Origin of the sequence: Streptomyces lateritius (genome assembly GCF_014649715.1) — a bacterium.
GTDB lineage: Bacteria > Actinomycetota > Actinomycetes > Streptomycetales > Streptomycetaceae > Streptomyces > Streptomyces lateritius.
This window is the reverse complement of record NZ_BMTO01000010.1, coordinates 1-50,909: the sequence shown is the minus strand read 5'-3', so window position 1 is coordinate 50,909 and position 50,909 is coordinate 1. Positions and strand designations below refer to the sequence as shown.

The following is a 50,909-nucleotide window of genomic DNA, read 5'->3' as shown; positions in this document are numbered from 1 at the left end:
AGCTCGGGCAGGTCCTCCGGATAGAGCAGGGTCAGGTCGTCCGTGCTCACCTCGGTGAGCACGGCGACCCGGCCCGCGTGCCGCTCGACCATCGACTCGAACGTCTGCCGCGCGGTTCGGCCGTTGCCGAACGCCGGGCCCTTGGGCAGCTCGGTGAAGTACTTCCGCAACGCCTCGTCCGTGCCCGGGGCGAGCCGGTACTCGTGCTCGTCGGCCTGCTGCTCCACGATCCGCACCAGCTCGTCCGGCACGTAGTCGCTGAAGGTGATCGTCCGTGAGAAACGGGACGCCACGCCGGGGTTGACCGTCAGGAAGCGCTCCATCTCGGCCGTGTACCCGGCGACGATCACCACGACGGCGTCCCGGTGGTCCTCCATCAGCTTCACCAGGGTGTCGATCGCCTCCCGCCCGAAGTCCCGCCCCGAGTCCTCCGGAGACAGCGCGTACGCCTCGTCGACGAAGAGCACCCCGCCGCGCGCCCGGTCGAACGCCTCCTGGGTCCGGATCGCGGTCGACCCGATGTGCTCACCGACCAGGTCGACGCGGGAGACCTCCACGAGATGGCCGCGCTCCAGCACCCCGAGCGAGGCGAGGATCTCGCCGTAGAGCCGGGCCACGGTGGTCTTGCCCGTGCCGGGGTTGCCGGTGAAGACCAGATGGCGGCGCACGGAGGCGGCCTTAAGGCCCGCCTCCTGGCGCCTGCGCCCCACCTCGATCATGTTGGTGAGCGTGCGCACCTCGTGCTTGACGCTCTCCAGGCCGACCAAGGCGTCCAGTTCGCCGAGCACGTCGTGCGAGGAGCGCACCGCGGGCGCGGGACCGGGATCCGATACGGCCGCCGGGGCGGCGGGCGCGCCGGGGGAGCGCGGCGCCGGAACCGTGCCGAGCAGACCGGCCGACTGCGTCGCCGTCAGTACGGTCCCGGTGTCGGCCGGAGCCATACGCACCCCGCTCTCGTCGCTCGTGCAGTCCTCCGCCACCGGGCCGCCTCCGAGGCCTTCGGCCTGGGCGCCGCCCCCGTCGGCGAACTCGTAGCCCCCGCGCGCGCACCGTTCCGTACGGCACTTGCGCAGCGTCGTCCGGCAGCCGTCCATCACGTGGAAGCCGTAGCCGCCGCTCCCGGTGACGCGGCAGCCGTGGAAGGTCCCCCGCCCCTCGGCGGAGACGTAGAACCCGGCCTCGGCGGGCGAGGTGACGGTGCATCGCTCGATCGTCGGATCGGCCCCCTTGGTGACGATGACCCCGGTCTGCACGGCGTCGATGGTGCAACCGCTCAGGGTGCCGCCGCTGCCGTGGTCGCGGAACCAGGCGCCCGTGGACGCCTCCCGGATCCGGCAGTCGTCCAGCTGCGCGGTCGCCCCGTCGCTCACCGACACCGCCGTGTTCCGCACCTGTGACAGGTCGCTGTCGACGACGTCGACGCGTGAGCCCCGGTCGAGGACGAACAGCGCGTCCGGCACGTCGTGCACCCGGCACGCGTCGAGGACCGCGGTCGCCCCGTCGCTGACCCAGACGGCCGGATAGTCGCCCGTACTGTCGTGGATCTCGCACTGATCGGCGTCCACACGCGTGCCCGGGTCCCACACCGAGAGCCCGTTGCGCCCGAAGCGCCGCACCGTGGAGCGGGTCAGCGTCAGCACCGAACGCGAGCGCAGATCCACCGCGTTCTCGGGGATGTCGTGGATGTCGCAGTCGGAGAGCGTGAGCACCGCGTCCGTGTCCAGAGTGATGCCGTCGGCCGAGGTGCGGTGCACGGAGGAGTCGGTCAGATGGGCGGTCGCGCGGGCGGCGATCTGCAGACCCGCGCCCTTGATCTCGTACACCTCGCAGCCGATGCCCTCCAGGCCGCTCCCCTCGCCGTTGACGGCGATCCCGGCGCCCGAGGCGTGATGCACCCGGCACCGTTCCAGGCGCGGATGCGCGCCGCCGCGCACGGAGATACCGGACTGACCGGCCGAGACGATCTCGCACTCCTCGAACACCCCGCCCGCGCCGTCGAGTACGGCGATGCCGACGCCGGCCGGATTGTCGACCGTGCAGCGACGGACGGTCGGGCGGGCCGCCCCGCGGACCTCCAGCCCGGCGGCGGATCGGGTCACGATCCGCAGGTCGAGCAGCTCCGGAGTGCCGTCCTCGACGAGCAGCGCGGGCGCGGCGGTGTCCTGGCCCTCGATGTGCAGATCCTGAACGGTGGCCGAGGCCCGAACCGTCAGCGGTACGCCGTCCAGCGGCGCGATCCGCACCGAGCCGATACCGCCCTCGGGGCCGCGCAGGGTGACGGCGCGTTGGATGACGAGGTTCTCCCGGTAGGTCCCGGGCGCGACGGTGAGGACGTCCCCGTCCCCCGCGGCCTCCAGGGCCGCGGCGAGGGAGGCGTACTCACCCGTGCGGCGCCGCCACCGCGATGTGCCGGTGTGCGTCACCTGGACCGTGCCCTGTGCCATGGGTGTGCTCTGCCCCCGCCTCATGCGTCGCTGCTCATCCGATGCCCCACCGTAGCGCGCGCGGCGGCGCCGGGTTGACGGGTCAGCTGCCCGCGCCCGTGCGTCCCCAGTCGGGGCCGGCCTTGGCCCAGGCGCGGTCGAGACGTTCGTACCGCCGATGTACGAGCCGGCGTACGACCACCCGCCTGGCGGCCTCGACGAAGACCCCGGCCAGGGCCGCCGCGAGCAGACCGACGATCGTCGCGTGCGCGTGTGCGGTGTCCGGCCGCATGGGCGCCGCCACGGGCCGTCCGGTCCGGTCGGTCCAGAGCGGGAAGGTGTCGCCCGGGTCGGCGGACTCGGGGCGGGTGGCCACCGTCCCCGTCTTCGGCGTGCCGTCAGGGGCCGTCCAGCGGGCCACCACGGGCCGGCGGAGCTGCTGCTCGCCCGCGGACTCGGGGTTCTGGAAGCCGGGGGCGGGGGTGCCGGAGACCCGGACGACCCGGGCCGTCGTCTCCCGCCGCTGTTCGTACTGCGCCTGGACCGCGCGCTGGAGGGAGGCGTCGGTCCGCGCTCCGGAGATCCAGCCGACGGCGGGCACGGCGCAGGCGAACAGGACGACGGCCGTCAGCGCGACCCATGCCTCGATCAGGTCGGTGGTCCGGCACAGGGGATTGCGCCGCCAGCGCCAGACTCCGGTGACTGTCCGCACGCTCCGCACCCCCTCCTCGCTCGTCGCTCTCCCAGGCTCTCCCAACGAGTCTGCCCCGGGGGCGGGTTCCCCGCCCGTCGGGACGGAAAGCGTGAGGCGTTTCCCCGCCCGGGTCGGCCGCCCGGGTTCGCGGCACGGCGGTGCGGCGCCCCGGGCGGGCGGTGGTGGTTCAGTCGAGGATCTTGACCTCGTCGCCGGCCCGGATCGTGCCGGTGTGCTCGGGGACGAGGTTCTGGCCGAAGATCAGCCGGCCGCCGTCCTTGCGATGGCGGGCGAGGGTGCGCAGCGGCTCCTTGCCGCGCTCGGCGGTCGCCTGGTCGGTGGTGGTCACGACACAGCGGCCGCAGGACCGGGCGACCCGGAAGGCGACGTCGCCGATGGCGAGCCGGGTCCAGCCGTCCTCGGCCCAGGGCGCGGTGTCGTCGACCACCACGTTCGGCCGGAAGCGGTTCATCGGCAGCGGGCCCTCGTCGGCGTGGTCGCCCTGGGCGATCAGCGAATTGAGGGCGTCGAGGGAGGCGGTGGTGGTGACCAGGAGCGGGAACCCGTCCGCGAAGCTCACCGTCTCGCCGGGCAGCGCGTACTCCGGCTTGACCGGACGCCGGTGCGCCGGCTCGTCCATGTGGACGAGGCGCGCCTCGGTCTCCAGATAGGCGCTGAACCAGGCGTCCGCCGCTTCACCGGCCGGGACCGCCTCCACCGGAGTGTCGAAGACCTCCACCCGGATCGTGGACGAGGGCCGCGGCACCTCGACCGACAGAGTGGGCAGGCCGGGCGCGGACAGCCGGACGCCGCCGCCGGGCAGCGTCTCGGCCGAGGCCAACGCCATCCGCGGGTGACGGCGTTGGGTCACGACCGCCCTCGACGCGTCCACCACGGTCCAGCGGCGGTCACCGGCCAGTCCCCATGGCTGGACCTCCGCCTCGGCGGGCGCGAACCCGCGCATCGCCTTGACCGGGTGGACGTGGAGGGAGCGGACAACAGGAATCGGCATGCCGTCATCCTGCCAGCCGCTCCGGACAGGGCGTCGTCAGTGCCCCTCGACCGTCGGCCCCCCGGGACCTCAGTACCCCCCGCCCTGGTACGGGCGGTTGTACGGGTCGTCGTAGGGAGCGGGCGCCGGGGCGGGCCGTGCGGCCGCCGGGCGCATGGCCTCGTACCCCGTGGCCACCGGACGCTGTGGCTGCTGGGGCTGGACGCCCGGGTAGCCGCGCGGACCGGTCGGCTGCTGCGGGATGTACGGCGCCGGAGCGTGCTGCAGCGGCACGGGGGCCATCTGCTGCATCGGCTGCGGGTAGCCGTACGAACCGCCACCGGTGTACGCCGGGGCGGGGCTGGGTGCCGCCGGGAGGGCGGGCAGGGCCGCGGGCAGCGCCGGCAGATAGCTGTTGCCGGTGTCGTACGCGGAAGGCACTCGGATCGGGGCGATCTGAGGCGTGCCCCGCTCCGCGACCAGGGAGTCGTAGATCGGGGTGTCGGGGAACGACGGCGCGGTGTAGTAACCGCCTCCGTAGGTGGAGCGGGGGGAGGTCATGGCACATAAGTTAAGCCCACGATGTGCTGGTTGGGGAGCCCGATAAGAGGGTTGTTTGACGGGTTCTGAGTGACCGTCGATCCACAATGCGAGCGAACGTGACAAAAACGGTCGCCCGAAGGGGCGTCGATCTTGAAAACCCGAGCTGGGGAGGGGTTACCCGCGGGTCTCCCTCGTCTCCTCGGGCGCGTCCGGCATGCCCGGCATCAGGCTGACGAAAGAAATCTTCATGCCCATGAGCCGCGATGGAGATGAGCATGTCCATGCTTAAAGGAGCCAATGTTCCGGTGGGGGCGCGCGCTGTGCGCGTCGAATTGGGCCGGCGTTCAGGTACGGGAGTGCCGGATGTCGACGCCTCGGCGCTACTCCTCGTGTCGGGAAAAGTGCGCTCCGACGCGGACTTCGTTTTCTGCAACCAGCCGACGCACGCCTCGGGGGCGGTACGGCAATAGGGGAAGACCGCCTCCGGAGGCTCGGCGAGCGACGCGGTCCACGTGGATCTGGAGCGGGTCGAGCCGGCCGTCGAGCGGATCGGCCTCGCGGCCTCGGCCGACGGCCTTGCGTTCGGCCGGGTCCCCGGACTGTACGTACGGGTGGTGGACGCGGACACCGGCGCCGAGATCGCGCGGTACGACAGCGCCGACGCCACCGTCGAGACGGCGTTCGTCCTCGGCGAGCTGTACCGACGTCAGGGCGCCTGGAAATTCCGGGCGGTGGGACGGGGCTACAGTGCGGGCCTCGAGGGCCTGGCCACGGACTTCGGCATCACGGTGGACGAACCCCAGCGCCCGACACCGTCCGCCCCGGCTCCCGTCGAACCGGCCCCCGGCGCAACGGCCCCGCAGCCGGTACGCCTCACGAAAGTCACCCTGACGAAGGAATCCCCGACTGTCTCCCTCGCCAAGCAGGGAGGCACCTTCGGTGTGATGCGGGTCAACCTCAACTGGCAGACGCGCGAACAGTTCACCGGCCGGGCTGCCAAGCTCGGCCGCACCGTCGCCCAGCACGCCGACCTCGACCTCGACCTGTGCGCACTGTACGAACTGACCGACGGCCGCAAGGGCGTCGTCCAGGCGCTCGGCAACGCCTTCGGCTCGCTCCACCAGGTTCCGTACATCCATCTCGACGGCGACGACCGCACCGGCGCCCTCACCGCCGGCGAGAACCTCACCATCAACCTCGACCACAAGGACAAGCTCCGCCGCGTTCTCGTCTTCGTCACCATCTACGCGGGCGCCCGCGGTTTCGCCGACCTGCACGCCACCGTCACTCTCCAGCCGCAGCACGGCGCGGCCGTCGACTTCTCCCTCGACGACTGCACCGTCCCCTCCACCGTCTGCGCGCTCGCCCTCCTCAGCCGGGAGAACGGCGACCTCGTCGTCCGGCGCGAGGCCGGCTGTCTCGTACCGCAGCGCGGAATCAGCCCGCAGCGGACCGTCGACCAGGCGTACGGCCGGGGCATGAACTGGACCCCCGGACGCAAATGATCCGCCCCCGCCCGCCTCACCGGTCGGGTGCCGCCTCGGGACGGGCGTACGTCCGGCCCTTCCAGGCCGCTCCCCGGCCGCGGTAGTGCTGGACCGCCGAATCCACGGTCATGAGGAGATAGAGGAACGCGGTGAAGGGCAGGGTGGGCGCGAGCCAGAGCGGCTGGCGGTAGTAGCGGAGCATCGGGAGGTACGTTCCCGCCATCACCACCCACGCGAGCCCGCCCGCCCAGCCCGCCACCGCGTCACCGCCGAACAGCCCCACCGCCGATGCCAGTGGGGGTGCCAGATAGACGACCGCGAGCCCGGCGACCGTGCCCGCGAGCACGAGAGGGTTGTGGCGGAGCTGGGCGTAGGCGCTGCGCGACACCATCCGCCACAGGTCGGCGAGGTGCGGATACGGGCGGACGCTGTCCACCCGCTCGGCGAGCCCCAGCCAGATCCGCCCGCCCGCCCGGCGCACCGCCCGGGCCAGCGACACGTCGTCGATCACCGCCTGCCTGATCACCTGGGGCACCCCGGCCCGCTCGGCCGTCTCCGACCGCAGCAGGACGCACCCCCCGGCCGCCGCCGTCGCCCGGGGGCGACGGCCGTTGATCCAGCGGAAGGGGTAGAGCTGCGCGAAGAAGTAGACGAACGCGGGCACGACCAGACGCTCCCAGAAGCTCGCCACCCGCAGCCGGGCCATCTGCGAGACCAGATCCAGGTCGTTTTCGACCGCCGCCGTCACCAGCAGGCGCAGACTGTCCGGCTCGTGGGCGATGTCCGCGTCCGTCAGCAGCAGAAACTCCGGCCCACGCGCGCGTGCCAGCGCCATGCCGTGGCGCAGCGCCCACAGCTTCCCGGTCCAGCCCGGCTCCGGCTCGCCCGGAGAGACCACCGTCAGCGGCAGCCCGCCGTACCGTACGGCCAGCTCGCCGGCGAGCTTCCCCGTGCCGTCCGTACTGCCGTCGTCGACGAGCACCACCTCGGCGTCGCCCGGATAGTCCTGCGTGAGCAACGACGGCAGGCTCAGCGGCAGCACCTCCGCCTCGTCCCGCGCGGGCACGACGATCGCGACCCGCGGCCAGACGGACGGGTCCGTCGGGTCGACCAGGTCCATCGGGCCGACCTGGCCGACCCGGTCCACGCGCGCGTGGACCTGCGGCGGCAGGCGTTGATCGGTACGCCAGAAGAACCCCTGACCCAGCAGCAGCCACCCCCAGGCGGCCAACGAACCCACGGCGATCCAGGCAATGGCGCTCATTCGCCGCAGTCTGCCCCAGATCGACGGCGACGCAAGGGTGGTCGGCTAGGGTGACCGGGTGAAGATCGCGCTCATGGACTCCGGAATCGGCCTGCTCCCGGCAGCGGCCGCGGTTCGCCGACTGCGGCCCGACGCCGATCTCGTGCTCTCCTCCGACCCCGACGGCATGCCCTGGGGCCCTAGGACCCCCGAGGATCTCACCGAGCGTGCGCTGGCCGTCGCCCGCGCCGCCGCCGCGCACCGGCCGGACGCCCTGATCGTGGGCTGCAACACCGCCTCCGTCCACGCCCTGCCCGCACTGCGCGCCGCGCTGGAGCCCCGTATCCCGGTGATCGGCACCGTCCCCGCGATCAAGCCCGCCGCCTCGGACGGCGGAAAGGTCGCCATCTGGGCGACCCCGGCCACCACAGGCAGCCCCTACCAGCGCGGCCTGATCCGCGCGTTCGCCGCGGACGCCGAGGTCACCGAGGTCCCCTGCCCCGGGCTCGCCGACGCGGTGGAGCACGGGGACGCGGAGGCCGTGGACAGGGCCGTCGCGGCAGCCGCGGCGCTCACCCCGCCCGACGTCCGCGCCCTGGTCCTCGGCTGCACGCACTACGAACTGGTCGCCGAGCGCATCCGCGCGGCGGTCCAGTCGGCCGACCTGCCCCCGGTGGTATTCCACGGATCGGCCGGGGCAGTCGCCGCACAGGCGCTGCGCCGGATCGGCGCGGAGCCCGCGCCCGCCGCACCCCCGTCCGGCGGATTGACAGTACTGCTGAGTGGACGGACCGAGGAGCTCCCGGCGGCGGCCCTGAGCTATGCGGAAGGCCGACTGCTCGTTGCCGCAGCCCCTGCACGCTGACGATCACGCGGCGGCGTCGAGCGGGCGCCGCCCAAGCGGAACGTGAGTAGGCTGCGAGCCATGAGGGACCATTCCCGCCATCCCCACCACCCCCGGCCCCTGGACACCGACGTACCGGTACCCGAGGTCTGGACCGGCCGCGCCACCAATCGCGCCCAGTGGCTCCTGGCGATCGCCGGTGCGGCCTTCGTCGCGCTGGGAATCGAGCTCGCCGTCGCCGCCTCGTGGCGGTCCGGCGTCGTCCCGCTGCTGATGTCGGTGATCGGCTGCGTCGCGGTCGGCCTGCTGATGCTGTTCGGCACGCTCGCCTTCGTCCACGTCGCGGTCAAGGTCGACGACCGGGCCCTGGAGGTCCGCTGCGGCCACATGGGCCTGCCGCGCCGCCGGATCCCGCTGTCGCAGGTGGCCGGCGTCGAGATCGCGGCGAAGGTCACACCGCGGCATTGGGGAGGCTGGGGATACCGATGGCTCCCCGAGAAGGGGACGGGCGTCATCGTCCGGCGCGGCGAGGCCCTGGTCCTGACGCTGGTCGACGGCCGCACTTTCACCGTCACGGTCGACGACGCCGACTCCGCCGTCCGCGTCATCCGCGAGCGCCTGAGCCGTGCGACCCCCGGCCCGCCCTCCGCGCCTCCCACGCCCCCGGCCCCGCCCGTCGCACCGACGGGGCCGACGAGCGCCTGAGCCTCGGCCCGCGCCGAGTCGGCCCGCCGGCCAGAGCGGGACGGGGTCGGCCGGACCGGGATCTTCGGGGGCGGGGGCGCGCCGTAGACTCCGGAAGGTGAGCACCACGATCGCGCCCGTCGACGCCCCCGGACCCGCCGCCGCCCCCGAGCCCGGCCGTTCAGGCCCGTGGCGCCTCGTGCGGCCGGGAGCGGCCGTGCTCGCCGGGGTCATGCTCTTCCTGAGCTTCCCGCCCCGCCCGCTGTGGTGGCTCGCGGTACCCGCGTTCGGCCTGCTCGGCTGGGCCCTGCGTGGCCGCCGGCTCCGCGCCGGGTTCGGCCTCGGGTACCTCGCGGGTCTCGGTTTCCTGCTTCCGCTGCTGATCTGGACCGGCGCCGTGGTCGGCCGGTTCCCGTGGATCGCGCTCTCCGCCGTCGAGGCGGTGTTCATCGCCGCCGCCGGGCTCGGGATCGCGGCCGTCTCCCGGCTGCCCGCGTGGCCGGTGTGGGCCGCGGGGGTGTGGATCCTCGCCGAGGCGGCACGCGCGCGTGTCCCGTTCGGCGGCTTCCCCTGGGGCAAGATCGCCTTCGGGCAGGCCGACGGCGTCTTCCTGCCGCTGGCGGCGGTCGGCGGCACGCCCGTGCTCGGCTTCGCCGTGGCGCTGTGCGGCTTCGGACTGTACGAAGTGATCCGGCAGGTCCGCGCCTGGCGGGCGAGCGGTGACGTACCGCGCGGGCCGCTCGCCGCGGCCGCTCTCGCCGTCCTCGCCCCGGTCACCGGTGCCGTCGCCGCGATGCCCCTGGTCGACGACTCCGCCGAGGACGGCGCGGCGACCGTCGCCGCCGTCCAGGGCAACGTGCCCCGCCTCGGCCTGGACTTCAACGACCAGCGGCGCGCCGTCCTCGACAACCACGCGGCCCGCACCACGGAGCTGGCCGAGGCCGTCGAGAAGGGCACGAAGCCCCGGCCCGACTTCGTCCTGTGGCCGGAGAACTCCTCCGACATCGATCCCTACGCCAACCCCGACGCGTACGACGTCATCGACAAGGCCGTGAAGAAGATCGGCGTACCTACCGTGATCGGCGCGGTCATCGCCCCCGAGACCGGCAAGCTGCGCAACACCCTCGTCGAGTGGGACCCGGACAAGGGACCGGTCGCCACCTACGACAAGCGGCACGTCCAGCCCTTCGGCGAGTACATCCCGATGCGACCCTTCGTACGGATCTTCAACAGCAACGTCGACCGGGTCAGTCGCGACTTCGGAGCGGGCCACGAGATCGGCGTCTTCGACCTCGCCGGCACCAAGGTCGGCCTCGCCACGTGCTACGAGGCGGCCTTCGACTGGGCCGTGCGGGACACCGTCACCCACGGCGCCCAGCTGATCTCCGTACCGAGCAACAACGCCACCTTCGGCCGCAGCGAGATGACCTACCAGCAGTTGGCGATGTCCCGGGTCCGGGCGGTCGAGCACAGCCGCTCCGTGGTCGTACCGGTGACCAGCGGAGTGAGCGCGATCATCCGGCCGGACGGCGAGATCGTGCGCCAGTCCGCCATGTTCACCCCGGACGTCCTGGTCGAGAAGGTGCCGCTGCGCTCCTCGCTCACACCGGCGACGCGGATGGGCACGCTGCCCGAGGCGCTCCTGGTGGCGGTCGCGCTCGCCGGTCTGGGCTGGTCGGGCCTGCGGGCCTTCCGCGCCCGCCGCGGCCACGCGGCCTGAGGACCGAAGCCGCCCTGCGGGGGCGCGGGGGACGCAGGCCCCTGGGGTTCCTTGATCCCGAGGGCCTTAGGGTCGCGGTATGGGTACACCTGACTTCATCCGCGAACTCCGGGCCAGCGCCGGTCACCAACTGCTCTTCTTGCCGGGGGTGAGCGCCGTCGTCTTCGACGACCGGGGCCGGGTGCTGCTCGGCAGGCGGGCCGACAACGGCCTGTGGGCGATCGTCGGCGGCATCGTCGAGCCAGGGGAACAGCCCGCGGCCTGTGCCGTCCGCGAGGTGTACGAGGAGACCGCCGTCCGCGTCGAGGTGGAGCGGGTCGTGCTCGTCCAGACCCTGCGCAAGCCCGTCGTGTATCCCAACGGCGACCAGTGCCAGTTCCTGGACATCTGCTTCCGCTGCCGCGCCGTCGGAGGCGAGGCCCGGGTCAACGACGACGAGTCGACGGACGTCGGCTGGTTCGACGTGAACGACCTGCCCGAGATGAAGCGGTTCTCCCACTTCCGGATCGAGCAGGCGCTCCTCGACGAACCCACATGGTTCGACACCACGCCCACGGGCTGAAGTATGGGTCTGGAACACATCGGTTGATGGTGGAGCGCTTCATAAGGTGCGAACATGAGCGCCCCCACCACATCAGGTCCCGCCTCGCCCTCCGCGCCGGCCCGACCCCTTCCGGCCCCGCCCGCTCCGGCCACCGCGCCCGGGACCGTCCAGCTCGACCTCACCGGCCGCACGGCGCTCGTCACCGGAGCGGCAGGCGGCATCGGACGCGCCTGCGCCCTCCGGCTCGCCGCCGCGGGCGCTCGGGTCAGAGCCGTGGACCGCGCGGCCGACGGCCTGGAGGCGCTCCTCGCACAGGCCCACGGCCTGCCCGGCGCCGTGGAACCGCAGATCCTCGATCTCACCGACCTCGACGGCGCGGAGGCCGCGGCCGCCGGCGCCGACATCCTCGTGAACAACGCCGGGCTCCAGTTCGTCCGCCCCATCGAGGAATTCCCGCCGGACGTCTTCCACACCGTTCTGACCGTGATGCTGGAGGCGCCCTTCCGGCTCATCAGAGGAGCCCTGCCCCACATGTACGCCCAGGGCTGGGGCCGGGTCGTCAACATCTCCTCCGTACACGGGCTGCGGGCCTCCGCCTTCAAGTCGGCCTACGTGGCCGCCAAACACGGCCTGGAGGGACTCTCCAAGACCGCCGCCCTGGAAGGCGCCCCCCATGGAGTCACCTCCAACTGTGTGAGCCCAGGCTATGTGCGTACGCCCCTGGTCGAGCGGCAGATCGCCGACCAGGCCGCCACCCACTCCATCCCGCCGGACCGGGTCCTGGCCGACGTCCTCCTCAAGGACTCGGCGCTCAAGCGGCTCATCGAGCCCGAAGAGGTCGCCGAAGCCGTGCTCTACCTCTGCACCCCCCAGGCCTCCTTCATCACCGGCACCTCCCTGACCCTCGACGGCGGCTGGACCGCCCACTGACGTCCCCTCCTGGCCCCCAGGGTTTTCCACAGGGCTGGTGCCACCACCCGTACGGCAGGTATCCCTGTGTCCATGTCCCAAGAACAGGTCTCCTACCTGGAACTGCTCGCACGAGGAGCCGCGGCGGAGGCGTACGACCGACCCGTGCTGCTCGCCCGTGCGAGCGGCGCGGGCCCCGAGGCGCTGGCCGAGCTCGAGAAGGCCAAGCAGCTCGCCCTGCGCGTGCGGGCGGAGCTGGAGGGGAGACGGCGGCGAGAGGCTGAGCTCTCCGCCCTCTTCGAGACCGCCCACGACCTCGCGGGACTGCGCGACCTCGACGCGGTGCTCCGCGCCATCGTCCAGCGCGCCCGTTCCCTCCTCGGTACCGAGGTCGCCTACCTCAGCCTCAACGACCCCGCCGCCGGCGACACGTACATGCGGGTCACCGAGGGTTCGGTATCCGCCCGCTTCCAGCAGCTCCGCCTCGGCATGGGCGAGGGGCTCGGCGGCCTCGTCGCCCAGACCGCCCGCCCCTACGTCACCGACAACTACTTCGACGACGCCCGCTTCCAGCACACCCGCACCATCGACTCGGCCGTGGGGGACGAGGGGCTCGTCGCCATCCTCGGTGTGCCGCTGACCCTGGGCAGCCAGGTCATCGGCGTGCTGTTCGCCGCCGACCGGCGCGCCCGGGTCTTCGAACGGGAACAGGTCGCCCTGCTCGGCTCCTTCGCCGCGCACGCCGCCGTCGCCATCGACACGGCCAACCTGCTCGCCGAGACCCGGTCCGCCCTGGCCGAACTGGAGCGGGCCAACGACATCATCCGCGAACACAGCGGTGTCATCGAGCGCGCCTCGGAGGTTCACGACCGCCTCACCGAACTCGTCCTGCGCGGCGGCGGTGTCCACGACGTGGCCGACGCGGTCTCCGAAGTCCTCGGCGGCAGGGTGGAGTTCATCGAGCGCGGGCTCGACACCGCCAAGCTCGCGGACGGCCACGCGCTGCGCGACGGCGACCGCTGGGTGGCCGCCGTCTCCGCCGGCGGCGAGAGCTTCGGCGCCCTCGTCCTGCACGGTCAGCCCGACCTCGACCCCGTCGACCAGCGCACCCTGGAGCGCGCCGGCCTGGTCACCTCCCTGCTGCTGCTCGCCCGCCGGTCGGCGGGCGAGGCCGAACAGCGGGTACGGGGCGAACTCCTCGACGACCTCCTCGACGCCCCCGACCGCGACCGCCGCCTGCTGCGCGAACGCGCCGCCCGGCTCCGTACGGACGTGGACGCGCCCCATGTGGTGCTCGCCGCCCGCATCGACCGGGCCGGGGCCGGGGGAGAGGCGGACAGCGGCGTACGGGAGAGCGCGGACCGGCAGCGCCTGTGGTCGGCCGCCTCCCATCTGGCCGCCACCCACGGGGGCCTGGCCTCCGCGCGCGACGGGGGGACGGTGCTGCTCCTGCCGCTCGGGCCGGGCGAGAGCGCGGCCGAGCTGGCCCGGCAGACCGCCAAGCACCTCGGCGGCGCGCTGCGCGAGCCGGTCACGGTGGGCGCCTCGGCCCCCGTCGACTCGCCCCTCGCCCGGCCGGGCCGGGTCGCCGCCGCGTACGGCGAGGCCCGCCGCTGCCTGGACGCGCTGCGCCTGCTGCACCGCGCGGGCGAGGGCGCGGCGGCCGAGGACCTCGGTTTCCTCGGCCTGCTGCTCGCCGACACCCGGGACATCGAGGGCTTCGTCGACCGGACGATCGGCCAGGTCGTCGCGTACGACCGGCGTCGCGGCACGGACCTGGTGCGGACGATGGACGCGTACTTCGCGAGCGGGATGAGCCCCGCCCGGACGAAGGACGATCTGCACGTCCACGTGAACACGGTCGCGCAGCGCATCGAGCGGATCGGTCGCCTGCTCGGCCCGGACTGGCAGTCGCCGGCCCGGGCGCTGGAGATCCAGCTCGCCCTGCGGCTGCACGCGATGTCGGCCGCGGTCGCCCGCTGAACACGTCGAAGGCGCCGGCCCCTTACGGGACCGGCGCCTTCCTCGTGCGTGCCGTGGCGGTGCGATCTCAGGCGTCGGCGCGGACCGGCGCCGCGTCCACGGGGGCGTCCTCGGCGACCTCGGAGAGGTCGCGGTTGCGTGTCTCGCGGGCGCAGCCGATGGCGACGATCGTGAGCAGCGCGGCGGCGATCACATAGAGGGAGATCGGCGTCGAGGAACCGTAGTCGGCGAGCAGCGCGGTCGCGATGAGCGGCGCGGGCGCACCGGCGGCGACGGACGAGAACTGCGCGCCGATCGAGGCGCCGGAGTACCGCATGCGGGTCGCGAACATCTCGGAGAAGAACGCGGCCTGCGGCGCGTACATCGCTCCGTGCAGCACCAGGCCCACCGTCACCGCGAGCAGCAGCGATCCGAAGCTTCCGGAGTCGATCAGCGCGAAGAACGGGAACATCCAGGCGCCGACACCGATCGCGCCGATCAGGTAGACCGGCCGGCGGCCGATCCGGTCGGAGAGCGCGCCCCAGGCGGGGATGACGGCGAAGTGGACGGCGGAGGCGATCAGGACGGTGTTCAGCGCGGTCTGCTTGGAGAGGCCGACCTGGGTCGTCGCGTAGACGAGGATGAACGCGGTGATGACGTAGTAGGAGATGTTCTCCGCCATGCGGGCGCCCATCGCGATCAGCACATCGCGCCAGTGGTGCTTCAGCACGGCGACCAGCGGCATCTTCTCGACCTGCCCGGCGGCGGCCTTGCGCTCGGCGGCGGCGGCGAGCGCCGCCTTGAACACGGGCGACTCGTCGACCGACAGCCGGATCCACAGACCGACGATCACCAGCACACCGGAGAGCAGGAACGGTATGCGCCAGCCCCATGAGAGGAACGCCGCGTCGGAGAGGAGCGCGGTGAGCGCGGACAGCACACCGGTCGCGAGCAGCTGACCCGCCGGCGCCCCGGTCTGCGGCCACGAGGCCCAGAACCCGCGCCGTTCGGCGTCCCCGTGCTCCGAGACGAGCAGCACGGCCCCGCCCCACTCGCCGCCGAGCGCGAACCCCTGCACCAGCCGCAACACGGTGAGCAGAACGGGAGCGGCGGACCCGATGGTCGCGTGCGTGGGCAGCAGGCCGATCGCGAAGGTCGCCCCACCCATCAGCAGCAGGCTCAGCACCAGCAGCTTCTTACGCCCGAGCCGGTCACCGTAGTGCCCGAAGACGAGCGCGCCCAGCGGCCGGGCGGCGAACCCGACCGCGTAGGTCAGGAAGGACAGCAGCGTCCCGACCAGCGGATCGGACTCGGGAAAGAACAGCTTGTTGAAGACCAGCGCGGCGGCCGACCCGTACAGAAAGAAGTCGTACCACTCGATGGTGGTGCCGATGAGACTCGCGGCGACGATGCGCTTGAGGCTGGAGGGGGCTGGCGGAGCGGTCGCGGGGGTGGACATCGGCACCACTTCCTGGCGTGTGACGGGGACGTTTGCGTGTCGCCATACCGTAGGAACGTGCAGGTCAGGGGCGTATGTGGCGGGACACCATAGTTCTGGGGTCGGGTGTGCGCGGGGCCACCATGCGAGGCATATCGGCGCTGGTTCGAGGGCCATTTCGAAGAGCGATGGAGGGCTGCCCGAGTTGCACTGTTCGGCATGTTCTGGAGGCCCGGTGTGGACTCCCGTGCCGGTTTGGTGCTGACCTGAAACCGCACGTCAGCACCCCTGATCACCTGTCCCGTGCTGACTTGGTGCTGACTGCGCGGCGTAGAACTCCGACATTCGGCATGGATCAGGCGTGGCAGTGGATCAAGTCGGACGTGACCCATGCAGCCACAGGACCAGTGAGGTCGGTCCCCAGGCGAAGACCGAAGTCCGCCCCCACCGTGGAAGGTTCAGTCAGGGAAAATGCGTTCGTCAGCCGGGTCATTCCGATGATCTGCGCGGAAGGGAAGCAGAGAGGTAGGCGTTGTTTCTGGGGCGGATTAAGGCCAAGGGGTTCAAGTCGCTGCTGGACATGGATGTCCCGCCGCGCCAGGCCGTCACCGTGGTTGTGGGCGAGAACAACGCCGGCGTGCATGAACTCTGGTCCTTGGATCGCCGGCGTCCTTGACCGCCGCGTGCCGTGGCGACCTCCCCTGTTACCTTCTCCAGTCAGCACTCGTCATAGGTGCGATGGCCGCATACGAACGGTCGTCACACCAACGAGTGAATCGATAACAGGTTGCTGACCAACATCATGTACGTGACGATCTACGTCACCGATCAGGACCGCGCGCTGGAGTTCTACACCGAGCGACTCGGCCTGGAGAAGCGGCTCGACTTCCCGGGGCCCGACGGACGTTTCCTCACCGTCGGCGTTCCCGACAGCCCGGTACAGATCATCCTGTGGTCGCATGCGCCGGCCGCGGGACAGCCGGGCGGCGCAGGCGCGCCCGGTCCGCTGATCCTCGAATCCGAGGACTTGCGAAACGACTTCGAGATCATGCGCCGACGCGGCGTCGTCTTCGAAGAGTCCGAACCTGTGGACTATCCGTTCGGGGTCCGCATCGAGGCGGTGGACCCGGACGGCAACCGGATCTCGCTCCGTCAGCAGCTCAAGCCGTGACCGCCCACCCGCCCGGCCACGTGACCGAGGCGTTCGAAGCCCAGCGCGACCGCCTCCGCGCCGTCGCATACCGCGTCCTTGGCTCGCACGCCGACGCCGAGGACGTGGTCCAGGAAGCCTGGATGCGCCTCGTCCGCCAGGACGAGGCCACCATCGGCAATCTGGCGGGCTGGCTGACCACCGTGGTCGGCCGAATCAGCCTGGACCTCCTGAGATCCCGCCGAGCCCACCCCGAAACCGCCTACGAGCAAGAATTCGCGAACCTCGTGGTGACACCCGACGATGCCCCCGCGCCGGACGAGCAGGTGGCGCTGGCCGATTCGGTCGGCCTCGCCCTGCTCGTCGTGCTCGACTCGCTCACCCCGGGCGAACGCCTGGCGTTCGTCCTGCACGACATGTTCGCGGTCCCGTTCCAGGAAATCGGCCAGATCCTGGGCAAATCCACCGGCGCCACCAAGATGATCGCCAGCCGTGCCCGCCGCAAGGTCCGAGCCACGGACCGGCCGGCAGGCCTCGGCGGCGGGCATCGGGAGGTCGTCCAGGCATTCCAAGCCGCCGCCGCCAGCGGCGACTTCGAGGCGCTCCTGCGCGTCCTCGACCCGAACGTGAAGCTGACCGTCGACACCCCCGACGGCGTGGTCGTCACTCTCGGCGCCACCAAGGTCGCCACCGGCGCCCGCATGTTCTCCGGCGAGGTCGCCCGCCACCGACCCGTGCTGCTCAACGGCATCCCCGGCCACATGTCCTGGTGTTCCGACGGAACCCCGCTCTCTGTCATCGCCTTCACCGTCATCGGAGGCCGAATCACCGGCATCCACATCGTCGTCGACCCGGCCAAGCTCGCCTCGATCCATCTGCCCGCCCCGGACAGAGCAGGTGAAGAAGAATGACCTGTCGAGGAGAACTCGCAGGCCGCCGCATCCAGGAGACGTCCACTGCCAGGGCCGGTAGGTCCAGGAGCTGCGCGAGGCCCCTGAGCAAGCCTCAAGCCAGGCCGGGGGCAGTGCCCTCGTCCCGCCACGTTGACTGGTCGAGGCCGCCGAGCAGCGAGGACAGCTCCTGGCCACAGCAACGAGCGGGCTCGGCCGCGTTGACAGCAGTCATGGGCAAGAGCGCTCCAGGGGCGGCAGGGCCGGTGCCCCGGCCGTCCCCTGCGCTTCAGCGCTACCGGGGGAGTAGGGCGCGCACGGGCTTTCCTCCGGTCGCCCGGCGGGTGACCGCGGTCGCTGTGGCGAGTCGGTTGACCATGGGCCAGCCGAAGCCTCCGGTGCCGCCGTTGAGGTCTGGGGTGCGCATGCGCGGGACGTGCGGGCTGTAGTCGTGCACGGCCACCTCAATGCTGCCGGGGTTGGCCGTCAGGTCAAGGGTGCGGGTGCCGCCGCCGTGGCGAAGGGCGTTGGTGACGAGCTCCGAGACCCCCAGGAGCACGGTGTCGGCGGCCTCGGATGCGAGCGTGGGCACGAGCCCTTCGAGGAAGAACCGGGCGCTGTCACGTGCCACGGCGGCGGACCCGGCGGGGCGGTCGGTCGCGACGTCGACGCTCATCGTGTCCATCAGGTCCCCTGGTCTCTGGATCGCCCATGCCCGTTCCGCCATGTCCGCTGCATGCGCCCCGACATGCAGCGGTTACCCCGGTGTGACCGCGCTGTACCTCACGCGCGTCACTGTTCGACGTTGATTACCTCACTGCCGGACACACAAAAATCTATCGTGGCTGGAGTAGACATTGGGTGGTGGTGTGGTTATGGTTTCTCTCGTAGCCCAGAAAGACAGCAGGGCCTGGCAGAGACGAACTGCCGGCAAGCAGTAGCAGCAGTACACGTAGTTGCAGGACGGTGCGGCGGTGGATTTCCGAAGCCAGGGTGGTTGCAGGACGGCGACGGGGCTGACGGCCGGACCGAGTGGCCCGCAGTGATCAGGGGCCGCCATCAGCGGGGCCGCGGTCATGGCAGTTGCGGTACCCGTGAGTGCAGTTCGTAGTACCCAGCAGTGAAGCAGTACGCGGTACCTCGGTGAAGGCGTCGGGCTGCGGGCGCGCGCACCGGGAAGTTCGGCAGTGGGGTTCTAAGCCAGAGCAGACGCAGGATGGGCGACGGGGCTGGCTGCCGAAGAGTGACGCTGTCACAGGTCGCTGAGCTATTCGCATCGCCCGCAGTACGCAGTACCCCGATGGTAGGAAGTTGATCACCGAGGGAAGAACGGAGGAACGAAGCACCATCAGGATCGCCCGGACGGAAGTCTCGAGTCCGGGTACCGCAGGACATCGATAGTGAGGTGGTCTCCGGTCAAGCAACCGCGATCCCCGCGCTCCCGGCAGCAACTGGGTCGGGTACGCGGACACAAAAGGCCGGCGCGGTATCACGGTCGGCACGTGGTGTAGAAGTTCCTTCGGGGCCCTGGTGCCGTACGGCACCAGGGCCCCTCCATGCATTGCAGATCAAACGCAAGGCACCAGGGCCAGTCGTAGCGCGAGTCAGACCACCGCCCGGAGCGGCACCGAACATCCTCACAGTCGTAGCGAGTGGCCACCGCCCGGAGGTGCTTGATTCTGTTGATCGCCCGCTCGACAGTGTTCCTGGTTGTACCGGATCTTGTCGAAGTGGGCGGGTCGGCTGCCACGTGAACCTCTGCGCAGGCGGGCCGTCGTGGTATCGCTCTTCTCCGGGAGCACGTGCCGGATACCGCGTCGCCGCAGGTAGGCGCGGATCACGCCGTTGCTGTATGCCTTGTCGGCGCCGACGCTCTCCGGGACCCGCCGTGGCCTGCCGACGCCGCGCCGGGGGAAGCGGATCTCGTCCATGATTCGCTCGAGCTGGGTGCAGTCCGCCCGCTGCCCCGGAGTGATCACCAGGGAGAGCGGGCGGCACTTGCCGTCCGCACTCAGGTGGAGCTTGCAGGTCAACCCGCCGAGCGAGCGGCCGAGGGCTTCGCCTGGAGCACCGCCCCCGCCGGGAACGGGCGCGGGCGCATGTGCACCTGCAGGGTGAACTGATCTTTACGCGGCCCCTTTCGAAGCACCGGACGTTGCCGGCGGCGGGTCTTCATGGGCCCCCTGCGGCGTGCTGGTGGGCGCGGATCGAGGTGGAGTCGATGTTGATATTCCAGTCGATGTCGCCCGTGGCGTCGGCGTCGGCCTGGACGTGCTGGAGCAGCTTCTTCCAGGGTCTGCCACGGGCCGAAGCGTTCGGGTAGCTCGCGCCAGTGGCAGCCGGTGCCGAGTCGATGGATGATCCCGTTGATCACCTGGCGGGCGTCCCGCCACCGGCCGCACCGGTTGTTGTTGCCCTGGTGCGGAAGCGGTTCCAGGACCGCCCACTCGTCGTTGCTGAGGTTCCCTCTGCTGAGCATGATCAGAGCAACGAGCCGCCGCGCGAAGGGATACGACCTTCAGCGAGCGAAAGCCCCGGTCAGCAGCCCGGAAAGGAGTTGCCCCGGCCGAGGAGGGGCTACTACCCTCACGCCAGCACGACAGACGCGTGATCTCGGGATGAGGGGGTTGATGAATATGGCTGCCGTTGGCCGTCATCAGCATGCCCTCATCCGGCCCGTGCGATAACAGAGCGCGGCCGGTCGTTTCAACGACCAGGAGAGACACATGTCTTCCTCTTCTTCACCCGTCCACGCCGACGTAGTCACCAAGCGCCTCGTTCTGCGGCCCTGGACCAGGAGCGAGGCCACCGCGGTCCTCGACGGCACCTGGTCCTCGCACTGGGCGGACGACTTTCCCTCCGAAGGCGATCGCGTGGTCGCGGGCCTCTTCGAGCAGTATCCCGACTGGCTCGGCCCCTACGGTCACCGTCTGGTCATCGAGCGCGACAGCGGCCTGGTGGTGGGCTCCATCGGCCTGTTCTGGCCGCCCAGCGAGGGGGTCCTTGAGATCGGCTACGGCATCGTGGCCTCCCGGCGTGGCCGAGGCTATGCCCCCGAGGCCACCAAGGCCCTCGCCGACTTCGCCCTTACCTTGCCAGATGTCCACACTGTGTCCGCCGACGTGGAACTGTCGAACCCGGCCTCAGTCCGAGTACTGGAGAAGGCCGGCTTCCGCCGTTGGACGACCGGGGAGAACGTAGTCAAGTTCAGGATCTCGAACCCGGACCGCGATCTGCGCTGATTGCGTGGGGTCCTGGAAGCAATGCCCTCCAGGACCCCACCGCGGTCGCTGAATTCCCGGGCTACCAGCGTGATCGGAGAGACGGGACCGTCACGGGGCGGCTCACTTGCAGTGGGTGGTGGCGGGAGTGGCGGTGAGGCTGTCGATGCGGGCGATGTCGTCCGGTTCGGTGCTCGCCCAGGCGACGGTCCAGCACGTTCAGACCATTCCAGGACCGGGCACGAGGTCGCCATGGCGGTTCTGGGAGAGCCGGTAGAGCGACCTGCCGTCTGACGTCTGGAGTACTGGAGCTGTTTCCACCTGGAACGATATGTACTCGATCAACTGATCAACGATGGGGATCCCGACATCAACCAGTAGTGCTTTCTGTTCCTCGGGGATCTGCCAGCTCGACACGACTGCCGAGTCTGCCCTTGTAACGTTCCCGGTGCCGGCCCAGGCGGTGAGCTCGTCAAACGTTGTCGTCAGAGTCCCTCCGCGGCTGGCTGCGATGCGGACCATATCGAGCAGGGCTGACAGACACGTGGCCCCATCGGGGACGACACACTCCTCAGTGGTCGCCGGGGGCGTATCGGCTCCAGGTTCCGCCGGCCTCGGTGACCAGGCGGGTGGTGGTCTTGTCGTGATAGCCGAGTGCCTTCGCGATGACGGGGGCGGGGCCTGGAGGACGAGCTGTCGGATCGCGGAGGTCCTGCCGCGCTGTGGCGGGACGCCGATCTCACGCAGATGGACTTGGAGGCTGACGGGGGTCATCGGCTGTCCGGGCTGGCGGCCGGGGAAGAGCCACTGTGAACTTCGGCTGCTGGCGTAGGGCAGGTGCTGGCGGGACTGGATGTAGGCCCGCATCAGGTCGGCGACGGGCTCCGGCAGCGGGGACGGCGGGGTCTCCCAACTGGATGGTGACGGTGGTCTCGTCGTCGGTGACGTCGTCGATGGTGAGGCGAACGATGCGGCTGACGGGTTGCGCGTAGAGGAGAACGAGCGCGGCGGCGACCCTGGCCCGCATGGGCAAGGAGTCGTCGTTGAGGACCCGGCGGACCATCGCGAGCCGACGGTGCTGATGCAGCGGTTCCGGGTCATGGGTGATGACGGCGGGCGGCAGCGTGAGGCGGGACATCCGAGCAACTGTCCGTGGGTCGAGACGCGGGCGTACCCCGACGAGCGCGCCCCGCACTGCGGGGACCGGGGCGAGGAGATCGGCGGTGTCGCCGTCCGAAGGCGTCTTCACCCGCGGGATCGTACAGAGAACGGTGGCTCTCAAGTTCTCGCGCACACCGTCTTTTTGACTCCGTTTCTCGCACTCGTTCCGTAGCCGTTCCGGCCGCAGGTCCGCCGCTTACTGATCTTGTTGCGGAATCGGTCGATTCTCGAACACGAGAGTGTCCGAGAGGTTCCTCCGGCGCGTCACGTGCCGGAGGAATGGAGGACTGGCTAGGGGATGGCCTCGATGCGCTCCATATGCTCCTCGCCCCACTCCCCGAGCGGTGCGAGTGCCGTGTTGAGGGAGCTGCCGAACTCGGTCAGCGAGTACTCCACCTTGGGCGGGACCTGGTGGTAGACCTCGCGGTGCACCAGGCCACTGGCCTCCATCTCCCGGAGTTGAAGGATCAGCATCCTTTCGCTGATACCGGGCACCGCCCGCCTCAATTCTCCGAAACGCAACGGCCCCTCCTCGCCGAGCGAAAACAGGATTAGCCCCTTCCACTTACCGCCCATGACGGTGATGGCGGCGTCGAGCCCGCAGATATAGGTCCGCTTGGTCATCAGAACTCCTACTGACAAAAGTGTGGGTACCGAACAGAATTGTAGGTACTTGATCAAATGTGTGCGGGGCTTCCAGAATGGAATTGGGAGCCGCGCCTGACGCGCTGATCGGCGATTGCGTGGCTGCTCAACCATCCGACTGCTGACTGGAGTGACGCATGACCAAGGATGCCCCCACACCCGTGACCGTCGTCGGGCTGGGGTCGATGGGCCGGGCGCTGGCCGGAGCGTTCGCCGACGCGGGGCACCCGACAACGGTGTGGAACCGCACGCCGGCCAAGGCCGCACCGTTAGTGGCCAAGGGCGCCGTCCATGCCCGGGCGGTGGAGGCCGCGGTCGAGGCGAGCCCGCTGATCATCACGTGTCTGACCACCTTCGAAGACACTCGCTCCGCCCTGGAGCCGGCTGCGGCGGCGCTGTCCGGGCGTGCCCTCGTCACTTTGAACAGCGGTTCGCCCGCCGCCGCCCGCGCCATGGCCGATTGGGCGACCGGCCGTGGCGCCCGGTTTCTGGCCGGAGCGGTCAAGAACGTGCCGGAGGCCGTGGGAGCGCCGGACACGCTGTTGTACTACAGCGGAGACAAGACGGTGTTCGACGAGTACGAGACGACGCTGAAGGTACTGGGCGGCGACACCGTCCATCTCGGAGATGAGACCGACCTCGCCGCCCTGTACGAGATGGCCGTGGGCGCGATGCTGCTGCCCGCACTCGTCGGTTTCTTCCAGGGGGCCGCGGCCGTTCAGGCTCGTGGGCTGGAGGCGAGCAGCATGGTGCGGTTCGCCGGGAAGTGGCTGGACATGATCAAGTCTCTGCTGCCGGTCTACGCCACGGAAATCGACGGCGGTGATTACACCGATACCGCCTCCTCCGTGAACCTCTTCCTCGCGGGCGCGGCCCATGACATGGAACTGGCCAAGGAGGCGAACGTCGACGTGGCCTGGCTCGCTCCGCTGCACGACCTGGTGGAGCGGGCGGCTGCGGCGGGTCACGGCGACCACAGCATCTCGGCCCTGACGGAAGTACTCAGGAAGCCGGCGCAGAAGGCGTGATACGACAGCTGTCCCGAGGCGCGCGTTCCCGCGGATCCGTCCATGATCTCGGTCACCGTCACGCCGCCTGCGACAGGCTGCGGCGGCCACCCGGCCTCGAAGGTGTCGGCACAGGTCGTTCGGTGAGGGAACGGCACGTTCAAACCTCACCCGGAAAGACATTCAGGCTTTGATGTGATGTTGAGGGGTGTTATGAGCAAGCGCGATGTAACGGTCATTGGGCTCGGACCGATGGGGCGTGCGATGGCGAGCGCGTTCCTCGGCAGGGGTTACCGGGTCACCGTCTGGAACCGGACTGCAGGCAAGGCGGACGAGTTGGCGGACGAGGGAGCCGACCGGGCCGCCACGGTCCACGGCGCGCTCGCCGCGAGCGAACTGGTGATCCTCAGCCTGACGGACCACCACGCGATGTATGCCGTCCTTGAGTCGGCCACCGATGCGCTGTCCGGCCGGGTCCTCGTCAATCTCAGCTCGGACACGCCCGAGAGTGCCCGCAGAGCTGCGCGGTGGGCGTCAGGACACCGCGCCCGGTACCTCACCGGAGGTGTGCAGGCTTCACCCCCGGGCATCGGGCAGCCCGGGTTCTGCACCTTCTACAGCGGGCCCAAGGAGGTATTCGACGCGCACCGGGAGGCTCTGGAGGTGCTTACCGGCACGGACTACCGCGGCGAGGACCCAGGGCTGGCGGCGTTGTACTACCAGGTCGGGATGGACCTGTTCTGGACGACGGTGGTCGGCTGGCTGCACGCCCTCGCACTGGGGAATGCCCACGGCGTCTCGGCCGAGGAGATCCTGCCGTCTGCATCATCCGTTATGTCAGGAATGCCAGACTTCCTGGCCTTCTACACACAGCGGATCGACGCGGGTGAGTACCCGGGCGACATCGAAAGGCTCGCCATGGGTGTGGCGAGCGTCGACCATGTCCTGCAGACCGCCAAGGATGCGCGGGTCGACACCTCGTTACCGTCGGCGGTCCTGGAGATTTTCCGGCGAGGCACAGCAGCCGGCCATGCCGACGACAGCGCGACCAGCTTGATCGAGGTCCTGAAGAAACCGGACGCATAGCCACTTCGCGCCGGTCCGGCTCACGCGCGGTCTCAATCGGCACCGCCAATCCCGCTGTCTCCTTGTTGGCCCCGTCCTACTCAAAGGACGGTACTGGTGAGGCTCGTCATCAGCTGACCGGAGAAGTCAAGGCGGCGCGCTATCTATGGTGGCTGTTCCGCACCGCCCCCTCAGCCTTACGGCCTGCTCCGCCCGTCATCGCGGTCGTCCGGCTCGTCGTCTGCGTGCGGGTCGCGTAGCTCGCGCCGCCCCGGTACTGCGGGCCGCCGGGTGAAGGCGTAGCGGCCGAGGAAGTCGATGTGGTCGTACTGTAGCGGGGACAAGCGGGCGAGGAGCTCGTCGGTGACGGGGAAGCCGTCGGCAGCCAGCTGCTTGACGGCGGCGTCGAGGTAAAGGCTGTGGAACAGCACCACAGCGTTCAGGGCCAGGCCGAGCGCGCCCAGCTGGTCCTCCATGCCCTCGCGGTAGTGCTGGCGCAGTTCACCTCTCTACCCGAAGAAGATCTTCCGAGCGAGGCGGTGGCGGGCCTCGGTGACGTTGAGCTGGGCTTCGACCATTCGGCGGTATCCCTCGTCGGAGACGAACTGGAGCAGGTGCAGGGTCCTGTAGATCCGCCCGCACTGCGCGAAGGCGTCTCCCAGTCCGGTGGGCTTGCCGTCTCGGGAGAGCAGGCGGATCAGGTCGCGGGCGTGGACCTCGCCCAGAGTGAGGGAGCCGGCCACGCGGAGCATGTCGCCCCAGTGCGCACGGACGCGGTCGAGGCGAACGGTGTGCTTAAACACCGGCTGGAGCGGTCCGTGGTCGCCCGCGGTGTTCGTCCGCCACAGCCGCGCGTCGGAGATGCGCGATACATCAACATGCGAGCCCACCAGTCCCGAGGGCCGGGATCGACTGTTGCCGCGCCTGCACATGGGCGGGGAGTCGAAGCAGTGAGGCGAAACCGGGTTGTGCCCGGAGCGATGATCGGCTTGGGTTCGTGCTCGTGACTGCCTTGAATGATCTCGTACGTCCGGACCGCTATCCGCGCTCCTCCCGCTATGACCCTGGCTGGTTGCTCAACCTCGCCATGGGGCCGAACCCGTTGTGGATGCTGGAGGACCTCGCCCAGGACCTTGATCTGCGCCCGGGGATGCGGATTCTCGACCTCGGTTCCGGCAAGGGCGCCACGTCGGTGTTCCTAGCCCGCGAATATGGCGCCCGGGTCGTCGCGGCCGACTTGTGGATCGCCCCCGAGGATGCGGCAGCCGTTTTCGCCGACGCGGGTGTCGGCGATCAGGTGGAGGCTGTGCGAGCGGAGGCGCACGCCTTGCCGTTCGAGGAGGAGAGCTTTGACGCCATCGTGAGCGTCGACGCGTTCGAGTACTTCGGTACGGCAGACAGCTACCTGCCCTACCTGGTCCGGTTTCTCCGCCCTGGCGGACAACTGGCCATGGTGACTCCCGCCATGACACGGGAAGTCCGTGATCTCGGGGCCATCCCGTCCCACATCAAGGACGTGGTGGGCTGGGAAGCGATCGCCTGGCACACGGCGGAGTGGTGGCGCTTCCAGTGGGCGATCACTGAACTGGTGGAGGTCACGTCCGCGCGGCTACAGCAGGATGCCTGGCAGGACTGGCTGCTGTGGACCCAGGCGTGCGCCGAGCATCAGCCGGACGGCCAGAGCGCCAACCAGCCGGTCATCGACATGCTCACCGCAGACGGCGGAGAGTTCCTCTCCTTTGCTCTGGTAACCGCACGCAAAAACTAGGTGGTCAACTCCGAGAGCCCTGCGGGGACTTGACGGATCGGTGTGGCTGTGTGGGGCGCGGCACGCTGGGCATCGGCCAAGGCCGCTGCCCAGCGGTGATGAGGTCATATGCGAGTTGCTCCCGCGTCCGAGGTGATCACTTCTGTCCTGGCGGGGTTCATCGCGGGAGCCGCTTCGTGGTCGGCGCTTTCTGCGTGTCGTCAGGCGACGCGGAGGATGCTTTTGCCGTGGGTTGTGCCCTCGGCGAGGCGCTGCACGGCCATGGCCAGGTCCCCGAGGGCGTACTCGGTGGTGATGTCCATGCGAACCTTGCCGTCGGCGACGAGGCCGAGTGCGCGGCGGGCACTGTCGGCGAGCCGCTCGGGGTGGGTCTGGCTGAGCAGGTTGCTGTTGTAGGTCAGGAGTGACTTGCCGTGCATGAGAAGGTCGTTGGCGTTGGCCAGGACGGGTTGGTACGTGGCGAGGTTGCCGTATGCCACCAGTCGGCCGTGTGCGGCGAGCTGCTCGAGGCCGGCGGTGCGGGTCGAGCCGCCGACCGGGTCGAGGATGACGTCGGGCTTCTCGTCGCCGAGCTTGGCCGGGAACTCCTCGCGGAGCAGAAGCTGGTCGTACCCGAACTGCGCGGCGTAGTCGGCCCTGTCGGCAGTTCCGACCACGCCCACGATCCGGCCTGCTCCGGCCAGTCGGGCGAACTGCGCGGCGAGCGTGCCGACTGAGCCGGCGGCGGCGTGGATCAGCACGCTTTCCCCGGGCCGCACGCGCGCGGCTGTGTTGATCAGGTCGTAGGCGGTCGGTGCGCCCCACCCAAGACCTGCGGCTTCCCTCAGCGGCATGCTGCCGATGTCGAACGTGAGCGTGGCGGGTGCCAGGACTACCTCGGCGTAGGCGCCTGAGGTGGTCAGCGCGGTGACGGCCTCACCGACACGGCGTGCGTCGATACCCGCGCCGACGGCGACGATGTGCCCGGATGCCTCGAACCCAGGGACAAAGGGGCGCGGTACGGGGAAGTGGCCGTCCCGGACCATGGTGTCGCCCCACTGGATCCCGGCGTAGGCCACGCGGATCGCCACTTGCCTGGGGCCGGGGGTGGGCTCGTCGAGTTCGGCGACCCGGTAGTGGTCATCGGTGCCGAGAATGACAGCCTTCATGGTTACAGCCCCCTGTGTTGACTCAGTATCCTTACAGTCGAGAACGCTAGGTGTATAAGGTTCCTGAGTCAACCCATGGACCTGTCAATGAAGTGGGAGTACGCGGTGAAAGCCCCGATCGAGAACGACCTCTGCACCCGGATCAGGCGGTCGGAGCAGGCGTTGATGGCGCACCACGAGGCAGTACTGCGTGCCTACGGACTGACCATGACGCAGTACACCGTGTTGCTGATCCTCTCGCGCGAAGGCGGCATGTCCGGCGCCCAACTGGCCCGGTCCTGCGGCGTCACCCAGCAGAGCATGAGCAGCGTGCTGACCAACATGGAGACCAAGGAACTGATCCGCCGCGAGACGTCCCCCGTGCACGCCAAAGTGCAGATCGCCACCCTCACCGACGCGGGTCAGGCGCTGCTGGACCGCGCCTACCAGGAGGTGGTCATCCTTGAGCGCGCGCTCACCGACGCGTTCACGCCCGCCGAACACGCCGCACTCTGCGAACTTCTGGAACGCGCCACCACCGTCCTGACCCAGCAGACGCGCCACGCGACAGCCCCGCCCGCCACCTGAGCCTGCGGCCGCCACGCGCGGGATCCCCATTCGGCGTAGCCTCTCTGGAAGATTCAGTCACCCGCCTGCGATGCCTGCCTGTTCTGCCGTGCCCGTGGTGCTGACCGTCGCCGAGCGCCACCGTCTGAAGAAGATGGGCTACGGCCACAAGACCCCGCATCAGGCCGCCGGCGGACAACTATCATCTCGGTGCCGGCCTGCCAGGAGCCGTACCCCGGCCGGTCCGGTCCGAAAATGGTTTGAGCCTGGGCGGCGGCACCGGCAGGATCGGGTGACACCGATGAGTTCTTCCCGCCGCCGTGGTCTGTCAGTGTGTCACGCCCCACGGAGGGCACTCACCTGACGGAAGGCGCCATGCTCGCACCACACGCAACGCCCACCCTCTCGCCCGCCCGCGTCACCGCCGTGCTGCGGATTCTCGTGCTGTCCACGTTCGTCGTTCTCCTCAACGAGACGATCATGGTCAATGCGATCCCGCGGCTCATGCGCGAGTTCGAGGTCACCGCGGCGGCCGCCGGGTGGCTGTCCACGGCCTTCATGCTCACCATGGCCGTCGTCATCCCGATCACGGGGTGGTTCCTCCAGCGCGTGACAACTCGGACCGCATTCGGCCTGGCCATGGCACTGTTCCTCACCGGCACGGCGCTGGCCGCGGCCGCGCCCGCCTTCCCCGTGCTGCTGGCCGCCCGCGTCATCCAGGCAAGCGGCACCGCCGTCATGATGCCGCTGCTCATGACGACGTTGATGACCCTCGTGCCCCCGCACGACCGCGGCCGGGTCATGGGCAACATCACCCTCGTCATCTCCGTCGCACCCGCCCTCGGCCCGGCGGTCTCCGGTGTGCTGCTGCAGCTCGGGACATGGCGGCTGTTGTTCCTGGCCGTGCTGCCCATCGCCGGAGCCATGGCTGTATTCGGCCTGCGCCAACTGGTCAACATCGGCGAGCCGAAGGCCGGCCCGATCGACTGGCTGTCCGTCCTTCTGGCGGCAGCGGGCTTCGGTGCCCTGGTCTACGGCCTGAGCGGGCTCGGCGCCGGGAACGCCGACCAGGCCACCCTGCCGCCGTCGGCCACGACCGTGGTCGGTGCCGTGCTGGTGGGCCTGTTCGTATGGCGACAGCTGTCCCTGCAGCGCACGTCCACGCCGTTGCTGGACCTGCGCAGCCTGACGTTCCGTCACTTCTCCGTGGCGCTCGCCTTGATGTGCCTGTCGTTCATGGCCCTGATGGGCGCGTTCATCCTGCTGCCGATCTACCTGCAGGACGTGTGCGGCCTGACCTCGCTGCAGACCGGGCTGCTCCTCATCCCCGGCGGCCTGACGATGGGCCTGCTCGGGCCGCAGGTCGGCAAGCTCTACGACCGGCTCGGCGCACCACGCCTCGTCGTGCCCGGAGCCGTACTGACAGCGCTGTGCCTCGCGCTGTTCGCCTTCGCGGGCGAAGAGACCTCACCGTGGCTGGTGCTCGCCCTGCACGTGGCCCTGAGCGCCGGTATGGCGTTCGTCTTCACCCCGATCTTCACCTCCGGCCTGTCCGTACTGCCGCCTCACCTCTACGCGCACGGCTCCGCCATCCTGGGCTCGCTCCAGCAGGTCTCGGCAGCCGCCGGCACCGCCCTGGTCATCAGTGTCATGTCGGGACAGGCCGCCACGGCAGCAGCCGATGGCGCCGACACCACCGGAGCCCTGGCCGCGGGCATCCGGTGGGGGTTCGGCATCGGCGCCGTGCTCGGCGGACTGACCGTGCTGGTCGCGCTGTTGGTCCGCACCCCGCCCGCTCCGCAACAGCCCGCCGCGTCGGAGGCCCAGGAGGAAGACGGCACCACGACAAGCAAAACCGCCCCCACACCCACCTGACGCCCTGGACGATCGGCCCGGTGGTCGCTGCGACGAAGGGGGGCGCGGTGGCCTCGACGCCCGGCCGAACCGGCCGGGCGGGGCGGGGCGGGTTCCGGGAAAGTGACCGAACAGGGTCCTGGCGCACGACACCGGATGCCCGCGCGAGCTCCTCCAGAGCGACGTCTTCCGGGTTTCGCCCGAGTTCTTGGCGGGCGGTGGCCGGAATGCGCGCCCGATGGGACCGCGTGCGGGCGATCGGAGGCAGCTGTGTGCCCGATCCGGTCTGGATGGTGCCCCACCTCACCCGGGAGCGCTCTGCGGCGCGGGGCAGGCTTCGCTGGGTGGTCTCGGCACGAACGCCTTGCTCGCGGCGGTGAAGGCGGTTGTCCAGTCGGACGTGATGATGCTTGCGACGTATCCGTCCGGGCGGATGAGGATGAGTGTGTCGCCGGTGATGCCGTAGATGCTGGTCAGTCGGCCGGTGCTGTCGGCGAGGGTGCCTTCGTCGTCGATTCGGTGCCCGGTGCGGACGGCGTAGCGGCGCAGTTCGGCGCCTTCGGCGGGCCAGGGCAGCTCAGGCAGCGCCTCGGTGGCCTCGGGGCCGAAGGCCAGAAGTGTGAAGTGCGGTCCTTGGTAGGCGACGGACATCGCGGGCGGAGCAGGGTGCGTCCGGCGCTCGATCGCCGAGGGAAGCGGTCTTCGCCCCTGGCGACGTAGGGACGGCTCATGACGGGTTGCCGAGGAATTCGAGAAGGGCGTCGGCCACTTCGGCGGGTGCTTCCTCCGGCAGCAGATGACCGACACCGGGGAGCACGACGTCCCGGCTGTCCGGGATGTCCCTGGCGAAGTGCTGGCCGTCGACGCGGTCGCCGCGCAGGATCAGAGTGTGCGCGCGCAGCCGGCGGAGTTCAGGCGTCCGGTCGACCTGGTCGGTCCTGGCGAGGGCGATGAAGGCGGCAGAGTTCCCGGGCCGGCTCATCGTGGCGTGTATGCGGTCGACCATGGCTTCCGGCACGGGGAAACAAGACCCCACCATGCTCCGCACGTTCCGGGCGAACCGGTGGCGGACACGGGCTGCCCGCCCCTGGCTCCTCTCGTCGGCGGATACCGGAGTCGGTGCCGGTCACCTTCGTGCGTGCTCCGAGTCTTTGACCGTGGTGGCCTCTCGCCGATCGGCCACCCCGTGCGTTCACGCGTCCAGGACCAGGCCGGTACCGGTGAGGCAGCAGTCGATGAACTCCGGTCGGTAGTGCGGCATCATGAGCTTGCGCTCGACGGACCGGGTCAGCTGGATGAGATCGACGGCAGCAAGGTTGCCGATGTCGCTGACCATGCCGGGGGCATCCCTTGGCTGTCTCCCTCACCGAGACATCGGAGCGCCTCGCAGCGCGGGCGCGGTGAGCGAGCCGCTGCCCCCGTGGGGTCGCTGATGAGCTGGCCGAGGGTGCCGACGGGCTGCCGGTCAAGTGAGCTGCGGCGTAGGCGACTTCAGGCGTCCCAGGCGCGGGCGGCTCGACCAAGGGCTTCACGAGCGTGGCGTAGGCTCCGGCCGTATGCACACGGTTGCCGTTCTTGCGCTCGACGGTGTCTCGGCCTTCGATCTGTCCATTCCCTGCCAGGTGTTCGCGCTCGCCACCGGACCTGGCGGAGCACCTGCCTACGAGGTGCGCGTCTGTGTCGACCGGGACATGACCACGACCGCCGGGCCGACGGAGCCGTTCCGGATTTCCTCCTCGTACTGCTGGGACGATGCTCTTGACGCCGACACGGTCATCGTCCCCGGGATTCCCGCCGACCGGGTCCCAGACCTGCGAGCGGTACGCGTGTTACGGGAGGCGGCGGCCGGCGGGGCGAGGGTCGCGTCCATCTGCACGGGGGCCTTCGCCCTCGCGCACGCCGGACTTCTGGAAGGGCGCAGGGCGACGACGCACTGGCGCTTCGCCGGGACTCTGGCGGAGCGGTTCCCCGGAACGAGCGTCGATCCGTCCGTCCTCTATGTCGACGAGGGACAGGTGCTCACCTCGGCGGGAATCGCCGCGGGCCTGGACCTGTGTCTCCACATGGTCCGCCGCGACCACGGCGCGGCGGTCGCAGCGGATGCCGCGCGGGTATTGGTGATGCCGCCCCAACGAAGCGGAGGGCAGGCGCAGTTCATCGAGTACCGCACGCCCGACGACGACTCGTCCGACCTCGGCGAGACCTTGCAGTGGATGCGTGCCAAGCTGAGCGAACAGTTGTCCCTGGCCGACATCGCCGCACACGCGATGATGAGCCGACGCAGCCTGGCACGGCACTTCCGCGCCCAGACGGGCACCACCCCCCTGCGCTGGCTGCTCACCCAGCGCGTCCAGCGCACCAGGGAACTCCTCGAGACGACAGATCTTCCTCTCACACGAGTCGCGCAGGAGACCGGGTTCGGATCCGTCGAGACGCTCCGTCACCACTTCGCCCGCCAGGTGGGCACGACACCATCGGCGTACCGGACCGCTTTCCGCCACTGACGGTGCTCCGCGGCCTGGCCGTATCTTGCGCACCAGAGGCACGCACGCCCGTGTCGGTGATCACGGGTCGACGCGAGACTGAGGGCGTTCTCACTTCCCGGCCTGCTCCGCTCCGGGATCCCCGTCGTCCCGCCTCACGGAGGACCCCTCATGCCTTCCCGCTCCGAGCGCTCCCGAACCGCTCGCCCCCTCCGCGTCCATACCGTGCTGTACGACGGTGCGGAAGAGCAGGACTTCGCCGGCCACGTAGAGGTGTTCGGCATCGTCGGCGAAGAACGCCTTGTGCAGTCCTTCGTCACCGTGGACGGTCCCCGTCGGGTGACGACGTCCGCCGGCATGGAGATCGTGTGCCGGGACGCCTGGTCGCCACGTTCCGCGGACGTCGTCATCGTCCCCGGTGGCGGCTACGGCGACGGCTCAAGCATCCAGCGGGAGATCCGGCGCGGCACCCTGCCCCGAGCGCTGGCGGCCGCCCGCCGGGACGGCCTGCTCCTCGGGGCGGTGTGTACCGGCACCATGCTGCTGTCCGCCGCCGGACTCACGGCCGGACGACGCTGCACGACCCATCACATCGCCTTGGACGACCTACGGGCGCAAGGCGCACACGTGGTCGGCGGCAGGGTCGTCGACGACGGCGACCTGGTCACCTGCGGTGGTGTCACCTCGGGCATCGACCTGGGAATCTGGCTCCTCGAGCGGTTCTTCGGCCCGGACGCGGCCCTGTTCGCCGAGGAGGTCCTCGAGTACGAACGTCGGGGCATCGTGAACGGCGCATGACAGGGCCCGTGGATCATTTCACCCGTCCTCCCCCTGGTCGACGACCGCCTGGTCACCAGTCAGGGCGTCTCCGCCGGCATCGACGGCGGCCTGTGACTCGTCGACACCTCCACGGCCGCGAGAACTCGCGCGAGCGGTACCGCACGATCCAGGACGAACCTGCACTCCCGTACCTGGCGGACGAGTCGCTCGTTCGCTGACCCTTCGGGCCCACCCGACCCACTCCAACGCCAACAGAGGAGATCCACGTGAACCGACGCACCCTTCTGCGCAGTGCGACCGCCCTCGGAGCCGCCGGCCTCACGACCGGCGCTTCCCTCGGCGCGGCCGCCGCGTCCGAGCCCCGCCGTCACCCCTCGCTGCGGGTACAGGTCGTGCTCTTCGAGGGGGTGGAGGAGCTCGACCTCGCAGCCCCGTACGAAGTGCTGGCCGCTGCGGACCATTTCACCGACCGCTCCGTCGATGTCCGCTACGTCTCCCTGGACGGCCCGCGCGCCGTCACCGCCGCTTTCGGGACCAAAATCCGTGTCGACCACGGCTGGGCTCCGGAGCAGGCGGACGTCCTCGTCGTGCCCGGTGGTGGGTACGCCCGCCGGGAAGACCCCGGCGTGTGGGCGGAGATCCGCCGCGGCGCGCTGCCGCGCGCACTGGCCGAGGCTCGCCGCCCGGGCCTGACTCTCGCCGCCCTGTGCACCGGCGTCATGCTCCTCTCCGCTGCGGGCGTCATCCGGGACCGGCCGTGCACCACTCACCACAGGGCCCGGGCCGACCTCGAACGGCAGGGCGGCCTGCTGAAGAACGCCAGGGTCGTGGACGACGGTGAGCTGGTCACCGCCGGCGGGGTCACATCCGGCCTGGACCTCGCCCTGTGGCTGGTCCGCCGTGAACTGGGCGTCGAGGCCGCGCTGGGAGTGCAGTCCATGCTCGAGTACGAGGCCCGCGGCACCGTGTGGACGGCCGGCTGACAGGATGCCGCTCATCGCACTACCCGTGCGTGGGTGACGGCGAGGCGTGTCCCGTAGCCAGGCCCGGTGCAGCGGGAACCGGTGGCCTCATTACCGCCGAGCCGCCTACGTGACGTCTTCAAATGGTCTCGGGTGGTTGGTCACGGGGTCGTGATAAGCCGTCATGCAGTACGTCTTGCTGAGCGGCGATCGACATCAGTGTCACCCAGATCTCCTCCTGTCAACGAGAAGGCCGCACCCCCACCGTGCCGGCACATCCAGGCCAGGGCGACCCCCTGCGGTGACAGCACTGGGACGCTCCAATCAGAGAGCCCCTGCGCGCCGTTCGGGAGACCCGTCTCGTGCGGAGGGGCCGCGGACGCTCCTCAGGCGGCGTGTGACACCGTTCGTGTCGGACTGCCCCGTGCGGGCGCTACAGTGTGCCGCGCGGTTCGACACGGGTGACCACCGTGTCCGCGGGCACGGCCCGGCCGCCCCACCTTCTGACGAACCGTCGGAGGTGCGCGGGCCGACCGTTGGGGCTGTTGCGGGCCGGCCCGTAACCGGAATCAGGAAACAGCCAGGAGAACCATGAGAAAGAAAACACGGAGAGCCGGCATACTCGCCGCCTCCACCGTCCTCGCCGCGGCAGCCGCCTTCATCGCCGCACCGAGCGCCAACGCCGGCACGTCCGAGATCGCGAACCCGGGCTTCGAGAGCGGCAACGCGTCCTGGAGCGAGTACGTGACCCCCTTCGGCGGGCACCCCGTCAACAACTCCTCGGCCTGGCCCGCCCGCTCCGGCGTCGGCAAGGCCGAACTCGGCGGAACGGGCTACACCGGCATCAGCCGCATCTCCCAGCAGGTCACCGTGCCGGCGTACAAGGTTCCGGTGCTGACGTTCTGGCTTCGCAGCGACGTGGTCCGCGCGGACTCGCCGGACTTCGGCTTCCGCCAGCTGGTCGTCGAAGCCACCGCCGAGAACGGGCAGAGTCACGAGCTGCACAGCCGCATGAACAAGGGCGGCACCGCAGGCGCGTACGAGAAGGTTTCGCTCACCCTGCCCGACGCTTTCTACAGCACGTCACCGCAGAAGGTCACCCTCACGTTCATGGTGATCGAGGACAACAAGAACCGGATGCCGTTCCTCATCGACGACGTGGGCATGGAGTACCGGCTGAAGCTGATCTCGCGCCCGATCGTCATCCCCGGCGCGGACTTCACGAGGCCCGTCGTCCGCTGATGGCCCGTCCGGCGTGCGGCGCCGCCCGTAGGGCGTCCGCGCCGCACGCCCTTTGCCCCCCGTGCGCCCCGGGCGGCGGCGGAGCCCCCCGTTCCGGTGGGGCGGACGAGGAGGCTCGGCCGGGTCAGGGGCCGGCTCGGCACGCGCAAGAGAGCGGCCGCGCACGTCGCGGGAGCTCCGCCGCCAGGGCCCGGGCCCTGGCCGAACGGGTTCAACCACCGGTGGCGCTCACGACCCGGGACATCCTGGCCCTGGTAGGTGGTGGTGGCTACGCATGAGGTTGCACTCGAAGCGAGCGGCCGGAGTCGCCGGGCTTTCAAGGCGAGGCCCTGCGCCAAGCGTGTGAACGTACACGATCAAGCACGTGCTGATGTAAGCGCACGCGGGTGATCGTTTCAAGCGTTTCCCGCGAACTGGTGTGAACGTGCACAGCGCGCTGCAGGTCGGTCGGCCGATGGCGGCCGGACCGTGTGCTGCGCTTCGGGGGCGCTCTGCACCGCCGACTGCGTCCCGGCCCGGTCGGCCCGCCGCTCGTCGACACGGTGTCGGCGGACCGAGCGTGGCATCCGCAACCAGGGCGGCGGGCGAGATCCCTCCGTTACTCGAAAGCGTGCTTCACTCAGTGTCCGACCGGGCATCGAACTGATGCTCAACTACGTCAGTCGACCACGTCAGTCAGCGTCCGAGTGCGCGTTCGCCGACGCGAGCGTGCCGATTGTCGTGGGAGACATCGGCGGACAGGGTGGCGACAGTGCCGCGCGAGTCCGGTCCGGGCGTGAGACCAGGCCTTCACGGGGGCCGCCGTATGCGACGCGTCGGAGCAGACCTTGACGAACCTGTCCCACCTCGAGGAGATCTTCTCCGGCGACGGCACTCGGCCGACGCGGTTGCCGCGCTGGCAGACCGGCGGTTCACCGGCGGGCTTGGCGGTCACCCTGATCGCTGACTACACGCTTCCGGCCCGGGCCTGGTTGCCGGCGGCGGCGATCGTGGCGTTGCTGGGGGAGTTCGACGTGGCCGACGGCGCCGCCCGTACGACGATCAGCAGGCTGGCGCGCCGAGGGGTGCTGGAGGGCAGTCGGCAGGGGCGGTACAGCTCGTACCGGCTGACCCGGGAGGCCGCAGTCGATCTGTGGAACGGTGGTGGCTCGATCGCCACGTTCACCACGCAACCCGACTCATGGGACGGATGGTGGACGCTGGTCGCCTTCTCCGTACCGGAACATGCGAGCACGCGGCGGCGCGCGCTGCGCACCGCGCTGCGGTGGCGGGGGTACACGCCGCTGTACGACGCGGTCTGGGCATCACCGCACCCCCTCACCTCCAAGGGGCGTGCCGAACTCGCCGACTTGGCGCTGGGGGCGGTGAGCGTGTTCCGCGCGAGACAGGTGGATCTCGAGACGGAGGCCAACCGCAACCCGGTCGAGGCGTGGGACCTGCCCGGCATCGCCGACCAGTACCAGATCTTCATCCGGCGGTGGAGCAGCCTGCTGCCTCTCATCAGCGCCGGTGGCGTCACCGGCGCAGCGGCGGTGCGCGCCCGCACCGAGGCGATGAACACCTACCGCCATTTCCCGGTGCTGGACCCCCTGCTGCCCATCGGTCTGCTGCCGGCCGACTGGCCTCGGTCCCGGGCGCGGGCGGTGTGCGTCGCGGTGTACGACGGTCTGGCGCAACCGGCCCAGGAACACGTCCGTACGGTGGCGGCCCGGTCCGCGGACGGTCCGCACCTGGACATCAGTGCCCACACGATCGCCGGCATGAGTGCCGGCATCGGTCACTGTCACGGCTGAGTTCAAAGGGATTGGGCCGCAACGATTGACAGATGAGAGTCCGGTCGCGACTCTTTCTGTCATTCAAGGTGATGTGGGAACGTTCACAGGCATGTGGTGCGCAACGAGGAGATCGCATGTATCGCCCCTCGCCGCCTCGGGCCTTCGTACCTCCGCATCAGTGGTGACAGGAGGCATCTCCATGGGTGAGTTACGGCTGGCCGGCTCGACAGTCGCGGTGGTTCCCGGACCGGCGTACGAGTTGAGGTCCGCACCGTCGCTCGTGAGCAGCGTGTTCCCGTTTTTCAGTGGAAGTCGCACCACACGCCGTCACCCCATCTGATGCTTCCCCACCGATGAAGCGACCGGGCCACGAGACCCCACGTTCCCCCACCTCAACCCCCCCACTCACACAGGAGTCATCCATGAGCATGCAACGGCGTACCTTCCTGACCCTGAGCGCGGCCGGTGCGGCGGGGGTGGGTGCTTCCCTGCTCGGTGCCGGGCAGGCAGGCGCCCTTGTCAGGCCGCAGGGCGCACCGACCAAGCGGTTCGCCGTCGGCGTACGCGCGTACGCCTGGAGCCGCGGCACCCGCAGGTGGACGACCTACGTCTACTACCCGGCCACCGGCACTCCGGGCGGAGCCCCCGTCACCAACGCGCCCGTCGCCGAGGGCGTCTTCCCGGTCTGTGAGTTCATGCACGGCTTCAGCAGCAGCCCGCAGAATTCCCTGGCGATCATCCGCCCTCTGGCCGAGGCCGGCTTCGTCGTCCCCGCCCCCCACTTCGCCAGGCTCAGTGGCGGAGACGTCTACAACGGCAACCAGTCCAAGGACGTCTCCGAGGTCATCACCCGGACCCTCGCGCTGGCCCGGGCCGACGATCCGCTGGCCGGCCACATCAACACGACGGTCGGCGTCGGCGTGTCCGGCCACTCGATGGGCGGCATGACCACCCACGGCCTGCTGACCGCCTGGCCGGACGAGCGGATCGTCACTGCGATCCCGATGTCCTGCGTGGACATGGGCAATCCCAGCAGCCGGGTCAAAGCCAAGGTGCTGTTCATGCACGGCGACCGGGACAGCACCTGCCCCATCTCCTCCGCCCGCCAGGCGTACCGCGAACGGCCCGCACCCAAGGCGTTCCTCACCTTCCGCGGCGCGGGCCACAGCAACTACTTCGGCGATTCGCGGACGATCAACACCTTCGTGGACTGGATGCGCTGGAGCCTGTACGGCGACACCGCCGCCCGCGACCGCCTCCCCTCCGGCGCCGGCTCCAGCACCACCACCTGGGAGTCCGTCCTGAGCTGAGAGCCACCGCTCATCGCCCCTTCCATCAGATTGTCATGATCAGAACAAAAGGTGAGGTCGGGCTGCCGGACGTCTCCGGTGGCGCCGCCTCACTGAACCCGCCGGCGCGAACCATCACCACCCGTGTCTTCCGCGGGGGAAGCACCCCGTCGTCCACCACCGCGTGATGCACCGCAAGGCGCGTACACCCCACCCCCACACCGGAGGTCACTGTGACCGACTCCCACCGCCGTCCCCGCACGGCGCCGTGGCAACGAAGAATCCGCCGAGCCTCGGGCGGCCGCATCGCAGGCGCTCTCGCCGCCGCCGTCACACTGGCCGGCTCCGCGCTCACCATGCTTCCCCAGACCGCGCAGGCCGCGACCGCGCGACAGGTGGAGCGCCTCGACCGAGGACTGACCAGTGTCCACACCAGCAGCGGGAACCTGGTGTCGTGGCGCTGGCTGGCCACCGACCCGAACGACGTGACGTTCAACGTCTACCGCGGCGGCACGAAGCTCAACTCCTCGCCGATCACTGGTTCCACCAACCACTTCGACTCCGGCGCCCCGGACTCCGCCGACTACACGGTGCGCGCCGTGGTGAACGGCACCGAGCAGGCCCCCTCCGAGCGCGCGCTGCAGTTCCGGCCGGGATACCTGGATGTGCCGATCTCGCCGCCGGCCGGGGGCACCGCTCCGGGGAACTCGCCGTACACCTACGAGGCCAACGACGCCAGTGCCGGCGACCTGGACGGGGACGGCAGGCTCGATCTGATTCTGAAGTGGCAGCCGACCAACGCCAAGGACAACTCCCAGTCCGGCTACACCGGCAACACGATCGTCGACGGCATCAAGCTGGACGGCACCCGGCTGTGGCGCATCGACCTGGGCCGCAACATCCGTTCCGGCGCGCACTACACGCAGTTCCAGGTGTACGACTACGACGGCGACGGCAAGGCCGAGGTCGCCATGAAGACGGCCGACGGCACGCGGGACGGCACCGGCGCGGTGATCGGCAGTTCGGCGGCCGACCACCGCAACTCCAGCGGGTACATCCTGTCCGGGCCGGAGTATCTGACCATGTTCAACGGGCAGACCGGCAAGGCGATGCAAAGCGTCGACTACGTCCCGGCCCGCGGCAACGTCTCCTCCTGGGGTGACAGCTACGGCAACCGCGTCGACCGCTTCCTGGCCGGAACGGCATACCTGGACGGCGCCCGTCCCTCCCTCCTCATGGCCCGCGGCTACTACACCCGCACGGTGATCGCGGCCTGGGACTGGCGAGGCGGCCAGTTCACCCGTCGCTGGACCTTCGATACCACCTCCTCCGCCAACAGCGGTAAGGGTTACGACGGTCAGGGCAACCACAGCCTTTCCGTCGCGGACGTCGACGCTGACGGCAAGGACGAGATCGTCTACGGCGCCATGACCGTCGACGACAACGGCAACGGGCTGTGGACCACCAGGCTGGGCCACGGCGACGCGGGCCATGTCGGAGATCTCAACCCGTCCCGCGCGGGCCTGGAGTACTTCAAGGTGTCCGAGGACGGGAGCAAGCCGGGCTCGTGGACGGCCGACGCGCGCACCGGCCAGATCCTGTGGCGTACGGCCTCCGGCGCGGACAACGGCCGCGGGGTCGCCGCGGACGTCTACGCCGGCAGTGCGGGCGCGGAGGCCTGGTCGGCCACCGACACCACCCTGCGCTCGGCCACCGGCGCCTCTCTGGGCCGGGAGCCGTCCAGCATGAACTTCGTCAGCTGGTGGGACGGCGACCCCGTGCGCGAACTCCTCGACGGCACCCGCGTCGACAAGTACGGCACGTCCGGCGACACCCGACTGCTGACCGGCTCCGGGGTCCACTCCAACAACGGCACCAAGGCCACCCCGTCGCTGTCCGGAGACATCCTCGGCGACTGGCGCGAGGAGGTCGTCTGGCCGACGGCGAACAACACGGCCCTGCGGATCTACTCCACGCCGCACCGGACGAACACCCGGATCACGACCCTGCTCCACGACACCCAGTACCGTACGGCCCTGGCCTGGCAGAACACGGCCTACAACCAGCCGCCGCACCCGAGCTTCTTCATCGGCCACGGGATGCCGACGGCTCCGCGGCCCACCGTCCACACGCCCTGAACCTTCCCCGGCCGTCCATCCCGCCCCATGGGCGGTCGGTCGGCGGCCGGGGGCCGGCTGCTTCGCCGGGAGACCGGACACGGCCGGCGCAGGCAACAGCACCCTGCACGCGCGGCTCGGTCGTATCGGCGCGAAACGCCTCCTACGACGGACCACCGCCCCTCGCCCCCCCTGACCGTCACCAAGCCTGGAAACACCGCCCCCACGACCACCCCGCCCGTCGGCCGCAGCGACTCAGGTGCGGCCGGTGCGCAGGAAGGAACGACCATGCCCGAGGTATCCGGTTCCGGACCGATCAGCCGCAGGACCCTGCTCAAGGCCACCACCGCCACCGCCGGGGCGATCGCCACCGCCGCCGCGTTCGCAGAACTCGAGACGCCGGCCCATGCCGCCGCGGGTTTCGTCAAGGGCGTCGACATCAGCTGGGTTCCGCAGATGGAGGCCCGCGGCTTCTCGTGGAAGAACGCGAGCGGACAGAAGCAGGACCTGCTGACCATTCTCAAGGGGTACGGCATCACCGCCGTGCGGTTGCGCACCTTCGTCAATCCCTCCAGCAGCCCGACCGACGGGCATTGCGGCATCAACGAGGTCGCCGCCTTCGCCAAACGGGTCAAGGCCGCGGGAATGTCGATCATGCTCGACTACATGTTCGGCGACACCTGGAACTCCGTCGGCGTGCAGAACCCGCCCGCAGCGTGGAGGAACATGAGCTACAACCAGATGCGCACCGCGATGAGCACGTACGTGAACCAGACCATGACGGTCATGAAGAACAACGACGTGCTCCCCACCTGGGTGCAGATCGGCAACGAGATCAACAGCGGGATCTGCCGCCCCGTCGGCAGCGTCTCCAACCCGGCGCAGATGACCGGGCTGCTCAACGCGGCGTACACCCAGGTGAAAGCGGTGTCACCGAACGCGACGGTGTGCATTCACCTGGCCCAGCCGCAGAAGTACGACGTGATGACGACGTTCTTCAGCCGCTACGCGGCCAACGGCGGCAAGTGGGACATGTCGGTGTTCTCCTCCTACGGCAGCGCAGACGTCGCCCCCGGCATCGTGGCGAACATGAAGAGGATCTCCGACGCCTACGGCAAACCGTTCCTGCAGAGCGAGTTCGGCGGCCGGGTGGACAGGGCCGCCTCCACCCAGGCCGCCCTGGTCGCCTACACCAAGGCGCTGAAGGCCAACGGCGGGCAGGGCATCTTCTACTGGGAACCGGAGTGCATGTCCCCGTTCACCGGCTACGCCATGGGCGCCTGGGACTCCGCCACCCAGCGGCCCACCACCATCATGAACGGCTTCACCCAGGCCTGAGCGACGGCCACCGACCGGCACCTGTACGTCTTCCCGACCAAGGATGGAGAAGCGAATCTGATGAGCATGTCATTGAGGCGCCGCAGCGGGCACGGGGCCCGGCTGGGGGCAGCCGGCCTCCTGACCTTCGCGGCGCTGGCGGGTACGGGTGCGGCACATGCCGATGTCGCCGCACCGCGGGCTCTGCCGGCCGGCTGTTCCGGCACCTCGCCGATCACCTGTCACTACGCGGTCGCTCCGGGCAACTACGACGTGACGGTCTCCCTCGGTGGCGCCGCTTCCGCCGGGCAGACCGAGATGTGGGTGGAGGCCCGGCGGCTGATGCTTCCGGCGACGAGGACGGCGGCCGGCAGCGTCGCCACGTACTCGTTCACGGTCAACGTGCGGCAGCCGGAGGGGCAGCCGACCGGTCAGGGCGGTACGGGGAACCCCGGTCTGAACATCAGGTTCACCGGGTCGAATCCGCAGGTCTCGGCCGTCTCGGTCAAGCCGGCGCCCCAGCCGCTGGTCGCCTACCTGGCCGGTGACTCGACCGTGTGTGATCAGCCGAGTGCTCCGTACACCGGGTGGGGTCAGGTGATCACGACTGCGGTGCGGCCCGGTGCCGTCATCGCCAACTACGCCGACTCCGGAGAGGGTTCGGGCAGCTTCCTGAGCAACGCGGCGCTCTTTCCGGCGCTGCTGTCGAAGATCAGGGCGAACGACCCGGTCTTCATCCAGCTGGGACACAACGACAAGCAGACCAGCGCGTCGGCCTACCGGAACAACCTCGACACCATGATCTCGCGGGTCCGCGCCAAGGGCGGCGTCCCGGTCCTGGTGACGCCACCGGTCCGGCGGCTGTTCGACGGCAACCGGCTCACGCCGACGGCACTGCACGTCAACGGCGTCGGCGTGAACCTGCCCGCCGAGATGCGGGCGGTCGGTGCGGCGCAGAGGGTTCCGGTGATCGATCTGACCGCCAAGAGCAAGGCGCTGGTCGAGTCGCTCGGCACGTCCGCCTCCGCACAGCTCTTCCTGCGCTCCTCCGTCGACGGCGTCACCGACAACACGCACTTCTCGCAGTACGGCGCGACCCGGATCGGCGAGCTGCTCCTCCAGGGCATCCGGGAGCAGCGCCTGTCCCTGGCCGCTTACCTGCGCTGACCCAAGCGGGGCGGAGTCCGTCCCTGGGAGGAAACCAGATGAAAATGCCACGTGCACGGATGCTCATCACCACCGCTCTGGTCATCGCCTTGTCGAACCTCGGCGTTCGCGCCGCCTCGGCGGTGGACAGCACCGCGGCGAACTGCGCAGACGTCTCCAGCGCAGCGGCACCGGCCGCACGCGCGGCGGCCGCGCCGGTCACCGTGTGGCTGGCCGGTGACTCCACCATGGCGAACCCGAGCGCCGGTCGATGCCCGGTCGGCTGGGGCAGCCAGTTCGACGCGCTGTTCAACACCGACGTGACCGTCAGGAACCACGCGGTGGGAGGCCGCAGCGTCCAGACCTGGTTGTACGAGTCCAACGTGAGCAACACCAAGGGCTCCGACGGCGAGTGCGTCATCACGTCCCCCACGTACTCGGCCCGCTGGCAGACCATGTTGAACGCGAGCACCGGGATGAAGGCCGGCGACTACCTGTTCATCCAGTTCGGCATCAACGACTCCTCCTCGACCTGCCCCCGGCACGTCGGGCCGGCCCGCTACCAACAGCTGATGACCACGATGGCGAAAGCCGCCCTCGCGCGGGGCGCGCACCCGGTGCTGCTCACCCCGGTCGCCGCCATCACCTGTTCCGGCAGCACGGCGACCAAGAACCGCGGCTTCGTCAACCAGACCTTCGCCGCCGGAGCCGCCGCCGGAGCGCCGGTCATCGACCTGCAGACGCTGAGCGTCTCGCTCTACAACAGCCAGCGCTTCTGCCCCCACAACGGCGACTACGGATCGGGTCCCGTGGGAGCCTTCTTCTGCAACGACCGCACCCACTTCGAAACCCACGGGGCGCAGCAGGTCGCCAGGCTCGTCGCCGGTGACGTGCGGCGGCAGAACCTCCCGCTCGCCGCGTATCTCAAGTAGCACCGGCGGGGAGCCCCCCCGATCTCGGGGCGCGACGCCGTTCGCCGCGGCCAGTGTGCCGCGGCGAACGGTCCGGTGGGGTGAGAACCGGCCTCGTGATCTCCGCCGGCACCGCGGACGGGAGATCCGTCCTGATCGACTTCCAGCCCGACGGATCGCTCCACGGCTACGACATCGCCACCGGAGAGCCGGGCGCCGGACAGGGACCGCGCCCGGCAGGGGAGTGTCCGATCCGGCTGATCCGGTGATCACGGAAGCGCGTGCTGACCGATGCCGGCGCGGTGGAGATCGACGTTCCCCGGGGCCGGACCGGCTCATTCAGTCCGGCCGTCGTGGCCCACGCATGCCCTACCAGCAGCCGGCCGACTCGGTATGACACCGCCGCGTGGGCCTGGCGCAGCCCCTACCCCGGTGGGTGGGCGTTCGACCGGAAAGGGGTCGACGCCGCCCGACCAAGGCCACCGGGTCCGACTCACCGGCCGAGCGCCGCGACTTTCACGTGGCAGGGCGGAGCAGAGGACGTGGTCCGCCGTGGCATTGTCAGGCCATCGGGGGCCGGGCGGCGTTACGATCTGCGATTGATGGGGGTGGTGTCAACGATGCATGACGCAGGGGGCGTTGACGACGGGGGCAGTCGTGCCGAGCAGGGTGCGGATACGTCACGTGAGGGTGGGTCAGGCCGTGTCGGGCCGTACGTGCTGGAGCGGCTCCTCGGCGAAGGCGGTATGGGGCACGTGTACCTCGCCCGGCGAGCCGACGCCCCTGCGCGGGCTCCGGTCGCACTCAAGGTCGTCCGACCCGAACTGGCCCGCGACTCGGAGTTCCTGGCGCGTTTCCGGCGGGAAGTGGCGGCCGCCCGCGCCGTCACGAGCCCCTGCGTCGTTCCCCTCCTCGACTCCGATGCAGACGCGGCCGTGCCCTGGCTCGCGATGGCTTTCGTGCCCGGCCCCTCTCTCGAAGACGCCGTGCGCGGTACGGGAGCGCTGTCGGAGGACCGGCTCAGGGAACTCGCCCAGGTGCTGGCCGCAGCGCTGGCGGACATTCACGCGGCAGGGCTGGTCCACCGCGATCTGAAGCCGTCCAATGTGTTGTTGCACCCGGACAGGGGCCCGCAGGTGATCGACCTGGGGATAGCCCGCGCCATGGACGGCACCCGCCTCACCGCGACCGGCCTGGTCATCGGCACCCCCGGCTTCATGGCACCTGACCAGTACCTCGGAGGCGACCCGCAGCCCGCGAGCGACGTCTTCGCGCTCGGCGCGATCCTCGCGTACGCGGCGACAGGGCGACCGCCGTTCGGGGATGGTCCCCACCATCGGATCGGATACCGGACGATGACCGAGGAGCCCGACCTCGACGGCGTCCCGGCCGGTCTCCTCCCTCTTGTCGCCGCATGCCTGGCCAAGGACCCCACGGCTCGGCCGGATCCGGCGGCGATCCAGCAGGCGCTCGCCGGCCGGAGGCTGCCGTCAGACTCGGCCCTTGCCGCGCTCCTCTCGCGGCTGTCGCGCCGGCCGGTCTCACGTCGCCGAGTGCTGATCACGCGAGGCGGCCTGGCCCTGGCCGTGGTGGCGGGACTGGTCGGCGGCGCCTTCGCACTGCTCGGAACGGGCGGTGGCGCCGGGACCGGGTCCGGCGCTCGCCCCGTACCCAAGTCGCCTGCCCCGGCCAAGCCTGCCGGACTTCCGCTGCCCGCACCGATCAGCGCGCTCGGCCCGGCTGCGCCCGTCGGGCCGTGGACCAGAGCCTGGCAGGACACGACCATCCTCCAGGACCACAACAGAGCGGAGTACGAGCGGGTCACGAAGGACGGAAACGACTACGCCGTCGAGGCGTGGCTCACCGACAAGATCTTGGTCCGGGTCGGCCCACAGGCTGTTCAGGGGCTTTCCACCGACACCGGCAAGGCGCTGTGGACGCTCCAGCCGCCGGAGCCGGGGCTGGTCCCCTGCCAGGCGTCTCGTACCGCTCCTGGCGGTGTCGGGGCCGTCACCTTCGCCGAGCCCGCGGCGAGGGGCGCTCAAGGCACCGGCAGGTGCGACCGCATCGTCGCCGTCGAATTCGCCACCGGCAGAGCCCGCTGGGCTCGACCGCACCCGGGCGGGGAGACGTACTCCAGCGCCAACCCCAGGAGCATCGCAGTCGCTGCCGGTCATGTCATCGTGCACAACGGGGACTACGTCGGCGCCCTGCGGTTGACCGACGGCTCCCTGGCCTGGTCGCACCGGGGCCGCGACCAGAAGTGCGCCGTCGATGACGCGACGGCCGGACAGTTCACCCTGGTCGAGACGCTGACCTGTCCCTTCGACGAGTCGGGCGGGCGTTCCCGCCCCACCACCGTACGGTCGATCGATGCCGCCGACGGCACGGTCCGGTGGACGTCCAGGATTCCCGGCGACATCCCCGCCGAGCAGGTGGAGAGTGCCGAACCGGCCGTGGTGAGCCTCCCAGGGAGTATCGGCGTCATGGGAGGCCCCCTGATGGTGTTCGACGGGACCGGCCGTCCCGGCCCCCATCTGCGGGCGGCACAGCCCTTCGGCCGACTCGACGACGTCCGCAACGACTACCAGCTGACCCCTACCGTCTTCGGCTGGCGGGAGACGGTCTACACCGTGAGTCAGCGCGACCAGGACCGGCGGATCATGCAGAGGCGGATCGTGGCCGTCGACTCCCGCACCGGCACGATCCGCTGGCATGTCCCCGTGCCGACTGGTTCGAAACCGGTCATCGCAGGGGTGGACGACCGGGGCGTCCACGTCGTCCACGTCGCCGCGCCGGGCACCTCCGCCCTTGTCCGGTACGCCCTGGCCGACGGCCGGGCAGAGGAACTCGGCACGCTACCGGCGCTGCCTGAGGGCGCCGAGTTCGACGGTGCTCGTCTTCACGGTGACCGGCTCGCGCTGATGACCGGCGTACACAACCTGCTGACGAAGGGCGTCATGATGTTCCGGTCCTCGGGAAGCCGCTCATGAGCACGTTCACCCATCCGCTGGAGCCGGGCGACCCCCGCCGTGTCGGCCCGTACCGGCTCCTGGGACAGCTGGGCCAGGGCGGAATGGGACGGGTCTTCCTCGGCGAGGACGCCGAAGGGCACCGGGTCGCCGTCAAACTCATCCACGAGGCGTTCACCGCCGACTCCGAGTTCCGGGGCCGGTTCCGGCGCGAGGCGGCCGCCGCCGGGCAGGTCCTCAGCTACTTCACCGTTCCGCTGGTGGACTCCGGTCCCGACGACGCCGTCCCATGGCTCGCCACCCTCTACGTGCCGGGCCCCTCTCTCGACAAGGCCGTCCGTCGTGACGGACCGTTGACCGTGGACCGTCTGTGCACCCTCGCGGCGGCCCTCGGCGAGGCGCTGATCGTCATCCACGCCGCGGGCATCGTCCACCGGGACCTCAAGCCGTCCAACGTGCTGTTGGCCGAAGACGGCCCCCGGGTCATCGACTTCGGCATCGCCAGGGCCGCCGACTCCGACGACCTCACCGGTGCCGGCCGGATACTCGGCACGTTCGGTTACGCGCCGCCCGAACAAGTGATGGCGGAGGAGCAGGTGACCGCCGCCGGAGACGTCTTCTCCCTGGGCGGGGTGCTGCTGTTCGCGGCCACCGGGCGAGAGCCGTTCGGTGACGGCCCGCCCGCCGTTCTGGCCTACCGCACCGTCCACGAGGAGCCGGACCTGGACGGTGTGCCCGTGGAGCTGACCGGATTGATAGGACGTTGCCTGGCCAAGGATCCCGGGCAGCGGCCCAGCCCCCGGCAAGTGATCGCCGAGGCCCGTGCGGTGCAGTCCCGGGCGCAGGGATCGGCCCCGCACGAGGCGGCGCAGGAGCCGACGTCGTACCGTCTGGCGCCGCCGATCCCCGCATCAACGCTACCGGTTTCCGCGGGCCCGGCCCCGGACGCCGGCACGGGAGAGCGCAGGTTCCGCCGCCCCCGCCTCCTCATGGCCACGGCCGCGGGCCTGGCCGTCTCGGCCCTTGTCACGACGGCGCTGATGTGGCTCCCCGACCGGGACGGCTCGAGGAGTCCCGAAGCAGGCAAGGGCGGCAGCAGCGGCACGGCCGTCGCTCCACCTGATCCACCTGCTCAACCCGCCTCTGAGGGCGCCGACCCGGTACCGGCCATCACCGTCGCCGGGGAACGCCGACGGGCATGGACCGCGCTGCCGCACGACGACGGCACAGACGCCGAGGTGCTTGCGGCCTGGCTGACCAAGACCGCGGTCGTCCGCGTCGATTCCGCCGCCGTCCGGGGCTTCGATCCGCGTACGGGCGCCGCCCGGTGGACGGTGACCCCGCTTACCGCGGGCATGGTTCCCTGCGGAGGCTCGGACGGAACCACCGCCACCAGCGGCAGGGTCGGCCTGGTCCGCTTCGGCAAGGCCCACACCTCACCGGCCCTGTGCGACACCGTCGCCGCGCTCGACACGGCCACGGGCCGACTGCTGTGGCACCGCCGGATCGGCGAAGCACCCCTGGCACTGGCCTCCGTCTCCGGCGACATCCTGCTCGTCGGAGGGGAGGAAGGCATTCTGGGCCTGCGGCGCACGACGGGCAGGACGGCGTGGAGCTACCGGTGGACCCAGGCCGACTGCAGAGCCAGGGAAGTGCTGCCCGGCCCCCGATCGGCCCTCGTCTCGGAGTCCTGCGAGTCCCCCGACGGCCGGTATTCCGGCCGTGTCGTGGAGCTCGACACCACAACCGGCAGGTCACGCGTCGTCGAGACCGCCGACCAGGCCACCTCGGTCCGTCTGCTGGAGGCCGATCCTGTGGTGATCGGATACGAGGACCCCGACTCGCCGACCATCGAGCTCGAGAAGGTACGCATCCTCCGTCCGGACGGACAGGCGCCGTTGGACGTGTCCGCGGCGCATCCGTTCGGGCGCTTCGCGGGCAAGGACGTGACCGGGGAGGGGGTGTGGGTGACGTTCACCGAGGGGGAAGGCAGGACGCGGGGGCTGGCAGCCGTCGACCTCCGACAAGGGAAGGTTCGCTGGCACGTTCGGCCGCCCGGGGAGGACTCCGACGTCACGATCTTGAGGATTCAGGGAGACTCGCTCTACACGGTCGAAGCGGACCACATGGTAGGCGAGCGACTCTCCTACGAACTGCGCCGGCGGTCGCTGGCGACCGGTGCGATCACCGAGTCCGCGCGCCTGCCCCCGACGTACCGGGAGGGCAGTCCGAGCCGCCTGGTCGCCGCGGGCGGCCTCCTGGTGCAGTTCAACAACACACCTCCCTTCCACTTGGCCGCGTTCGACACGACGACAGGATGAGCGCGCGGTCACGAGCTGTGCCTCCCGGCACGGGCTCGGCTTGGCGCCGCCCGGACCGGGAGGGCCGATGAGAAGAAGAGAGCAAGTCGTAGCCTGATCGGATGAGTTGTCGTACCACTCGACGGCGGTGTCGACGCGTCTCGCGGACACGATGTGATTGAGGCCGGACGGGGTCGGCGGAGCGGTCTCGGGGGAGGACATCGGCACCACCTCCCGGCCGACGGGGACGATTGCGTGTCCTCCACACCGGCAGGAACGCGCAGGTCAGAGGCGCATGTGGTGGGACACCACGGTTCGCGGTTCACGGTCCGGGTGAGTACGGACCACCGTGGGAATCGTGTCGGCGCTGGTTTCGAGGGGTGATTTCGGAGCGCGGCGAAGTGACAAGGCCGAACAGCCCTTAAAGTATCGGCGATATCTGCATTTTCGGCCAAGCGGTTGGGGCGATATCCGGCCGCGGAGGGCTGCTCACGTCGGGGCTCGATGGAGAGGTTTCTCCGGACTGTGCCAGATCGCGCGGATCATGATCAATGCAAGTATCGCATGACAAGGTCTGTGGAATGTCCCCAGGTCCGTTTTCGCCCTCCTCGGCAGTCGAACAGACTCGGGCTTTCCGGGGCTCAGGGAAAGCCTCAAAACGCCGTTAGCGGACACCGTTAGACGCATCGTCAGGTACGCAAGAACGCACAGGTCGGAACCGGTTGACCGCCACTGGCAAAGATCTAGTAAAGGGCTTGGGCTCGAGTGGAACTGATGGGCTCACATCAGGCAGGCTCACGATTCTTTGTACGCAACACGTAAGCAAAGGCTGGCCCATGAGTGATCGTTGGGTCCGTAGCCCTCGGCTGTTTCCACCGGGTCGTTCCGGTAGGCGCAGACTGAGGGCTACGGCTCTTTTCGTTCTTGTCTTCTTCTCCGGCATGCTCACCACTGAGACGGCGATGGCCATGGGGGCCACGCTCTCGCCGGTGAAGATGCCCCAACTCTCCCTCTCCGGGCTCTGGAAATGGATCAACGAGAACCCTCTGGACACCCCTGACCAGCAGGGCGGTACCGCCCGTGGCAAGGGGCACCACGCCTCCTCGGACGCCACGAGCGCCGAGGGTGATGCCGGGCGTAAGCCGGGCAAGGGCAAGGGTGAGCTCGATGCGTTCGAGCGGCCGAACGAGCGCCCGGGCACGTCGAAGACCGGTGCTGCCAAGGGCGACGCCAAGAGCTTCGACGCCCGTACCAGTAAGCGGGATGCGAAGAAGTCGACGGCGACGTCGGACTTCTACGTCAACGCCGACGGCTCCACGACCGTGCGTCACTTCGCGGGCCGTACGAACGTGAAGGTGGCTGACGGTTCCTGGAAGCCGATCGACACCCGGCTGACCGAGGACACCGACGGCCGTCTGCAGCAGCGCGCCAACTCCCTGGATGTCGAGTTCGCGCAGGACGCCTCGGACCAGCAGCTGGCGTCGGTCGACTTCGGCGCGGGGCGCTCGCTCGGGTACGCGCTGAAGGATGCCGCAAAGGCCGAGCCCACGGTGGCCGCGAACGGCACGGTGACGTACGCCGATGTGTTGCCGGACACCGATGTGCAGCTGGTGCCGCTGGCGGAGGGCTTCAAGGAGAACGTCGTCCTGCGCTCGCCGCAGGCGGCGAACTCCTGGAC

43 protein-coding genes and 3 pseudogenes are annotated in these 50,909 nt (G+C 70.0%); 29 read left to right on the top strand and 17 right to left on the bottom strand.

The genetic code is table 11. The features are described from left to right. The 4 genes from IE136_RS21090 to IE136_RS21075 all read right to left on the bottom strand — a co-directional run. Window positions 1-2,444: right-handed parallel beta-helix repeat-containing protein (locus tag IE136_RS21090; protein WP_189601210.1), on the bottom strand; the 2,444-nt coding region annotated here is incomplete at its 3' end. A gap of 82 nt (window positions 2,445-2,526) precedes the next feature. Continuing rightward, entirely contained in the window at window positions 2,527-3,135 is a 609-nt protein-coding gene (locus IE136_RS21085; RefSeq protein WP_158984789.1) for an Rv1733c family protein, read from the bottom strand. 169 nt (window positions 3,136-3,304) lie between these two features. Then, entirely contained in the window at window positions 3,305-4,129 is an 825-nt protein-coding gene (locus IE136_RS21080; protein WP_158984787.1) for an MOSC domain-containing protein, read from the bottom strand. A 69-nt stretch (window positions 4,130-4,198) separates the two neighbouring features. Continuing rightward, entirely contained in the window at window positions 4,199-4,669 is a 471-nt protein-coding gene (locus IE136_RS21075) for a DUF6643 family protein (RefSeq protein ID WP_158984785.1), read from the bottom strand. 257 nt (window positions 4,670-4,926) lie between these two features. Between IE136_RS21075 and IE136_RS21070 the strand changes: the two are divergent. Further along, window positions 4,927-6,156, top strand: a pseudogene (locus IE136_RS21070) (TerD family protein). A gap of 16 nt (window positions 6,157-6,172) precedes the next feature. Here the strand turns inward: IE136_RS21070 and IE136_RS21065 are convergent. Beyond that, a complete protein-coding gene (locus tag IE136_RS21065) occupies window positions 6,173-7,402 on the bottom strand; it encodes a glycosyltransferase (RefSeq protein WP_158984783.1) in 1,230 nt (409 codons plus the stop codon). A gap of 58 nt (window positions 7,403-7,460) precedes the next feature. Between IE136_RS21065 and IE136_RS21060 the strand changes: the two genes are divergently transcribed. From IE136_RS21060 to IE136_RS21035, 6 genes are all read left to right on the top strand, one after another. After that, on the top strand, window positions 7,461-8,246 hold the full coding sequence (locus IE136_RS21060) for a glutamate racemase (protein ID WP_162467822.1): 786 nt from the start codon (window positions 7,461-7,463) through the stop codon (window positions 8,244-8,246). A gap of 60 nt (window positions 8,247-8,306) precedes the next feature. Next, window positions 8,307-8,930 (top strand): PH domain-containing protein, encoded by a 624-nt coding sequence (locus tag IE136_RS21055; protein WP_229819004.1) that lies wholly within the window; start codon window positions 8,307-8,309, stop codon window positions 8,928-8,930. Window positions 8,931-9,027: 97 nt separating this feature from the next. Next, on the top strand, window positions 9,028-10,629 hold the full coding sequence (lnt, locus tag IE136_RS21050; protein WP_189601113.1) for an apolipoprotein N-acyltransferase: 1,602 nt from the start codon (window positions 9,028-9,030) through the stop codon (window positions 10,627-10,629). Window positions 10,630-10,708: 79 nt separating this feature from the next. Next, window positions 10,709-11,191, top strand: coding sequence for an NUDIX hydrolase (locus IE136_RS21045; RefSeq protein WP_158984779.1), 483 nt, complete (start codon window positions 10,709-10,711; stop codon window positions 11,189-11,191). A gap of 54 nt (window positions 11,192-11,245) precedes the next feature. Continuing rightward, complete coding sequence (locus IE136_RS21040) at window positions 11,246-12,103, top strand: 3-hydroxybutyrate dehydrogenase (protein WP_189601112.1); 858 nt, start codon at window positions 11,246-11,248, stop codon at window positions 12,101-12,103. A gap of 72 nt (window positions 12,104-12,175) precedes the next feature. Continuing rightward, window positions 12,176-14,065, top strand: coding sequence for a helix-turn-helix domain-containing protein (locus IE136_RS21035; RefSeq protein WP_189601111.1), 1,890 nt, complete (start codon window positions 12,176-12,178; stop codon window positions 14,063-14,065). Window positions 14,066-14,132: 67 nt separating this feature from the next. Here IE136_RS21035 and IE136_RS21030 read toward each other — a convergent pair whose 3' ends face one another. Beyond that, window positions 14,133-15,503, bottom strand: a complete 1,371-nt coding sequence (locus tag IE136_RS21030) for an MFS transporter (RefSeq protein WP_158984773.1) — start codon at window positions 15,501-15,503, stop codon at window positions 14,133-14,135. Window positions 15,504-16,269: 766 nt separating this feature from the next. Here IE136_RS21030 and IE136_RS21025 point away from each other — a divergent pair. Together IE136_RS21025 and IE136_RS21020 are read left to right on the top strand one after the other, a co-directional pair. After that, complete coding sequence (locus tag IE136_RS21025) at window positions 16,270-16,653, top strand: VOC family protein (protein WP_189601110.1); 384 nt, start codon at window positions 16,270-16,272, stop codon at window positions 16,651-16,653. After that, window positions 16,650-17,543 (top strand): sigma-70 family RNA polymerase sigma factor, encoded by an 894-nt coding sequence (locus tag IE136_RS21020; protein WP_158984769.1) that lies wholly within the window; start codon window positions 16,650-16,652, stop codon window positions 17,541-17,543. The genes IE136_RS21025 and IE136_RS21020 overlap by 4 nt, the downstream gene beginning before the upstream one ends. A gap of 274 nt (window positions 17,544-17,817) precedes the next feature. Here the strand turns inward: IE136_RS21020 and IE136_RS21015 are convergent, their stop codons facing one another. The 3 genes from IE136_RS21015 to IE136_RS35875 all read right to left on the bottom strand — a co-directional run bounded on the left by IE136_RS21015 (window position 17,818) and on the right by IE136_RS35875 (window position 20,001). Next, a complete protein-coding gene (locus IE136_RS21015; RefSeq protein ID WP_189601109.1) occupies window positions 17,818-18,207 on the bottom strand; it encodes an ATP-binding protein in 390 nt (129 codons plus the stop codon). Window positions 18,208-19,159: 952 nt separating this feature from the next. After that, the gene (locus IE136_RS35880; protein ID WP_229819003.1) at window positions 19,160-19,555 is read right to left on the bottom strand and encodes a transposase; all 396 of its coding nucleotides are present in this window, start codon (window positions 19,553-19,555) and stop codon (window positions 19,160-19,162) included. Continuing rightward, on the bottom strand, window positions 19,552-20,001 hold the full coding sequence (locus tag IE136_RS35875; RefSeq protein ID WP_198422431.1) for a transposase: 450 nt from the start codon (window positions 19,999-20,001) through the stop codon (window positions 19,552-19,554). Before IE136_RS35875 ends, IE136_RS35880 begins: the two co-directional genes overlap by 4 nt. Window positions 20,002-20,248: 247 nt before the next feature. On the opposite strand from IE136_RS35875, the gene IE136_RS21005 reads away from it, so the two are divergent. Further along, window positions 20,249-20,764 carry a GNAT family N-acetyltransferase gene (locus IE136_RS21005; RefSeq protein WP_158984765.1) on the top strand — a complete coding sequence of 172 codons (516 nt, stop codon included), beginning with the start codon at window positions 20,249-20,251 and terminating at the stop codon, window positions 20,762-20,764. Window positions 20,765-20,962: 198 nt separating this feature from the next. On the opposite strand, the gene IE136_RS21000 is transcribed toward IE136_RS21005, so the two are convergent. Beyond that, window positions 20,963-21,265 (bottom strand): SUKH-4 family immunity protein, encoded by a 303-nt coding sequence (locus tag IE136_RS21000; RefSeq protein ID WP_229819002.1) that lies wholly within the window; start codon window positions 21,263-21,265, stop codon window positions 20,963-20,965. A 930-nt stretch (window positions 21,266-22,195) separates the two neighbouring features. Next, window positions 22,196-22,528 (bottom strand): winged helix-turn-helix transcriptional regulator, encoded by a 333-nt coding sequence (locus IE136_RS20995; RefSeq protein ID WP_158984761.1) that lies wholly within the window; start codon window positions 22,526-22,528, stop codon window positions 22,196-22,198. A gap of 158 nt (window positions 22,529-22,686) precedes the next feature. On the opposite strand from IE136_RS20995, the gene IE136_RS20990 reads away from it, so the two are divergent. After that, a complete protein-coding gene (locus IE136_RS20990) occupies window positions 22,687-23,577 on the top strand; it encodes an NAD(P)-dependent oxidoreductase (protein WP_189601108.1) in 891 nt (296 codons plus the stop codon). A gap of 192 nt (window positions 23,578-23,769) precedes the next feature. After that, entirely contained in the window at window positions 23,770-24,642 is an 873-nt protein-coding gene (locus IE136_RS20985; protein WP_189601107.1) for an NAD(P)-dependent oxidoreductase, read from the top strand. Window positions 24,643-24,818: 176 nt separating this feature from the next. Here the strand turns inward: IE136_RS20985 and IE136_RS35870 are convergent. Next, a pseudogene (locus IE136_RS35870) lies at window positions 24,819-25,553 on the bottom strand (Tn3 family transposase). 65 nt (window positions 25,554-25,618) lie between these two features. Between IE136_RS35870 and IE136_RS20970 the strand changes: the two are divergent. Further along, the gene (locus IE136_RS20970; protein WP_158984751.1) at window positions 25,619-26,389 is read left to right on the top strand and encodes an SAM-dependent methyltransferase; all 771 of its coding nucleotides are present in this window, start codon (window positions 25,619-25,621) and stop codon (window positions 26,387-26,389) included. Between the two features lie 200 nt (window positions 26,390-26,589). On the opposite strand, the gene IE136_RS20965 is transcribed toward IE136_RS20970, so the two are convergent. Beyond that, on the bottom strand, window positions 26,590-27,537 hold the full coding sequence (locus IE136_RS20965; RefSeq protein ID WP_189601105.1) for a quinone oxidoreductase family protein: 948 nt from the start codon (window positions 27,535-27,537) through the stop codon (window positions 26,590-26,592). A 75-nt stretch (window positions 27,538-27,612) separates the two neighbouring features. Between IE136_RS20965 and IE136_RS20960 the strand changes: the two genes are divergently transcribed. Together IE136_RS20960 and IE136_RS20955 are read left to right on the top strand one after the other, a co-directional pair. Further along, window positions 27,613-28,104: a MarR family winged helix-turn-helix transcriptional regulator gene (locus tag IE136_RS20960; protein ID WP_189601104.1), complete on the top strand. Its 492-nt coding sequence runs from the start codon at window positions 27,613-27,615 to the stop codon at window positions 28,102-28,104. 354 nt (window positions 28,105-28,458) lie between these two features. Continuing rightward, window positions 28,459-29,958, top strand: coding sequence for a DHA2 family efflux MFS transporter permease subunit (locus IE136_RS20955; RefSeq protein WP_189601103.1), 1,500 nt, complete (start codon window positions 28,459-28,461; stop codon window positions 29,956-29,958). A 93-nt stretch (window positions 29,959-30,051) separates the two neighbouring features. On the opposite strand, the pseudogene IE136_RS35865 reads toward IE136_RS20955, so the two are convergent. The 4 genes and pseudogenes from IE136_RS35865 to IE136_RS20940 all read right to left on the bottom strand — a co-directional run. Continuing rightward, window positions 30,052-30,205: pseudogene (locus IE136_RS35865) on the bottom strand (TetR/AcrR family transcriptional regulator); the annotation flags it as partial. Window positions 30,206-30,240: 35 nt separating this feature from the next. Continuing rightward, a complete protein-coding gene (locus tag IE136_RS20950) occupies window positions 30,241-30,588 on the bottom strand; it encodes a hypothetical protein (protein ID WP_189601102.1) in 348 nt (115 codons plus the stop codon). A 76-nt stretch (window positions 30,589-30,664) separates the two neighbouring features. After that, window positions 30,665-30,919, bottom strand: coding sequence for an alpha/beta fold hydrolase (locus IE136_RS20945; RefSeq protein WP_189601101.1), 255 nt, complete (start codon window positions 30,917-30,919; stop codon window positions 30,665-30,667). 210 nt (window positions 30,920-31,129) lie between these two features. Next, window positions 31,130-31,273: a hypothetical protein gene (locus IE136_RS20940; protein ID WP_189601100.1), complete on the bottom strand. Its 144-nt coding sequence runs from the start codon at window positions 31,271-31,273 to the stop codon at window positions 31,130-31,132. 220 nt (window positions 31,274-31,493) lie between these two features. On the opposite strand from IE136_RS20940, the gene IE136_RS20935 reads away from it, so the two are divergent. From IE136_RS20935 to IE136_RS20870, 14 genes are all read left to right on the top strand, one after another. Then, window positions 31,494-32,441, top strand: a complete 948-nt coding sequence (locus tag IE136_RS20935; RefSeq protein ID WP_189601099.1) for a GlxA family transcriptional regulator — start codon at window positions 31,494-31,496, stop codon at window positions 32,439-32,441. A 150-nt stretch (window positions 32,442-32,591) separates the two neighbouring features. After that, window positions 32,592-33,218 (top strand): DJ-1/PfpI family protein, encoded by a 627-nt coding sequence (locus IE136_RS20930; RefSeq protein ID WP_189601098.1) that lies wholly within the window; start codon window positions 32,592-32,594, stop codon window positions 33,216-33,218. A 248-nt stretch (window positions 33,219-33,466) separates the two neighbouring features. Beyond that, a complete protein-coding gene (locus IE136_RS20925; protein WP_189601097.1) occupies window positions 33,467-34,183 on the top strand; it encodes a DJ-1/PfpI family protein in 717 nt (238 codons plus the stop codon). 570 nt (window positions 34,184-34,753) lie between these two features. Beyond that, window positions 34,754-35,404, top strand: coding sequence for a hypothetical protein (locus tag IE136_RS20920; protein WP_158984737.1), 651 nt, complete (start codon window positions 34,754-34,756; stop codon window positions 35,402-35,404). Between the two features lie 827 nt (window positions 35,405-36,231). Then, window positions 36,232-37,197: a PaaX family transcriptional regulator gene (locus IE136_RS20915; RefSeq protein WP_189601096.1), complete on the top strand. Its 966-nt coding sequence runs from the start codon at window positions 36,232-36,234 to the stop codon at window positions 37,195-37,197. A 404-nt stretch (window positions 37,198-37,601) separates the two neighbouring features. After that, a complete protein-coding gene (locus IE136_RS20910) occupies window positions 37,602-38,489 on the top strand; it encodes an alpha/beta hydrolase family protein (RefSeq protein ID WP_158984733.1) in 888 nt (295 codons plus the stop codon). A 212-nt stretch (window positions 38,490-38,701) separates the two neighbouring features. Then, window positions 38,702-40,606 carry a rhamnogalacturonan lyase gene (locus IE136_RS20905; RefSeq protein ID WP_444545721.1) on the top strand — a complete coding sequence of 635 codons (1,905 nt, stop codon included), beginning with the start codon at window positions 38,702-38,704 and terminating at the stop codon, window positions 40,604-40,606. Window positions 40,607-40,873: 267 nt separating this feature from the next. Continuing rightward, entirely contained in the window at window positions 40,874-41,923 is a 1,050-nt protein-coding gene (locus tag IE136_RS20900) for a glycosyl hydrolase 53 family protein (RefSeq protein WP_189601095.1), read from the top strand. Between the two features lie 60 nt (window positions 41,924-41,983). Continuing rightward, window positions 41,984-43,069, top strand: a complete 1,086-nt coding sequence (locus IE136_RS20895) for a rhamnogalacturonan acetylesterase (protein ID WP_229819001.1) — start codon at window positions 41,984-41,986, stop codon at window positions 43,067-43,069. 38 nt (window positions 43,070-43,107) lie between these two features. After that, window positions 43,108-43,980: a GDSL-type esterase/lipase family protein gene (locus IE136_RS20890; protein WP_229819000.1), complete on the top strand. Its 873-nt coding sequence runs from the start codon at window positions 43,108-43,110 to the stop codon at window positions 43,978-43,980. 80 nt (window positions 43,981-44,060) lie between these two features. Then, a complete protein-coding gene (locus tag IE136_RS20885; protein ID WP_158984729.1) occupies window positions 44,061-44,228 on the top strand; it encodes a hypothetical protein in 168 nt (55 codons plus the stop codon). 333 nt (window positions 44,229-44,561) lie between these two features. Next, window positions 44,562-46,952, top strand: a complete 2,391-nt coding sequence (locus IE136_RS20880) for a serine/threonine-protein kinase (protein WP_308432440.1) — start codon at window positions 44,562-44,564, stop codon at window positions 46,950-46,952. Continuing rightward, window positions 46,949-49,252: a serine/threonine-protein kinase gene (locus IE136_RS20875; RefSeq protein WP_189601093.1), complete on the top strand. Its 2,304-nt coding sequence runs from the start codon at window positions 46,949-46,951 to the stop codon at window positions 49,250-49,252. Before IE136_RS20880 ends, IE136_RS20875 begins: the two co-directional genes overlap by 4 nt. Window positions 49,253-50,172: 920 nt before the next feature. Continuing rightward, on the top strand, window positions 50,173-50,909 hold a 737-nt coding region (locus IE136_RS20870; RefSeq protein WP_189601092.1), incomplete at its 3' end, for a hypothetical protein.

Excerpts from the sequence above, each read along its gene's own strand:
- IE136_RS21080 (WP_158984787.1), bottom strand. The coding sequence starts at position 4,129 with ATGCCGATTCCTGTTGTCCGCTCCCTCCACGTCCACCCGGTCAAGGCG.
- IE136_RS21075 (WP_158984785.1), bottom strand. The coding sequence starts at position 4,669 with ATGACCTCCCCCCGCTCCACCTACGGAGGCGGTTACTACACCGCGCCG.
- IE136_RS21065 (WP_158984783.1), bottom strand. The coding sequence starts at position 7,402 with ATGAGCGCCATTGCCTGGATCGCCGTGGGTTCGTTGGCCGCCTGGGGG.
- IE136_RS21055 (WP_229819004.1), top strand. The coding sequence starts at position 8,307 with ATGAGGGACCATTCCCGCCATCCCCACCACCCCCGGCCCCTGGACACC.
- IE136_RS21045 (WP_158984779.1), top strand. The coding sequence starts at position 10,709 with ATGGGTACACCTGACTTCATCCGCGAACTCCGGGCCAGCGCCGGTCAC.
- IE136_RS21040 (WP_189601112.1), top strand. The coding sequence starts at position 11,246 with ATGAGCGCCCCCACCACATCAGGTCCCGCCTCGCCCTCCGCGCCGGCC.
- IE136_RS21035 (WP_189601111.1), top strand. The coding sequence starts at position 12,176 with ATGTCCCAAGAACAGGTCTCCTACCTGGAACTGCTCGCACGAGGAGCC.
- IE136_RS21030 (WP_158984773.1), bottom strand. The coding sequence starts at position 15,503 with ATGTCCACCCCCGCGACCGCTCCGCCAGCCCCCTCCAGCCTCAAGCGC.
- IE136_RS21015 (WP_189601109.1), bottom strand. The coding sequence starts at position 18,207 with ATGGACACGATGAGCGTCGACGTCGCGACCGACCGCCCCGCCGGGTCC.
- IE136_RS35875 (WP_198422431.1), bottom strand. The coding sequence starts at position 20,001 with ATGCTCAGCAGAGGGAACCTCAGCAACGACGAGTGGGCGGTCCTGGAA.
- IE136_RS21005 (WP_158984765.1), top strand. The coding sequence starts at position 20,249 with ATGTCTTCCTCTTCTTCACCCGTCCACGCCGACGTAGTCACCAAGCGC.
- IE136_RS21000 (WP_229819002.1), bottom strand. The coding sequence starts at position 21,265 with ATGGTCCGCATCGCAGCCAGCCGCGGAGGGACTCTGACGACAACGTTT.
- IE136_RS20995 (WP_158984761.1), bottom strand. The coding sequence starts at position 22,528 with ATGACCAAGCGGACCTATATCTGCGGGCTCGACGCCGCCATCACCGTC.
- IE136_RS20990 (WP_189601108.1), top strand. The coding sequence starts at position 22,687 with ATGACCAAGGATGCCCCCACACCCGTGACCGTCGTCGGGCTGGGGTCG.
- IE136_RS20985 (WP_189601107.1), top strand. The coding sequence starts at position 23,770 with ATGAGCAAGCGCGATGTAACGGTCATTGGGCTCGGACCGATGGGGCGT.
- IE136_RS20965 (WP_189601105.1), bottom strand. The coding sequence starts at position 27,537 with ATGAAGGCTGTCATTCTCGGCACCGATGACCACTACCGGGTCGCCGAA.
- IE136_RS20960 (WP_189601104.1), top strand. The coding sequence starts at position 27,613 with ATGGACCTGTCAATGAAGTGGGAGTACGCGGTGAAAGCCCCGATCGAG.
- IE136_RS20955 (WP_189601103.1), top strand. The coding sequence starts at position 28,459 with ATGCTCGCACCACACGCAACGCCCACCCTCTCGCCCGCCCGCGTCACC.
- IE136_RS20950 (WP_189601102.1), bottom strand. The coding sequence starts at position 30,588 with ATGTCCGTCGCCTACCAAGGACCGCACTTCACACTTCTGGCCTTCGGC.
- IE136_RS20945 (WP_189601101.1), bottom strand. The coding sequence starts at position 30,919 with ATGAGCCGGCCCGGGAACTCTGCCGCCTTCATCGCCCTCGCCAGGACC.
- IE136_RS20940 (WP_189601100.1), bottom strand. The coding sequence starts at position 31,273 with ATGGTCAGCGACATCGGCAACCTTGCTGCCGTCGATCTCATCCAGCTG.
- IE136_RS20935 (WP_189601099.1), top strand. The coding sequence starts at position 31,494 with ATGCACACGGTTGCCGTTCTTGCGCTCGACGGTGTCTCGGCCTTCGAT.
- IE136_RS20930 (WP_189601098.1), top strand. The coding sequence starts at position 32,592 with ATGCCTTCCCGCTCCGAGCGCTCCCGAACCGCTCGCCCCCTCCGCGTC.
- IE136_RS20920 (WP_158984737.1), top strand. The coding sequence starts at position 34,754 with ATGAGAAAGAAAACACGGAGAGCCGGCATACTCGCCGCCTCCACCGTC.
- IE136_RS20910 (WP_158984733.1), top strand. The coding sequence starts at position 37,602 with ATGAGCATGCAACGGCGTACCTTCCTGACCCTGAGCGCGGCCGGTGCG.
- IE136_RS20900 (WP_189601095.1), top strand. The coding sequence starts at position 40,874 with ATGCCCGAGGTATCCGGTTCCGGACCGATCAGCCGCAGGACCCTGCTC.
- IE136_RS20895 (WP_229819001.1), top strand. The coding sequence starts at position 41,984 with ATGAGCATGTCATTGAGGCGCCGCAGCGGGCACGGGGCCCGGCTGGGG.
- IE136_RS20890 (WP_229819000.1), top strand. The coding sequence starts at position 43,108 with ATGAAAATGCCACGTGCACGGATGCTCATCACCACCGCTCTGGTCATC.
- IE136_RS20880 (WP_308432440.1), top strand. The coding sequence starts at position 44,562 with ATGGGGGTGGTGTCAACGATGCATGACGCAGGGGGCGTTGACGACGGG.
- IE136_RS20875 (WP_189601093.1), top strand. The coding sequence starts at position 46,949 with ATGAGCACGTTCACCCATCCGCTGGAGCCGGGCGACCCCCGCCGTGTC.